Here is a 57,671-nt window from a genome sequence, read left to right on the forward strand (position 1 = left end):
CCTAATCGGTATTAATTGAGCATTAACTGTGTGATACACCGGCAAATGCCTGACGATACAATGTTTCTAATTGGTGTGTGTTTACGTCACGCGGATTTGTCGGCGTACAGCTATCACGTAAAGCCTGTCCGACCATTTCCGTTAAACGGGCATAAAAGTCCGCTTCACTGACACCGGTATCGCGAATACTCTTCGGCATACCCATTTCATCTTTCAATACATTAATGGCGACAATAAGGCTGATAACGCCTTCTTTTACCGTCTGCGCAGGTAATCCTAAACTTTGGGCAAGGTAGGCATAGCGCTTCGCTGCTTCGCTATTACAATCACCATGAAGATTGGCATTAAAGGCAATAACATGTGTCATCAATAACGCATTCGCACGGCCATGAGGGACATGAAAAACACCGCCTAATGCATGGGCAAGACTGTGTGTAATACCTAGCGACGCATTAGTAAATGCCATACCTGCGATGCAAGATGCATTGTGCATTTTTTCGCGAGCAAGTAAGTTATCCCCTTGATGATGACAATCAAGCAGATGGCTAAACACTAATTTGACGGCTTTTTCTGCCATCGCATCAGAAAAATCAGATGCAGCTTTAGACACATAAGCTTCTAATGCATGGCAAAGGACATCCATACCCGTATCAGCGGTAATTGCAGGAGGTACAGATTTTACAAGTTCAGGATCGAGGATCGCGATATCAGGCAACATAAACTCATCGACCAATACCAGTTTTTCACTGCGTGATTTGATCACTGAAAAAGAGGTCACTTCAGAGCCAGTACCACTGGTCGTGGGGATCGCAATAAATTGCGGTTTACTTCTACTGTGCTCTTTACGGGTATGCCAGAGGGAGTACATAACGGCTTTAGCAGCATCGATAACAGATCCACCGCCGAGTGCGATAACCAAATCAGGATAATGGGCATCCATTATTTTCATACCACTGACAATGGCAGAAATATCAGGATCTGATGCAACATCATCATAGATTTGAAACTCAATACCTCGTTGCATTAATTTTTCAGTGACTTTATCTGCAAAGCCAAACTTCACCATTGCTTTATCTGTCACCACAAATGCGCGGCGGGCAGTTAACCCAGAGAGAAAATTCAGTGCATTGGTGCCAAACTGAATTTTGGGTTTTATCAGAAACTCACTCATGTCGTTATTACTCCTTACTGTCCCGATAAACCTTCTCAACAATGGCAACCACGGACATCGCCTTGTAACGATCTTTGTTTAGTGCGAAGTACTCTTCAGCCAACACCACATCGTTGATACCTGCACCCACACTATCCACTGCAACATAGGTTTTATTTTTCAGTGGATTAAGCTCATCATCTAAGGTCGCTATCATTAATAAATTGCTTCCTTTCAGCTCAGGGCTTTTTTGTGTCGCGACTACGTGTCCGATTACCTTTGCGAGGATCATGGTTTATATCGCCTTCTATCAATGAGTTATTTACCCAGACGTCCGAGAACTTCTTTGATAATGCGCTCCACGTTCTCTTCGGTGATCTCACCTTGTTCAATCACTTGTTGTGCACACGCACTGACTGTCGTTGTATAAGGGGACGCGCCAAAGCGATCATCACCTTGTGTTTGACGTTGTGCTGTTGCACATTCCGCATGAACAGGGGTTAAAGAAGGTGAACGAAAACGATCATCATCAAGAATGCTGGTGTGGTAATTTGCGCTAGAAACAGCAGGTTGAGCAGCTTCTTGTGCTAATGGACAAGGTTGTTTTAACTCTTCAACACTACGTACCCCATAACCGACTTTACGAATATTCAGTAAATTCATCGGGCCGACGTTATCTGAGCTAGAACCACCGCCTACCGCACCACAACCTAGGGTTAACGCAGGAGTAATATTGGTTGTTGCGCCAATACCACCTAATGCCGCTGGAGTATTAATTAAAATACGATTAACGGGTTTTTCTAAAGAGAACTGACGAATAACATCTTCATTTTGGGTATGGATCACTAAGGTATGACCTAAGCCTTCGTTAGTGAGCAATTGCACCACACGATGACAGGCTGATTGCCAATCTTCTTCAATATACATACCTAAGATTGGACACAGTTTTTCTCGTGAATAGGGATTCTTCGGTGAAACAGTATCTTGTAGTGCAATTAAGACGCGGGTATTAGCAGGTACAGTAAAACCGGCGCGCTGGCTTAAATAGATAGCATCTTTACCAACCACCGCAGGATTTATCGTGCCATTAGCGCGCAATAACATAGAAGCGACTTTCGCTGCTTCTTCATCATTCATAAAATAAGCACCTTGCGCTAATAGCTCACGGTGAACTTCGTTATAAATACAACGTTCTACGATGATGGATTGCTCTGAAGCGCAGATCACGCCATTATCAAATGTTTTACTGGTGATGATATCGCTCACTGCTTTTTTGATATCCGCACTACGCTCGATAAAGGCAGGGCCATTACCAGGACCACCACTGATAGTTGGTGTGCCTGATGCATAAGCCGCACGCACCATTCCTTCACCGCCAGTAGCTAAGATTAATGACACATCTTTGCTGTGCATTAATTCTTTTGTCGCTTCCAATGTCAGCAATGTCACACCATCAACAATTCCCTCAGGTGCTCCCGCTTCTAGTGCGGCTTTTTTGACAATTTCTAGCGCGCGGAAACTACACTGTTTCGCATTAGGGTGCGGTGAAAAAATAATCGCATTACCTGCTTTCAGTGCAATTAAGGTTTTATAGATAATGGTTGACGTTGGGTTAGTGGAAGGCACTAACGCTGTAATAACCCCTAAAGGCACCCCTACATCCATGACTTTTTTCACTTTATCGTCATTGATAATGCCAATGGTCTTTAGGTCTTTCATATGTTCATACACACGCAATGACGCAAAGGTATTTTTCAGTACTTTGTCTTGCCATTTACCAAAGCCGGTCTCTTCGCAGGCCATTTTTGCCAACTCTTCTGCGTGACGAGCAGCTTCAAATGCAATGTGTTTGACTATATTGTCGATTTTTTCCTGCGAAAATTTCGCATATTGTTGTTGCGCATTTTTCGCGTTACGAACTAGCTCGCGAGCCAGTTGTCGGGATTGCAAATCTTTATCTAATGCAACCATGTTTTCCCCCATACAGGAGTTAAAAATTTAGCTGAATAACGTTTTTTGCTTGGCAGCACCTGAATAATCAGGCTTTATGTTGCTCTGCAATCTTCTCGATATCGTTATGTGGTCTTGCAATAACACGAGAAGTCACTACTGTGCCGATACGTTTTGCCGCCTCAACACCAGACTCAACCGCTGCATTAACTGCACCGACATCGCCTTTCACCATGGCTGTCACTAAACCTGAACCGACGTTTTCATAACCAATCAGTTCCACATTGGCTGCTTTACACATTGCGTCAGCAGCTTCAATGCAAGCGACTAGACCTTTGGTTTCCACTAGACCGAGTGCTTCTTTCATATTTATTTCCTTCGTTATTCAGTCACTTTGTACTGGGCAACGATTTTTTGAATATCGTTATGTGGACGAGCGATGACTAATGAAGTGACCACCGTACCTACACGTTGAGCCGCTTCTAAGCCAGAATCTACAGCGGCTTTAACGGCACCCACATCGCCTTTTACCATTGCAGTGACTAAACCTGAGCCAACATTTTCATAACCAATCAATTCAACATTGGCGGCTTTGCACATCGCATCAGCGGCTTCAATACATGCCACTAGCCCTTGAGTTTCAATAAGTCCTAATGCATCACCCATACGTTCTCCTAAGGCAAAGACTATGCCTTGTGTTTGATAACAATTTTGTTGATGTCATTGTGAGGACGAGCAATCACAAGTGATGTGACGACTTCACCCACCCGTTGCGCTGATTCCACACCTGAATCTACCGCAGCTTTCACTGCCCCTACGTCGCCTTTCACCATCGCAGTCACGAGACCTGAACCAACGTTTTCATAACCAATCAATTCAACATTGGCGGCTTTGCACATCGCATCAGCGGCTTCGATACATGCCACTAACCCTTTAGTTTCAATCAGACCTAATGCATCACCCATTTTTATTTCCTCCAGGAAGCCGTTTAACGGTTTACAGTTACCCATCATGTCTGCGTGGTGATTTTTTAAACGCAGACCTTGGTTTCAAATTCACTATAACGGCTAAAAATAAAAACAACATATAAATCCATAAAAGATAAATATATAGTTTTATATTCTGATATTTATGCTTATTTAGCCTTATTTTTATTTATCTATGCTGTTAATTGCCTTTTTTTATCTGTTTAAATTTATAAAAAAATACACAAAGAAGATGAAAAAAAAGACAATTTAAGTTTGTTAGAAGGATGTTGAAAAGGTGCAAAAAGGCAGTACAAATCAGCGGGAAAGATGTGCGGGGTATCACTAATATTTCAATGCCAGCTCAAGGATGAGAAAAAACTAAATCTAGTCTATATACAAAAAGTGCTATTTCTAGATTAGCTCTTTATGTCTTAAGCCGAACTCATCATGCGGTGTCCTTAGCAGGCATAAATAATCAATGTTTCCGTCGATGGGGGGCAATATGAGACAGGAGGTATTCGCAAGAATACGTCGCAACGCTCGCCCAATATTTATTGAGCGAGAAAGTAATGTGGATTTTTAATCGAATTTACTGCCGGGTTTTAAGGTACAAATATAGAGTGGGGAATTGAGCGAACTGAGTAATAACGTTTTTTCATTTAGCTTTTGTGCGTTAATAAATAATCCATCATGACTATCTGACATTTCACGCATGAAATAATCAAAAATAACATCGGGAGACTCATCAATCGAGGAGGCACTAGACTCCCATTGACTGACAAAATAGTGACGCTCGGTGGGGGAAACCCGCTTTGTGGTGTAATCAAATTTCACATAACGTTGTAAATAGAGCCAACCCGCTTTAGAGGTAGTATACCCCTCAACCACAATAGAGCCTTTACCATTAGCGCCAAAAGAGAAATGAATATTGCCATTCACATTCTCATCTTCCATATTTTCAAAGCGCATAATGCCCTTTGTTGAACAAACCATCATACCTTCATTTTTGATAGTTAATAATCTTGTTGCTGCATAAGTGGCGACCAAGATAAAAATCAGGGCCGATAAAAAACATAAAAGTTTCCCTGAGATTTTCATTAGTATTTCCAAGAATAGTAAAAGTAATTATCGCAATAGCTAAATGGATTATCTTCGTTCTTAGCGCAATGCGCTAAAAAGACACGCCCTAAGCCATTAGTTTGTAATTTATCACCATAGAAAAAAACAAAGCGCTCTCCTTTCACACACTGTAAATTAAGTTTCTTTCTTACAGCGTCAAAATTGCGAATATAATTATCACTGACAGAGGAGTTAATCATGGCCTCGTTAGAGAGTAATTCACAATCATTATGGGTGAGAGGTGTCAATGTGATAGGCTTTGATTGATGCTGATTTAAAAAGATGATCACCACAAGAAATATGGCGCCAAATAAAAAACCAATACTGGCTAAATACCAACAAATTTCTGGTTTTTGTGGCGATGTTACCGATAATTGAGGCTCTTTTTCTAATTCACTGTCTAGATTATCAGGCTCCGATGATAACGATGTCTCAATTAGTGATGCGGTATGACTTTGATTTGTTTCACCTTCGTGATCATTTGTTTGCGTAACAGGTAACAGTGTTGAGTCATCAATTAATTCAACAGAGATATCAGGATTAAACTCTAGTCGCCCTTTGGCGATAGTGACAATAATATTTTCAATACCATAATGACGAAATGTTTTACGTAATAAACTTAAATATTGGTTTAAATTACTATTTGAAGAAACTAGCCCATTGTCATCCCACACGCGTTTTAATACTTCATCACGATTTACTACACCGGGATTTTGAATAAAATAAAAGAGTAACGCATTAGCGGTAATAGACAGATGTGTATCAACGTCACCTTTTTCTAACGATATCGCGCCATCCGTTGCGTCGTAATAAATTGAGGCATTTATTCTGTATTTCATTGTGCCCTCATTCATCCTAATTAACATGACTGATTTGCTGTGTCGGCCATATATTCAAATGTCATTTTTAATAATCTTTCAACTAATGCACTACGCTCTTGTTGTGAAATCGTAGGGCCTTCTGTAAGTTCTGATAACCAAAGGCCATCGGCAGCATAACGAATTAACGTACCTAAGTAGCTATTATCAAGTTTATCGCCTTTGGCTAAATGGCCTAACATCCAATCACGCCAACATTGACGCATTATTGGCTCGTTAGGCATAGCTAAAGAAAGTATTGCCAATTGGCGACTTTCATCTGACTGTTTAAGATCAGAAATATAGGTTAAGTAAGCGCGAGAAAAGCGCCCTGCTTCTATCGGATCGTTGGCCATGATTAACGCAATTCGTTTATCCATAATACCGAGTAAGCGTTTGAATACCGCCTGTATCAGTTCTATCTTCCCAGGAAAATGGTGCAATAATCCGCCTTTACTGACACCCGCTTCTTTGGCTACGGCATTTAAAGATAAAGAAGCAATTCCTTCATTCGCCACAATAATACTTGCCGCTTCTAATAACTGCTCTTGGACGCGGATAGGATCTTTTTTTCGGTGATGTGCGGTTGTATTCATGCGTAGGATAATACCGACCAGTCGGTATGTTCCTTATTGATCAAAATCAAGCACTATTAGAGTGAGCCTTATTATATGCCAATAATGTTGTCAACTTCACATTACTTTATTTAAAACCAAATTTAATTTTAAATAATAAAATTATTTTATAGTTTTGATCTCAATAAAATATTTAATTAACAAAAAAAAAGAGAACTTGATAATTATCAATTAAAAATAAGGATAAATAGTCATTAAGATATTTCAATAATGTGGTAACGCAATAAAACACACTTTCTCTCATAGAGAATAAATTAAACACTCCTTTAAAAGAGCGATTAATTGTTTGTTTTAAAATAAAAAGCCCTCTTTAAATTTAAAGAAGGCCTTTCTATTATTAATTAAATTACTATTACTTAATCGTTATTAATTAACTATTATTAATAACGGTTAAAAACTGGCGTTTAATGCTTGTTCTAGATCAGCGATAATATCGTCTATATGTTCAATACCAATTGAAAGTCGAATTAAATCACGAGAAACCCCCGCGCGTTCTAGCTCTTCATCATTGAGTTGGCGATGAGTGGTTGATGCAGGATGACAAGCCAAGGATTTAGCATCACCAATATTGACAAGACGTACAATCAATTTCAATGCATCGATAAATTTCGCACCCGCTTCAGCACCACCTTTGATACCAAAAGAGAGAATACCAGCAGGTTTACCTGACATATAACGTACTGCTAAATCATGCTCTGGGTGGCTGGTTAAACCTGCATATTTAACCCAGACAACTTGAGGATGATTTTGCAAATATTCAGCAACTTTTTGCGCATTTTCAGTATGACGCTCCATACGTAACGCTAATGTTTCTAGACCTTGAAGAATTAAGAAGGCGTTAAATGGCGAAAGGGCGGCTCCTGTTCCACGCAATGGAGCAACACGGCATCGCGCAATATAAGCAGCCGCACCAAAATGCTCAACATAATTAACCCCATGATAAGAGACATCAGGTGTATTGAGAATTTCAAAACGATCTTTATGTTCAGCCCAAGGAAATTTACCTGAATCAACGACGATCCCACCAATAGAGTTACCATGACCACCAATATATTTAGTGAGTGAGTGAATAATAATATCAGCACCATGCTCAAAAGGGCGACATAGGTAAGGCGTTGCTACCGTATTATCAACAATTAAAGGGACACCATGACGATGAGCCACAGTGGCGAGAGCTTGAATATCAACAATATTACCACTTGGATTAGTGATAGATTCACAAAATACCGCTTTGGTTTTCTCATCAATTAACGCTTCAAGTGCCAGCAGATCATCATGGGGGGCAAAACGCGCTTCGATACCGATACGGGGAAAAGTATGTGCCATTAAGTTATATGTACCACCATAGAGTTTCGCAACCGACACAATGTTATCGCCCACTTGTGCAATGGTCTGGATAGCATAAGTAATCGCGGCCATACCCGATGCCACAGCAACTGCCGCAATCCCCCCTTCTAAGGCGGCAACGCGTTGTTCCAATACATCATTGGTTGGGTTCATGATACGCGTGTAGATATTGCCAGGTACTTTTAAGTCAAATAGATCAGCACCATGTTGTGTATCATCAAATGCATAAGAGGTGGTTTGGTAAATAGGCACCGCAACAGCTTTGGTGGTTGGATCAGGTGAATAACCAGCGTGAACAGAAAGTGTCTCAAGTTTCATAGCAATCCCTTTGTTCTTATCATATAGGTAGCATCTAAATAGAAGTTAGATCTTTTAACTTATAAGTAATATAGATAAGCGGATATTAGCCTTGTCGCATAGTGAAAAAATTTCAACTTATACCAATGAGACTTTTTTAAAATCGAGAGTATTTATTCAAATACCCCCAATTGGCACGAAAATTTGACTTAAGAACCCTGTTTTACATTCGATTTGCTCGTTTTTGGCATTTTTGTCATTTTTTGACGAGTCGCTAACCAACAAATTAAAGAGCCGCCTGTCACCATCATAACGCCTTGCCAAAATGAAAAAGAGAGTGCTGTAGAGAGTAGTAGGGATGAAAAAGCCGTAGAAATTACCGGAGTAAAATAAGAAAGCGTCGCTAATAATGTCACATTACCGCTGATCATTCCTGCCGTCCACGCCGCATTAGCTAACCCTATCGCAGCTCCAGTAATAAGTAATAGTGAGATACTTTTTACATTAACCACCCACTCGATTGGAGCAGAAAAAATATATTGCCCCCAAAGTGCCAATGCCGTTAAGAAAAAGAAAGGCACAATACCATTGTGTCCCCCCGAAATAAGACGAGTCACATTACTATAAAATGCCCATAACACGGCGCCGATAAACGCCAAAATATAACTGAGAGGGTTACGACAAATATTATTCCATAAGCTTTCTATTGTCAGTGGATTATCACCACTAACAACCCAAACAAGCCCACTGAATGAGCATAATAAACCCACAATCAATAGGATAGAGAATCGCTGTTTATTTAAGAATACCGCTAATGCCAGTGTAAAGCTGGGCCATAAATAGTTAACCATGCCAAGCTCTATAGCTTGTGCTCTATCACTAGCAAATCCTAGCGCCAACGATAAACAGATTTCATAGCTAACAAATAAAAGTGCCCCCCAAGCAAGGTAACGCTTAGGAAAAAGAGATAACTTAGGCACCCCTAAGATCAAAATCAAAAATAGCGTTCCCGTTGTGTAAATCAGCGCAGCACCCCCTACCGCACCAAAATACTCACTGATATTGCGAATTAACCCAACAATGGTACTCCAAAGGAATATCGCCACAATGCCATAGAGTGTTCCTTTTGATGTACTGGAAATCATGTTTATACCTTCAGATTTAAGTTTTTCTCTATATAGCCGATAGTAAAACAGAATCGAGGTAATTGCTTGAATTACTCACTCCCTATAGAAGAAGCACACGCTAAAATGAAACATTTTGTTACAATTAATATAGCAAATTAAATATATTGATTTACTCCCAATACGAGTAATAAAAGTATCTTTTATTTTTATACGATAAAAATACGCTTTGTAATTTCCAATAAAAATGAATAAACAATATTTCTATTTTATTTACAAATAATAAATTTTCATTTTAAAATTTACTTAAATGCCCCCTTTCAGCGTGCTTTTTTGCTTAACAAAAAGCCATTTTTCGTTTCATTTTATAAAAAAACTATCCATAAAATACATTTTATGAAACATCATCTTATAAGTATAAGTACGCTATCTTTTTACGATATATCAGATAAATGATGAGATGGATGTAATAAAATCAAATAAAAAATCAAGCAATATCAATCAGATAAAAAATCGCTCACAAAACATTAGACAAAGTAATATATTTTTCTATTTTTTAACAATTAAATATTACCGATAGTTGAGCAGATATTAATAGAATTTATCTATAAAACCAGCAAAAAACGATCGTTTAAAACGATTTCTCTATTTTTTTTACCACATTTATAATTTTTGTAAATTTGACTTAAGTGAATATATGGCAATTTATTCGTTTTCACGAAGATTGCTATCGCTCGCTTTTATTTTAATAAATAAAATAGTCTTATTTGGCATTTTCCAAAAATAATTTAATCCTTGTTTTTTATTATTAATAATAAAAACAGAATTAAATATTAGCTTATTTTATTAAGCTAAGTATTAAATATATATTGAAAATATAGGAACATTTAATGAAAAAGTTATTATTATCTGCAATTATTACTTCAGCAATGGCCATAATTGCTACACCTGCCCTAGCAGAAGATACTGGTACACCAGCACCAACAGAAGTTACAGTTAATGGTGGTACTATTAACTTTGAAGGTTCTGTCGTTAATGCTGCTTGTGGTGTTGATAGTAGTTCAAGTAACCAAACTGTTCGTTTGGGTCAATTCCGTGTCGCTGAATTTACTAAAAAAGGTGATGAAACAGGACGTATTCCTTTTAGCATTAAATTAAATAACTGCGATATTACTGTTTCATCATTAGCAGCAATTACCTTTAACGGTACAGCTTCTGATGGTGATGCAACTGCATTCGCATTACAAGGCAGTGGCGCAGCAACCAATGTAGCGTTAAAAATTACCGATTCAAGCAGCAAAAATGTTGTTCCAGGACAACCTTCTTCAACTCAAAAATTAATCGAAGGTGAAAACCAATTAAATTATAACGCTTCTCTTATTTCCACTGATGATACAGTGAAGGCAGGTAGCGCAAACGTTACAACTAACTTTATGGTGACTTACTCTTAATCACTTCATCACTTTTGATTGATGTCTTATCGCCAAGGACGGCCTATTTTTATCAAAAGTATTATTACTCCATATTCATTAGCTAATAAATATTTATTATGAAAAAGATATTTGCTTTTATTATTTTTTTATTCCCACTTATTGCTTATTCTAATGGTGTTTCATTAGGTGCTACGCGTATTATTTATAATTCTAATATTAAACAAACTAATCTTGTTGTGACTAATTCAGATAAAGAGAATAGTTTTCTAATTCAATCATGGGTATCTGATAATCAAGGTAATAAAAATAATGATTTTATTGTTACCCCTCCTTTATATATTCTTGACGCTAATAAAGAGAATGCTTTAAGAATTATGTATACAGGTGAACCTTTACCTGCAGATCGCGAAAGTTTATTTTGGATGAATGTCAAAGCTATTCCTTCTTTAGATGAAAAGCTTGCCAATGAAAATACACTACAAATTGCCATCCAGAGTCGGATAAAGCTTTTCTACCGCCCTAGTGGGTTATCCGCTTATACTGAAAAATATGCCAATGAAGTGACTTTTTCCTATAAAAATGGGGAGTTAATTGCCCATAATCCAACACCTTATCATATTACTATGGTCAATTTAGCCGCAGTCGACAGTCAACTTCCTTCAAGTATTATGATTAACCCATTTTCACAATTAACATTAGGAAAAGTTAATCAGAATGCTAATACCATTTCATTCCAAACCATTAATGATTATGGCGCACAGACTCCTGTTTTAAAAAAAGAAATCGTTCATTAATCACAGCATCGTTTTCAACCCTGTTGGTCAAAAACCATGGTTAATAAGAATACTAATAAAGATATCGTTTATTTTCTCTTTCCAAGTGTCATTGCATTGTCATTGACGCTGTCCTTTTCATCATATAGCGCAAACCGATTTAATCCTGCATTTTTGGCTGACTCTCCTGATGCCGTCACTGATTTAAGTTATTTTGAAGCAGGCAACCGCATTAAACCCGGTGATTATCTTCTTGATATTGTTTTTAATCATGAGTATCTGCGTAGTGAAAATATTCATTTTATTAGTCAAGATAATCATGTTATTCCTTGTTTAAATCGAGATGATTATCAATCACTCGGGATCAATATTAAACTATTTGCTGATTTTGAGAAATTCTCGGCAAATGAATGTATTGATATTGAAAAAATCATTCCAGATTCTGTTGTTAATTATGATATTGAGAAACAAGCTTTAAATATTCAAGTCCCTCAAGCCGCGTTAGATTTGAAAGCACGCGGTTATATTCCACCAGAAAAATGGGATAACGGTATAACAGCAGGTATTTTAAACTACACCTTTAGTGGCGCTAATAGCTGGGGAAATTCTCATAATAATAGCTACTACTTAAATCTACGTAGTGGGATCAATATTGGTGCTTGGCGATTACGCGATTATTCCACTTGGAATTCGTCAAACGGGAAAAACCAATGGAACCATATCAATACCTATCTGCAACGCAATATTGTGTCATTAAGAAGCCAATTACAAATTGGTGATAGTTATACCTCATCAACACTTTTTGACAGTGTTAATTTCCGAGGTATTTCATTAGAAAGTGACGACACTATGCTACCTGATAGCCAAAGAGGATTTGCACCTGTAGTCAGAGGTATTGCTAAAGGCAATGCTAAAGTGGTGATCCGCCAAAACGGTTATGTGATTTATCAAACCTTTGTTTCTCCGGGTGCTTTTGAAATCCGTGATCTCTATCCAACGTCAAATAGTGGCGACCTCTATGTCACCATTGAAGAAAATGATGGTAGCAAACACAGCTATGTTGTGCCTTATTCTGCTGTACCTATTTTACAGCGAGAAGGCCAAAAACAGTTTGTCATCCAAGCCGGTGAAATACGCCAAAATAACCAAAATAAAAAACCTCGCTTTATACAAGGTCATCTTATTTATGGCTTACCCTATGACACCACTGTCTATGGCGGTGCATTAGCAACAAAAGATTACCAATCTTATGCCCTAGGAGCAGGTAAAAATATGGGTACCCTAGGTGCCTTCTCTACCGATATCACCTTTGCTCATAGCCAATTGCCAAATAACTCAACATCAGATGGTTATTCTTTACGTTTTCTTTATGCCAAGTCGTTAAACCAATTTGGCACAAACTTTCAATTGCTCGGTTATCGTTACTCTACTTCGGGTTTTTACACATTAGATGAGACATTAAATACACGTATGTCCGGTTATCTGTATGAAGATAATCAAAAAAAACCGTTGAGTTATTTTAATTTGCATAATCGCAAGAAAGGGAGCCTACAAATTAATTTATCACAACAACTGGGGGATTATGGCTCTATTTTTATGATGACCAACTGGCAAAATTATTGGGGAACTAATGAGAAAAATGTCCTAGTACAAACCGGCTACAATGGCAATATTAAAGGGCTCTCTTATAACGTCATTTATAGTTATAACAGAATGATGAATAGTGGTCAGCGTGACCAAACATTGTCTGTGGGTCTTTCTATCCCATTACAATTGCTAATGCCGACAAGTTATCAATCCATCAATAGCACTTATCTCACATATAATTACAGCCACAATAATAACGGTTACTCGACACATAATGCGGGTATTGCCGGTACATTATTGGAAGACAATACCCTTAATTACAGTGTTCAACAAGGTTATAGCAATCAAGGTGGAAACTATACAGGTAGTGCGGCGTTGGGTTATCAAAGTCGCTATGGCAATTTAAATGCTAGCTATAACTATCATCAAGATGCTCAACAAATTAACTATAGCCTCGCTGGAGGTATGCTACTCCATAGTGGCGGATTAACCTTAAGCCAACCTTTAAGCGCTAATGCCATTTTAGTAGATGCTCGTAATACTGCGGATGTACCGATTGATAATGCGACAGGGGTTTATACTGACTGGCGAGGGTTTGCCGTTATTCCCTATGCTACCGCTTATCGACAAAATCGAGTGGCATTAGACACCACCGCATTACCCGATAATGTTGAAATTGAGCAAAACATTAAGCAAGTGATCCCAACACAAGGCGCCGTCATTAAAGTTCAGTTTGATGCTAAAAAAGGGTATCGCTTATTACTGACGCTACAACACCAAGGTCGCCCACTCCCTTTTGGGGCAATAGCAACTGATAAACAAAATCATCTGTCCGGTATTGTTGGCGATGATGGCTTGCTCTACTTATCGGGTGTCCCTGATTCAGGAAAATTAGAGATCCGCTGGGGGCATAATGCCTCTCAATACTGTCAAGTGAACTATCAATTACCCGCCTCTCAACTTGATGAACCTTTTGTGAAAATGACACAGGAGTGCCAATAATGCACAAATTAATGCTTATTGTAGCGTTGTCATTACTGTTTACCACTAAGGGATCTGCTTACGATACATTGGTACACATTAATGCCAGAGTAACAGGAAACACATGTACGGTAGAGACAAACTCAAAACGTATTACCGTAAAATTAGGCCAAATCGCCACAAAAGATTTTATTTCTACGACGATAACGCAACAACGTACGCCTGTTATCCCTTTTAGTATTAAATTAGTCGATTGCCAACCTGAAGCCAGTGCTGTGAAGGTCAGTTTTAATGGTCGTGCGGATCCTATTGATAACGCCTTACTCGCCATTGATGCAACGGGTGCCAAGGGAGTTGCCATTTCCATTATGGATAACTCAGGAGCTTCCATCGATATTAACGATAAAAGCCAGTCTTATACCTTATTGCCTAACCAAGATAATACCCTGCAATTTTATGCTCGCTATGTAGCGACTCAACTTCCTGTTCAAGCCGGATCGGCGAATGCAACAGCAACCTTTTTACTGGAGTACCAATAATGACACGCTCTTTTTCTTTCTTCACATTGCTGGTTTCTCTTCTTTGTATCCCGAGCCAAATGGCATGGGCTATTGCAGATCCATTAGTGGTAACCCCTCCACCTATGAATTTTGATGGTGCCGCCGATGGTACTCCCGCAGGAACGCCCATCACGTCAACTTGGATAGGTGAAACCTCTGTCCATAATGGTTTCAAATGTGAGAAGAAATTTTTGCAAAAATGTTGGGTTGAAACCCTCTATGCTAATGCTACTGGTTCAAAAATTAGCGGGATCTACTATTACGAAGGTAGAAATCGTTATCCTGTTTATTCACTCCCCGGAGTTAAAGGTATCGGCTATGCTTTTGGTTTAAAAGATAACAATGATAGTGTTGCTTACGTACCTATTGATGTTGATAACGGTTCGGGTGCAACGGTGATTTATCCTGCAGTAGGCTCTACCGTTAACCATAATGTGGATCGCGTTTCACTGAAAGGCAAAGTCGTCTTTGTGGTGACAGATAAACATCTTGAGACTGGCGTTTATAACATTCCATATACAGTTATCGCCAATACATGGTCTGAATATGGTGGAGGCCATAAAGGCAATAATACCTCTATCGTAGCAATTAACCCCGTCACTATTACTATTAAAGCTCGAGGCTGTACCGTAAATACCAAAAATCTCACCTATGAATTAGGTGATATCTCAATGCGAGATATGGCAGCCATTGGTTCAACATCAAAAAGTCAGGCTAAACCCATCTCTGTTACATGCGATAGTAATGTGCATTTATATGCCAGCATGACCGATCAGTCTACCTATTCTAATAATACAGATATCCTCACACTGACATCAGATTCTGATGCTTCTGGTATTGGTATTCAATTTTTCTTTAATGATAATCCAACTCCCGTGGTGTATGGCCCTGATATCAGTGCTATAGGACAACCTAACCAACGTTTACTCCATATAACAACTTCTAACAACGAAAACTACATATTAAACCTGTCAACTCGCTATATCACGACTGGGACACTAAAACCGGGTAAAGCAAACGGATTAGCCAGTCTCACTTTTTCTTATCAATAATGATTTGAATTTTTAAGGCTGATGAAATGATTGATAGCAGCAAAACGATTAATTTTCGTATAGGACAACGAATACGTCACTTGCGAAAAAATTTAAAATATTCGGGGAAACTATTTGCCAAAGAGTTAGGCATAAGTCAGCAACAACTTTCACGGTATGAACGAGGAACAAATAGGATCAGTATTGAGTTTGTTTATTTAATTACTGAAAAGTTTGATGTTCATATCAGCTATTTCTTACAAAGTAACTATATGATTAATATTGAGCAACAACGAAATATACAAGAAAAAAACAGCCTGCTGATTGCCGAGGCTTGTATAAAAAATGGCACTAATCGCCCTTAACTTAATTATTCTTTCGGTTCAAATACACACTGTCATCTATTTTATCGTTGATTTAATGATAATGTTCTCTTTTTTCTATACAAATATAAGAAGCCACCGTTTAACGGTGGCTTTTTGGTACTGATAAACTTAATTAACGACCCGCTTTCAGTTTTTGGTAATAGCTTTCGTATAAAACCGTCGCTTCACCCACATCATTTTGCCATTCGCCTTTACTAATAATCTCTTCACTAGGATAAAGTGAGCTATCTTTTGTGATAGCTTTTGGCAATAATTTTTGTGCCGCTAAATTAGGTGTTGGATAGCCGATATTTTCAGCCACTTTTGCAGCAACTTCGGGGCGTAATAAGAAGTCGATAAGCTTATGCGCACCTTCAACATTTTTTGCATTTGCAGGAATAGCTAAGCTGTCCATCCAGAAGATACCGCCCTCTTTTGGCCATACCAACTCAATAGGAGCACCGGCTTCTCGCGCAATAAATGCAGAGCCATTCCAGATCATCCCTAGATTCACTTCTCCTTGCATATAAGGATTGGCAGGATTATCCGAATTAAAAGCCAGTACATTAGGCATCAGCTTTTGTAACTCTTTATAGGCTTCTTCAATCTGTTTTGGATCTGTGGTATTACCTGAATAGCCTAATTTTAATAAAGCCATTTGGAATACTTCACGTGCATCATCCGTTAACAGTAAACTATCTTTATATTCCGGTTTCCATAAATCAGCCCATGAAGTAATGCTACTTACATCAACTTCATCACTATTAATCCCTATCGCAGTCGCTCCCCAAATATAAGGGATTGAGTAGTCATTTTGAGGATCGAATGATTTATGTAATAAACTTGGGTCAAGATTATCAAAATTGCTGAGCTTCGATTTATCAATCTTCTGTAGCATCCCCTCATGGCTCATTTTAGAAATAAAATAAGTTGAAGGAACCACCAAATCATAAGCACCGTCTTTATAGGTTTTTAATTTGGTATACATGCTTTCGTTAGATTCGTAGGTGGAATAAATCACCTTAATCCCAGTCTCTTTTGTAAACTGTTCCAGCAATCCTGGCGGTACATATTCCGTCCAGTTATAGAAATAGATTGTCTTACCATCATCAGCCGATGCTGTACCAATACTTAATGCCATTACACTGGCAGCAAGTACAGAGGACCACTTTTTCATTTAGGCTTCCTTCAGTGGTTGATGCGTTAATATCAAATAGGCGTAACGCCTACCTCCAACAGATTTGGTCATCAAGACCGTAAAAAGTGCGAGAAACTCGCACTAATACTTTTAAATTACGCTTTGCCAGTTCTATCTCGTAAGATCAACTGACTAATTAATACTAATACTAATGATAGCCCTAAAAGGATGGTTGCCAGTGCATTCACTTCCGGTGAAACACCTACTTTTACCATTGAGTAAATTTTTAATGGTAAAATTTCATAACTTGGTCCAGTCACAAAAGAAGAGACAACCACGTCATCCATCGATAACGTAAAGCTTAATAGCCAACCCGAGGCTACTGCCGGCATCGCTAATGGCATAATGATTTTACGTAAAATAGTAAATTCACCCGCCCCTAGATCCTTAGCGGCTTCAAGCATTTTGACATCAAAACCACTGAGTCGCGAATAGACCGTGACCACCACAAAAGGCAGACAAAAGGTAATATGCGACACCAGTAATGACCAAAACCCTAAGGAAATGCCTAATAGCATAAATAAAACCAATAATGAAATCGCCATCACAATATCTGGCGACATCATCACCACAAACAGCATACCACCAACAAACTTTTTACCACGAAAACGATAACGATAAAGCGCCACCGCAGCCAATGAACCAATCAACGTCGCAAAGGTTGCTGAGGTGACTGCCATCGTTAATGAATGCCCTGCAGCTTGTAGCAGGCTGTCATTATTTAATAAAATGGTATACCAGTCAGTGGTAAAGCCTTTCCAGTTGATCCCGAAACGTGATGAGTTAAAAGAGTTAACTATCAGAATGATAATCGGGATATAAAGATACGCGTAAATGATGGACATAAATCCACCCCGCAATAACCGTCCTATCATTCTATTTCTACCTTCTTATGCAGTAGTTTTACGGCTCGGTAATACACAAATAGCATTAACCCCATCACCAGTGTTAAACAGATACTGGTAGCTGCCCCAAATGGCCAGTCGCGAATATTTAAGAATTGGCTCTTTATTACGTTACCAATAAGTAGGTTTTTCGCGCCCCCCATTAAGTCCGCCACAAAGAATAAGCCCATGGCAGGTAACATTACCAATAAACAACCTGCGATGATCCCCGGCATAGTTAATGGGATAATAATACGAATAAAGGTCTGTAATTTATTCGCACCGAGATCTCGAGCCGCTTCCAAACAGGGTTTATCCAGTTTTTCAATGCTGGAATAGAGTGGCAGAACCATAAAAGGTAATAAAATATAAACCAACCCTAATACTACCGCCTCTGGGGTATAAATGATCCTTAGCGGTTTATCGATAAGCCCTATCCACAATAGAAACTCATTAAAATAGCCTTTCGTACTGAGAAAAATCTTTAACCCATAAATACGAATAAGTGAGTTAGTCCAAAAGGGAACTATTAATAAAAACAGCAGTAATGGTTGTATTTTCTTAGGCATTTTTGCCAGAAAAAAAGCAAAAGGATAACCTAATATTAAACAAGCTAAGGTCGCTACCAATGCCATATTAATAGAGTGCAGTAATACTTCTGCATACATTGGATCAAATAAGCGATAATAGTTATCGAGTGTAAAAACCATCTCGACTAAATTCGCATCATCACGGGTTAAAAAACTGGTGGCGATGATCATGATATTCGGTAAGAAGACGAACACCATTAACCAACCCACAACACCAGTAATAACGATGTTTTGAAATAGTTTACGTGTTTTCTTCATCAGCCAGCACGACCTCCCAGCTCTCAACCCAAGTTACCGCTATCTTTTGGTCTAACGAGTGATCAACATCCGGATCATCTTCATTAAAGAATTCACTCACCATCACCATCTTGCCATTTTCCATTTCAACAACAGAATCTAGCGTCATGCCTTTATAGTTACGTTCACGAACATAACCGATAAGTCCCGGAAGGTTTTCAAGATCGTGTATCTCTTCAACGCGCAGATCTTCTGGTCTGAGTAACACTTTCAGTTGCTGATTTTGAGTAACAGGTAATTGCGTATAAATATCGCATTCGTGCCCTTCAACATCCGCTCTAATACGTGTCTCATCAATACGATGTAGGACACGTGCATCAAAGATATTGATTTCACCTATAAATTGCGCAACGAATAAGTTAGTTGGCTCTTCATAAATTTCTCGAGGCGTGCCATCTTGCTCAATACGCCCTTCTTTCATTACCACGATCCTATCTGACATAGTCAGTGCTTCTTCCTGATCGTGGGTGACGAAAATAAAGGTGATCCCCAGTTTTCGTTGTAAGGCTTTTAGCTCATTTTGCATCTGCTTACGTAATTTGTAATCCAGAGCAGACAATGATTCGTCTAACAACAATACCTTCGGCTTATTGACCACCGCCCGTGCAATAGCAACCCGTTGCTGTTGACCACCAGAAAGGTGAGCAGGACGACGTTGGGCAAAGTCCTCTAGTTGCACCATACGTAACGCTTCCATAACGCGACTATTGATCTCTGCAGCAGGTGTTTTCTGCATACGTAGACCAAAAGCCACATTTTCAAATACGGTCATATGGGGAAACAGGGCATAACTTTGGAAAACGGTATTTACAAAACGCTGTTCTGCTGGAATATGGGTAATATCCTGTCCATCTAGGATAATTTGCCCATCATCCGCGTCTTCTAAGCCCGCAATTAAACGTAATACCGTCGTCTTACCACAGCCTGAAGGGCCGAGTATGGTTAAAAACTCGCCATGGTTGATAGTCAGATCGAGGCGGGAAATGATTTGTTTTCCGTCGAAACCTTTACTTAAGGATTTTAATTCGACTAGTGGTGTCAGAGATGTTTTCTCAGTCATTTAAGGTAATACTCTATCCCGAAGAATAATGCAGATAGAACCGCCGCCGGAAAAGACTGTGTGAGCTGCCGGAGCAGTATGCTCCACAGAAGCCCAAAACCAGCAACGCCGTATGTATAGTACAAGGGGCAAATGATAAACGTAGTAAGGTAAAATTGAAAGCAAAAAGGTACATTTCTTATGAAAAACTATTCATTTTTAAGCTTTTCATCATAACTCTCGACTTTGTTATAAAAAACAAAAAATAGAATATAATCAAATAATTAATAATAAGCATAAATACTAATAAATTATTTTAATTTATGATTAAATAAATTTTTTATCACAAATCATTCTATCGCGGTATTTTCAAGTCTAAAACAGACTTAAAAAAGATTATTTTCAGCAAGATAAATACTAAAAATACCTTCCATAGTCTTAAGCCATAGAAGGTATCCTTTCTATTAATTATATTGGATTAAATTTTTTAAATGTAAGATGGCATTATTTACATTAGGCAAAGGGCCTATCTTTTCATTTAATGATGGATAAGTTCCTGTTTTAATCAGTAGCTCTCGCATCTCTATTGGCGTTAATACCGTGTTGGTTTTATCTTTATACCAAGATTGAATAACCGCAGCCGCCCCCGCGACTAATGCACAGGCTGATGATGTTCCACTAAAATTAGCCGTATATTTGTTATTCCCGTCACCATGAAAAAGATCACCATATCCGGCAGTAGTCACATCTTCTCCCCATGCTTGCACATGAATGGGGGAGCCATGCGTTGAGAAAGGTAAACGATTTAGCGTATAAGGTGAGCCAGCACCGACACGTATAGAGTGGTTATCACTACGTTGACGATAGCTATCATAAAAAGGTAAATCGAGATCAACCCCCCCATTGCCGGCAGCCATGATCACAATAATCCCCGCTTCTGTTAATGCACGAGTTGCCTCCCAGATATGCATTTCATAATCAGCAGGAACATAAGCATGATGTTCACAAACTGTCTGCATCTCATATAAAACAATATCACCCGCGTGTAATTTCTGTTTACTGGCAATAATTGCTTCAATACGACCACTGCTTAATTCTGATATGGCATAAAACATATCTAGTTTATAGGCAAGCCCAGTAATACCTTTACCGTCTTTTTTCCCCATAATTAACCCCGCCACGGCCGTACCATGGTCGGCTTGATCGGTTTTTTCAGTTAAAGGAAAAAGTGGCGTGATATTATTAGCTAACAAATCGGGATGTGATAAATCAAAATCCCACTCAATATCGGCCACCTGTATACCTTGTCCATAAGCATTTTTATTCCAAGCGTCTATAATACCTAACCCAGTTATTTCATTTGATTTTATTTTGGGGGTTTTTAAATAATGCTGATGGCGAGTTAAATCCGGCGTAATATTAGGTGGCTGTACAGGTAATTTGGGGATTTTTTGCACATATTCTATATCAGGATGTTGTTTTAATATTTTAATAATTTCATCTAATGTATATGTGTTATCATTGGGTAAATTTAAATAATAGTAATCATTTAAATGATTTGATGTAAGAGAAAGATGATTTTTAGGTGGTAATTGTGATGATGATAATACTGGAACAAAAGAAATATTAGATAAAAATGTATTATATTGATTATGGTAACCAGAGCGTAATAGTTTTTTATTTTGATCAAGTGAATGTATATTTTTTAGTTTGACTAGTATTTTCCTTTCAATATTCATAACCAATGCTCCTTTTCTATTTTTTATTTTTACTTTTGTTTTATAACGTAGATTTTTGAGCATTGGCTATTTTCATTTTTAATAGCATTGAGATAAATTTAATTATTAAGATAATATACTGTGTATTTATACTCATTAAATAATTTAGTTTTTCTTAGACAGGATGCACTTCCATTTGAATGGGATCAAAGATCCAGACCTGTGAGTGCACAATATAAATCTTTTTCATTGTTTTACTTGAGTCGCATTGGGATGGTTGCCTTGAGCTGAGGCAGGTTTTGGAATGAAAGTAACATCAATACCAACCGTTAAAGGCCAAGCTTTGCGTCTCTTCTGCATTGATTGGTTGGTGTAAAATATCTGATGTGACTTTTTACAGCGTATAATCGCATAATTTGCTGTCACACTAACGACTTCACCTTTGCGTCTGGTGTTGATTTCATGTCTTTCTTTCCATTTAATGATATCTGGAACAGAATAAAGTCCCGATGCTAACATTTTACTTCGCCATAGCGTATGTTGAGTGCAAGCTATTCCCATCAATTTGTCGTTGTCTATGACAGATAATAACTTTAAATTGTTAGGGTTAATCCAATGAATGACTTTTAAGCATCGTTCGTAATGTGAAATAACCATATTTATGCTGTCATCAGAATCAAACAAATCTGTTGCTTTCCAGATAGGTTCATGGTGCGCAATACGATTTCTAAGTCTATTTATTTCAAATAAATTTGAGCTAATATGGTTAATACTCAAAGAGGTACCATTTAAGCCCTTAGCATATGGAAAAACAAAATTATTAAGCTTTGGCCAAAGCTCGATAATAGGAGGATTAGCAAGGGATTGGCTTGAACGATGATTCTTGTCTGTTAAGTGAACCCAAAAACCAAATGTTAGTTTCGCAATTAGATTATCAGGAGTAATAGCTTTACCCTCTCTAACTAAATCCTTCTTAGCTTTAACTATCTGTTGAAACCCCTTACTATTATTTTGATTTGTATAAGAATTACTAAACCAAAACTGGTCTATTTTGGCTTTCTCTTTAGCCCAATCTTGTGGTTGATAATTTGCTTCGACTAGCTGCTCATGGTATTCGATGTAAGCATTATTGATAGCATTACGCAAAGAGACTTCTAATACTTGAAGTACTGGATAAAAGAGACCTGATAACTGTTTATTCCACACATATAACCCTAAGCTTTGTTCATCGCTTACATCGCATAAGTGTGGTTGTTTGTAAGTAGAGAGTCGAGAGTTAGATAGCGTCTTAATTATTGATTTTACAGGCATATTGATATTCCACTCTGATGATAAAAAAGTATATCTATACATCCGATGAAGAACAAGCTACTTGACATCAATCGGGAATTGACTAGAATCTAATCATCGACGGAAACGTCACTAGATTGAAAGCGCGGTACAGTGTGAAGCTGGTTGGTCTTAGACCCCGTTAGCGAGATATTTTCGAAGGGCTCCTTATAGGAGCCCTTTTCGATCTAATAACTTATCTATTGATATCTTAAGCACAGTACTCTGTTTCTGTTTATTAAGTTCAACCCTCTAATAATTAAACCTAGATTAGTTCATCAATAATTAAGCTTCGTACATAAAATCTAATTATATCGGCCTCATTTTAGGGAAAGATCACACCACCTGCTCTATCACATTTTGTTATGCTATAGTAAGCCATCTCGATATAAATCCTCTCTTACTCTCAGTAAAACACCAAAATCTGGTGTCCTCATTGGTGTCCTGATAAAGAGAAAACACACTAAAATGGGTTATAATGCACGAAAATACACCAACCGATAAAACACTAGAAAACAAGCAAACACAGGGCACTCAAGGGAATTACCCACTTAACCGCTTCTCTGTTGCACCTATGCTCGATTGGACTGATCGCCATTGCCGTTATTTCTTTCGCCAGCTTACCAAAAATACTTTGCTGTATACTGAAATGGTCACAACAGGTGCCATTATTCATGGCAAAGGTGATTATTTAAAATATAGCAACGAAGAGCACCCGATCTCATTACAGCTTGGCGGCAGTGATCCACAAGCGTTAGCGCAATGTGCAAAATTGGCACAAGAGCGTGGATATGATGAAATTAATTTAAATGTAGGTTGCCCTTCTGATCGGGTACAAAATGGACGCTTTGGTGCTTGTTTAATGGGTGAAGCACAACTCGTTGCAGATTGCGTGAAAGCTATGCGTGATGTGGTCGATATTCCTGTGACGGTAAAAACACGTATTGGCATCGACAACCAAGATAGTTATCAATTTCTATGTGATTTTATTGATACCGTCAGCCGTGATAATAACTGCGATACCTTTATTATTCATGCTCGCAAAGCTTGGTTATCGGGATTAAGCCCCAAAGAAAATCGCGAAGTGCCTCCTTTAGATTATCCTCGTGTTTATCAATTAAAACGTGATTTCTCGCATCTCACTATGGCAATTAATGGGGGAATTAAGTCACTAGAAGAGGCGCAGGAGCACTTAAAATATATGGATGGTGTTATGGTAGGTCGCGAAGCTTATCAAAATCCATCAATATTGGCTCATGTGGATCACGTGCTTTTTGATAATCAGTTACCTGTTACTAATGCCGTCGCTGCCGTAAAAGCCATGTATCCTTATATTGAAAAAGAGCTCTCACAAGGCACTTATTTAGGTCATATCACCCGCCATATGTTGGGAATTTTCCAAGGTATTCCCGGGGCAAGACAATGGCGTCGTCATTTAAGTGAAAATGCCCACAAACAAGGTGCTGATTTAACCGTGCTAGAGAATGCGCTCAAGTTTGTGACCGAAAAATAGTCCTTTTTAACACGTGATAAAAATCCATCTTACTCAAATTGCTTAATCAACTATTTAGTTAATCAGTTAATAAAGATGGATTTTTTATACTTGTAACCTTTAAAAACTATGGGATCAATAGACTTGAACCTTGAGATTGACGACTTTCAAGATAACGGTGTGCGGCTTTAGCATCAGCTAATGCAAATTTCTGATTATCTGGCACACTGACATCAATTTTACCACGACCAATTAACGTAAATAGTGCTTCACTTGCTGCATCTAACTCTTCGCGCGTCGTAATGTAGCCGGAAATAGAAGGACGAGTAACATAAAGTGAACCCAATTTATTAAGAATACCTAAATCAACCCCTGTTACCGCGCCAGAAGCGTTACCAAAACTGACCATTAAGCCTCGGCGTTGCAAACAGTGCAACGAATCCAACCAAGTTGCTTTGCCAACAGAATCATACACAACGGGTACTTTTTGGTTATTGGTGAGCGCAAGGACACGTTCAACAATAGATTCAGTTTGATAGTTAATCACTTTCCATGCACCTGCGGCCTTAGCTTTAGCCACTTTCTCATCACTGCCTGCAGTACCAATCATTTTAGCGCCAATCGCTTTCGCCCATTGGCTGGCAATTAGCCCGACGCCACCCGCCGCTGCATGGAATAAAAAGGTTTCCCCTGCACGTAATTTGTATGTTTCATTGAATAGATAATAAACCGTTAATCCTTTCAAAAAAGAGGCGGCGGCTTGTTCAAAAGAGATATTATCAGGCAGGCGGGCTACTTTATTTTCTGGTATATTATGCGTATCGCTGTAGGCGCCTAATGGAGATTGTGCATATACAACTCTATCCCCTTCTTTAAGTGAAGTAACATGAGCGCCTGTTTTAATCACAACACCGGCAGCTTCAGTTCCTAAGCCACTTGGGAAATGCTCTACTGGATATAATCCGCTACGCACATAAGTATCAATATAATTAATGCCAATGGCTTTATTGGCAACCTGTACTTCGTTATCGCCTAGAGGGGCGGGGGTAAATGAAGTTAGCTCGAGTACATCGGCATTACCATGAGCTGCAAACTGAATGCGTTTAGCCATCGTAATCTCCTTTATAAGATTGATGATTGACCTAGGATTATATAAACCAGCGTTGTAACGACCTGTAGAGATAATGACAAATGATCGTTATTTCTACAAGGCACAGATTATTGGGTTAGCGTATACTAATGCGCTGATTGATATTTTTTCGACTTTGTGCAGGATTTATGGCCAGAAACAAGACCACTGACAAGCTAATGTCTGAGATAAAAGATCGCCAAATGGAAGGGTTGAAACTTCCCCCCCATTCGCTAGAAGCCGAACAATCGGTATTAGGCGGTCTAATGATAGATAACGAGCGTTGGGATAATGTCTCCGAGCGTGTCACTGCCGATGATTTTTATAGCCGACCTCATCGCACTATTTTTGCGCAAATGCAGCGTTTACTTGAGCTGGGTAAACCTATTGATCTGATAACCTTATCAGAAGCACTAGAACAAAACGCAGAATTAGAAAGCGTTGGAGGCTTTGCTTATTTAGCAGAGCTATCCAAAAATACGCCAAGTGCAGCCAATATTAACGCTTATGCCGACATTGTTCGTGAGCGTGCTGTCGTTCGCGATATGATCAAAGTCGCCAATGAAATTGCTGATGCTGGATTTGATCCCCAAGGACGCACCAGCGAAGATCTGCTCGATTTTGCTGAATCTCGCGTCTTTCAAATTGCCGAAACCCGCGCCAATAAAGATGAAGGGCCAAAAGCAATTGATGCCATTTTAGAAGAAACCGTTGAAAAAATAGAGCAACTCTACCAAAAACCTCATGATGGTGTGACGGGGGTATCCAGTGGCTATCAAGATCTGGATAAAAAAACCGCCGGACTGCAAAAATCAGATTTAATTATTGTCGCAGCACGTCCTTCTATGGGTAAAACCACCTTCGCGATGAACTTATGCGAAAATGCGGCAATGACGGAAGAAAAACCTGTACTTATCTTTAGCTTAGAGATGCCAGGTAACCAAATCATGATGCGTATGCTCGCTTCATTGTCTCGCGTGGATCAAACCCGTATTCGTACTGGGCAACTTGACGATGAAGATTGGGCGCGTATTTCAAGTACCATGGGTATTTTGCTTGAAAAACGTAATATGTATATTGATGATTCCTCTGGTTTAACCCCCACCGAGGTGCGCTCTCGTGCCCGAAGAATTTATCGTGAACATGGCGGTTTAAGCCTAATCATGATTGACTACTTGCAGTTAATGAGAGTACCTTCATTATCTGAGAACCGAACTTTAGAAATTGCTGAAATTTCACGCTCTTTGAAAGCATTAGCTAAAGAATTACAGGTTCCTGTTGTCGCTCTGTCACAGTTAAACCGTAGTTTGGAACAACGTGCTGATAAGCGCCCAGTTAACTCTGACTTACGTGAATCCGGCTCTATTGAGCAAGATGCCGACTTAATTATGTTTATCTATCGTGACGAAGTTTATCACGAAAATAGCGACCTAAAAGGGGTGGCAGAAATTATCATTGGTAAACAGCGTAATGGCCCTATCGGTACGGTAAGACTAACCTTTAATGGTCAATGGTCTCGCTTTGATAACTACGCAGGCCCTGCTTACGACGACGAATAACCATCCACCTTGACGGAATAAAAGGAAATAGAGAAATAACATGAAAGCGGCAACCGCAGTAATAGATCGCCGCGCTCTGCGTCACAATTTTCAGCATGTGAGAGACTATGCACCACATAGCCACCTGATAGCTGTCGTGAAAGCAAACGCTTATGGTCATGGGTTATTAGAAACAGCATATACTTTGATGGATGATGCTGATTGTTTTGGCGTAGCACGTATCGGTGAAGCTTTAACATTACGTAGTGGGGGGATTGTGAAACCCATCCTACTACTTGAAGGCTTCTTTGATGCTGTTGATTTACCCATTTTGGTGGTTAACCATATTGAGACTGTTGTTCATAGTGAAGAGCAACTCGAAGCGTTAGAAAATGCCGATTTAGAAGAACCCGTAAAAGTCTGGATGAAGCTCGATACTGGAATGCATCGTTTAGGCGTCCGTCCTGAAGAAGCTGAGGCTTTTTATCAACGACTTTGTGCTTGTAAAAATGTCCAACAACCCGTCAATTTGGTCAGTCATTTTAGTCGCGCGGATGAGCCTGATATTCCTGAAGTCACACAAAATCAAATTCAGCTATTTCAAGCCTTTATCCAAGATAAAGCAGGTGATAAATCTATCGCTGCTTCTGCGGGAATTTTATTTTGGCCACAAGTCCATTATCAATGGGTTCGCCCTGGGATCATCACATACGGTATCTCACCTACGGGTGATAACAGAACAGGTAAAGACTTTGGTTTAACCCCGGCAATGACACTAAAAACGAGCCTTATTGCGGTTCGTAAACATAAAGCAGGTGAACCCGTTGGTTATGGTGGTACATGGGTAAGTGAAAAAGATACTTATCTGGGTGTTATTGCTATCGGTTATGGTGATGGTTACCCACGTAGTGCACCTTCTGGTACTCCTGTTTGGATCAACGGTCGAAAAGTGCCGATTGTTGGACGCGTTTCCATGGATATGATCAGCGTCGATTTGGGATCTGAGCTAATTGATCGTGTCGGTGATGAAGCTATTTTATGGGGGGATGTGCTACCCGTAGAAGAAATTGCCAAATATAGTGGTATTAGCGCGTACGAATTAATTACCAAATTAACTTCACGCGTCATTATGGAATACCTAGACGAACAATAGCACACAAGATATTGTATCTATCTGGCACACAAAAAGTGATTGGAGAATAAAAGCCGTGTTTCAACAGGTTGAAGCGTTTGCGGGAGATCCGATTCTCTCATTAATGGATGTCTATAATAAAGATCCACGTCAAGATAAAATTAACCTAAGTATTGGTCTTTATTATGATGAAGAAGGCAAAACTCCCATTCTAGGCACTGTGTCTGTGGCACGTCAGCAGCTTAATGCGATGACACCTACCGCAACACTGTATTTGCCAATGGAAGGACTCGCCCCTTATCGCCACGAAGTACAGACTCTCCTTTTTGGTGCTGATAACCCGCTTATTGCAGACAAAAAGATTGCTACCATACAAACATTAGGTGGCTCCGGAGCGCTAAAAGTCGGCGCAGATTTTCTACATCGCTATTTTCCAAGCTCTGAAGTTTGGATCAGTGATCCCACTTGGGACAATCATGCGTCTATTTTTGCGGGCTCCGGTTTTAAAGTAAATTATTATCCTTATTTTGATCCCGAAACCAAAGGGGTCAAATTCGATGCATTAATCGATTGCTTTAAAAAACTTCCTGAAAAAAGCATCGTACTGATGCACCCATGTTGCCATAATCCAACAGGATCCGATCTCACCAAAGCACAATGGGATCAGGTCATTGAGATCCTCAAAGCGCGTCAAGCAATCCCTTTCCTTGATATTGCTTATCAGGGATTTGCTGAAAGTTTAGATGATGATGCTTATGCGGTTCGCGCTATGGCAAAAGCGGGGTTACCTGTATTAGTCAGTAACTCATTCTCTAAAATCTTCGGGATTTATGGGGAACGGGCGGGTGGCTTATCGATTGTATGTGATAACGCGAAAGAGTGTGAGCATGTATTAGGGCAATTAAAAGCGGGCGCACGTCGTATCTATTCAAGTCCTGCTAACTATGGCGCACAACTGGTTAATCAAGTTTTATCAGATCATGTATTAACCGCACAATGGCAAAAAGAAGTGGCTCATATGCGTGACCGCATCAAAGAGATGCGTGTAACTTTAGTTAATGCCTTAAAAGAAGCATTACCTGAGAAAAACTTTGATCATTTATTAACACAACGCGGTATGTTCAGTTATACCGGCTTTTCACCAGAGCAAGTAGATAGATTACGTGAAGAGTTTGGTATTTACCTGATTGGTACAGGTCGTGTTTGTATGGCGGGTGTCAATAACAATAATGTGCAGCGCATTGCACAAGCCTTTGCAGCCGTCAGTTAATTAATATAACCAACAATTCGTTGCTGATATTAGCTTAAAAAAATACCTGCCTATTTTCATAAGCAGGTATTTTCTTTACTGCATTACAACATTTTTCACTGTCTTTTTAGGTCTTTGCCTTTTATGCATTGACAGCTTGCTGCTTTTCCCCGGCATTACGGCGTGCTTTTTCTTCCATGATCTCAATAATTTGAATATCTGTATGTTGCATTGCACGACTGGCTAATGCGCAGAGATTCGCAATTGAACTATCAACATCATCACTGACAATCCCGTCAGTGCCCGCTACACTTTGATTTTGCATCGCCATTAAAACGGCTTTATACGCACTCGCCGCACTACTTGATACTTTCATTGCACAGCTATTCGAGGCGCCATCACAGATAATGCCACTAATATCACCAATCATACTGTTGATTGACATACTTACAGTGGTGAAGTCCTTAGTCAGTAGCCATGCCATACCCGCAGCCGCCCCCATTGATGCAGTGGTTGCCGCACACAATGCTGACAGAGGTGGGAAATGGCTATGAACATAAATCGCCATTAAGTGCGATAAAACTAATGCCCGTAATAAAGTTTCATCATCTGCTTGAATAAATTCAGCAACTACCATTACCGGCAATGTTGCAGCAATGCCTTGATTACCGGAGCCTGAGTTACTCATAGCAGGTAATACAGCGCCCCCCATACGTGCATCTGAAGCGGCAGACGTTCTTATCATGATTTCACTCAGTAAATCCTTACCTAATAAGCCATTCTCTTGCTGTGAAACCAGCGTCCGCCCTATCGCCAATCCATAACTATTTTTTAGTCCTTCTTCTGATAAAGCACCATTTAGATAAGCCGCATCAAGCATAAAGGCGACTTGATCTATAGGTACATTGAGTGCAAAGCGATAAATATCTTCAGCACAAACCGTCGCAAAAGGCTTTTCTTCTACGCTATCCCCGGCATGAGTCAAACTCGTTTTATCATCCTCAAAAACAACTTTGCCATTACACTCACAGCGCACAACATGGGTATGCTCTTTAGCAATACTGACAATGGCATAACCTGACTGACCATATACTTTTGCTTCGGAGTAGAGTACATCACTACATGGCGTTTTCACGCCAACCGTCACTTTTCCTTCAGCAACCAATGTCTTAGCCTGAGCGATAGCTTGTGGTGATGCTGTAAGTAATACTTCAAGGCCAGCATCCGGATTGCCCCCTGTCGCCCCTAATGCAGCCGCGATGGGCAATCCCGCCATTCCCGTTCCTGGTACTGTTACGCCCATTCCGTTTTTCATTAAATTAGGCGAAACCCACGCTTCAATACCAACAACAGGCTCAGCTAATAATGCGGTTGCTTTTGCCGCAGCTAATGCCAATGAAATCGGCTCAGTGCAACCTACTGCTGGCTTAACACCTTCACGTAATTGACGAATAAACTGCGACCATAAATGAGAATTATTGTTCTGGCTCATAATCTAACACCTTGGATTAATATCGTTTTTAATAACAGCTAACTCGAACCGCAGTTGACGACTATGAGAATGCCAAGAACGGAGAAACACAAAGTAGCAGACCCGTAAAGATAATCAGATAAAGTGATGCGCCTTTGTATTTATGTAACATCGGTACTTTGTACACTAGGTATGCAGGGATAAGACAACCGACCATACCAAAGATAGGACTACAAATTGAGGTAAAGCTCAGTACTGGTGCATTGAGAATAATGGCGCCCCAAGCTAACAGCACAGCAAAGATCATAATGCCGTTTTGTACCCATTTTTCATTGATTTTTTCAACGGGCATCATGCGCTGCAGAATATTCATCACAATCCCTTGTGTGGCTTCACGGAAACCGAGATAGACACCAAAGAATGCGGTCATTACTGCGAAAATATTCAACATCACACTCACTACGGTTACCCAACCGCCAGGGAAGAATTTTGCCGCAATCGCTAATGCAGAGATATTTTGCTCATAAGCTTTTACTGCTTCATCATGTCCCATTGCTAATGTGAAGGAGATTGCATAGAAAAACACCGTACAGAACAACACACCGAAAGCGATATTCATTGCACGTAATGCTTTATGACGCGCTACTTCACGATTTTGGTTACGACTACGATAAGAGATAACCATTGGGCTTAATGTTTGGATAAACAAAATAGAAGTTAATGTAAAAGGTAGTGTGATAATGGCTTCTTTAATTAAACGTCCGGCAGGTGGTAATGCGCCAACATTATACAGATGCCACATACCAATCATTGAAAGACCTAATGCCGCAACAACCAGTAGTTTTGTCATTACCATAAAGCTTGATAGCTTAAACAGTAATTGTTCACCACGAGAAGAAATAGCCACTAACGCACAGATTAAAATCAGACCATAGAATGGATTTTCTGATAATAAACTGTCAGTCACACCAAAAGTTTGTAGATAAGAAGCACTGTCATTCGTGATAGCTGTGGAATAGACAAACATCCAAATCACTAACATCACAAAATAGAGTGCACCTAATAAAATACCCCAGTTTTTACCGAGATAACCGGTGATAACGCTTGGGTAGTCTTTACACTCAGGAGATTCAGCCAACGTATTAATAAATAGGCGTTGGAAAAGGTACATTGCGGGGTAACCAATCACGGAGGAAAGTAAGAAAACCCACAATCCCATTAAGCCAACCTGTACAGGTAAAAAAACAATCCCTGCACCGATAGCCATACCGATACTCATGATAACCCAGCCCACATCATTGCCGTCAAATTTAATTGCTGCACGCCATTGTTCTTCTGTCATACCTGCTCGGCGAGCGCCAGCACTAGTTGCGGGATAGCTTGTTGTCTCTGTTTTTGAGGAAGCCGTTTCCATATTAGTACTCACTTTTTATATTGTAATTGTTAATAGCAAAACGAATTTTGGGGGTAAAAAGAACTATCTAACTTTGCGATGACCTAATAGCCTTACTTTTTGCAGGTATTTTTATTATGGGTAAATGATAGGAAATATTGCGGAGAAAAAAGTTGTTATAAATCGTGATAGCTGAAAACGTTTTGGGAAATAATTCTCTCACAAGGAGAAAAGTAGGATTATCTGTTCAAAGGGAACAGTAAATAATAACCTTCCCCCTACGGCAACCTTTTGATTCACATAACACATTGAAATATAACACAATATCACTATTGTTATACAATAATAGTCAAGTATAACAAATGAAACAAATCCATGAATAAACTGTGCTATGCATCACGATATACTATGATAATCCTTTCTATTTAGCTTTGTTATCTCGTATTTAGTTAAAATAATGTAATAAAACAGCAGAATTAACTATTTATTCTTTTTTTTATAAAAAGAGTGTTAATTATATAAAAAGCGGCTATCAGCGTGACTGACGAAAAAAGAATAGTTTTATCTAATAGAATTAATTTCTCTAATAAAATATCAAATTCCTTTTTATAAAGAAAAACGCTACAAACAAAATTTGTAGCGTTTAGACAAGAAGTGCGTAAACCGTGTGCTATTAATAACCGCGCTCTAAAATTGGTTTCAAAAACCTTGCCGTGTGGGAGCCTTCAAAGTCAGCAACTTGCTCTGGCGTACCGGATATCAAGATCTGACCACCACCACTGCCCCCTTCAGGCCCTAAATCAACGATCCAGTCAGCGGTTTTGATCACATCGAGGTTATGCTCAATCACCACAATCGTATTACCCTGATCACGCAACTGATGGAGCACATCAAGAAGTAACTCAATATCGGCAAAGTGCAAACCCGTGGTCGGTTCATCCAAAATATAGAGGGTTTGGCCTGTACCCCGTTTTGACAACTCTTTGGCTAATTTAACCCGTTGTGCTTCACCACCCGATAACGTAGTGGCAGACTGTCCTAAACGAATATAAGAGAGTCCCACATCAATCAATGTTTGTAGCTTACGCGCTAATGCGGGCACCGCATCAAAAAACTCTCTTGCTTCTTCGATTGTCATATCTAGCGCTTCGTGAATATTTTTCCCTTTATATTTAATCTCAAGGGTTTCACGATTATAACGTTGCCCTTTACACTGATCACAAGGCACATACACATCAGGTAAAAAGTGCATTTCAACTTTTAATACACCATCGCCTTGGCAAGCTTCGCAACGCCCCCCCTTCACGTTAAAACTAAAGCGCCCTGGCGTATAACCGCGAGTTCGTGATTCTGGTACACCAGCAAAAAGTTCACGGATCGGGGTAAATACTCCGGTATAAGTCGCAGGGTTGGAACGTGGCGTACGACCGATAGGACTTTGGTTAATATCAATCACTTTATCGAAGTGCTCTAATCCCTCAACGTCTAAATAAGGTGCTGGCACGCTATTAGTGGCGCCATTTAATTGACGTTGGGCAATGGGGAATAACGTATCATTAATTAAGGTTGATTTACCCGAGCCAGATACACCGGTAATACAAGTAAATAAACCAACAGGTATTTTTAAATTAACGTTTTTTAGGTTATTACCTTTCGCCCCTAAAATAGTGAGCATTTTTTCGCGATCAACAGGAACACGCTTTTCAGGGATAGCAATACGGCGTTCGCCACTTAAGAATTTACCGGTTAATGAGTTGGGATTATTAACAATATCTTCCAGTGTACCCTGAGCGACTATCTCACCACCATGAACGCCAGCACCCGGCCCAATATCAATGATATGATCAGCGGCACGGATAGCGTCTTCATCATGCTCAACGACGATCACCGTGTTACCTAAATCACGCAAGTGGATCAACGTTTCCAGTAGGCGATCGTTATCACGTTGATGCAAACCAATTGAAGGCTCATCAAGTACATACATTACCCCAACTAATCCAGCACCAATTTGGCTTGCTAGGCGAATACGCTGCGCCTCGCCGCCTGATAATGTCTCCGCTGAACGAGAAAGAGTGAGGTAATTTAATCCTACATTGACCAAGAATTTTAATCTGTCACCAATCTCTTTTAATACTTTTTCGGCAATCTTCGCTCGCTGACCACTGAGTTTTAGATTTTGGAAAAAGCTCATCGCATGACCAATACTGTAATCCGCAATTTCAGGTAACGTGGTATTTTCAACATACACATGGCGAGCTTCGCGACGTAAGCGAGTACCACCACAAGAGGCGCAAGGACGATTGCTAATATATTTAGCTAACTCTTCACGCACCGCACTCGATTCTGTTTCACGATAGCGGCGCTCCATATTATTTAATACCCCTTCAAAAGGATGATGGCGAACCACAACATCCCCTCGATCATTGGTGTATTTAAATTCAATATTTTCTTTACCTGAACCGGATAAAATCACTTTCTGGATCTTGTCGGGTAATGAGTCAAAGGGGGCTTCAACATCAAAATGATAGTGCTCGCCTAATGAGCGCAACATTTGGAAATAGTAAAAATTGCGTCGATCCCACCCTTTAATCGCACCACCGGCCAGAGAGATTTCTCGATTCTGGATCACCAAATCAGGATCGAAAAATTGTTGAACCCCTAAACCATCACAAGTAGGACACGCACCTGCGGGGTTATTAAAAGAGAATAACCGTGGCTCTAGTTCACTCATGCTATAACCACAAATAGGACAGGCAAAGTTTGCAGAAAAAACGATATCTTCAGCACTGCTATCGTCCATATCAGAGATAACAGCAGTACCGCCAGAAAGCTCTAATGCGGTTTCAAAAGATTCTGCTAAACGTTGAGCCAGATCGTCACGAACTTTAAAGCGATCAATGACCACTTCAATGGTGTGCTTTTTCTGTAACTCCAAGGTAGGGGGATCTGATAAATCACACACTTCACCATCGATACGAGCACGAATATAGCCTTGTGCAGCAAGATTATTGAGTAATTTTACATGCTCACCTTTGCGCTCTTTTACGATTGGCGCCAATAACATTAAGCGTTTACCTTCAGGTTGCGCTAAAACATTATCCACCATTTGGCTTACCGTTTGAGCCGCTAAAGGGATATCGTGATCAGGACAGCGCGGTTCACCCACACGTGCAAATAATAGACGTAGGTAATCGTGGATCTCGGTAATGGTACCGACCGTTGAGCGTGGGTTATGTGATGTCGATTTCTGCTCAATCGAAATAGCGGGCGATAACCCTTCAATATGATCAACATCAGGCTTTTCCATTAAGGAAAGAAACTGACGAGCATAAGCTGAAAGCGATTCAACGTAACGCCGTTGGCCTTCCGCATAAAGCGTATCAAAGGCTAAAGAGGATTTACCTGAGCCAGAAAGTCCCGTAATAACAATAAGTTTATCGCGGGGAATGACCAAATTGATATTTTTTAGGTTATGGGTGCGAGCGCCCCGTACTTCGATTTTATCCATGAATATATCCCGGATTAAGTGAGTCGCCGAAAAAGAAAGAATCGGATAATTATGACACAAAACTAGCTGAATGGATATACAGTATATATATTGAAACTGAATGATTATGAAAATTTGCCATATTAAGACAATAAAATGTCGATCCTGTTCTCAATGGAGAAATTCATTACTCGTCATATTCAAATTTTAGCTTACGTGATAAACTTCATCGCTTATGATTTCAAAAAATTTACTTTCGCAGGAGTACCTCACATGGCGAGCAGAGGCGTTAACAAAGTTATTCTTATCGGTAATTTAGGGCAGGATCCAGAAATCCGTTATATGCCAAGTGGTGGTGCAGTGGCAAATCTGACACTAGCAACTTCAGAAAGCTGGCGCGACAAACAAACCGGTGAAATGAAAGAGAAAACCGAATGGCACCGTGTGGTCATTTTCGGCAAACTAGCAGAAATTGCTGGCGAGTATCTGCGTAAAGGTTCACAAGTTTATATTGAAGGTCAATTACAAACACGTAAATGGCAAGATCAAAGTGGTCAAGATCGCTACAGCACTGAAGTTGTGGTGAATATCGGTGGCACAATGCAGATGTTAGGTGGCCGTGGTGGTCAAGATAATGCACCTTCACAAGGCCAAGGCGGTTGGGGTCAACCTCAGCAACCACAAGCATCACAACAGTTTAGTGGTGGCGCACCATCTCGCCCAGCACAACAACCAGCAGCGGCACCAGCGCCAAGTAATGAACCACCAATGGACTTTGATGACGATATTCCGTTCTGACGGTTACTTAAGAACTTACCTTATCTTCTAAGTCATATAACATCAAACGCTAAAGCCTGTTATACCATTAACGGGCTTTTCTTTGTTTCATTCTTATCCCGCATTTGCCAATCATATTGTCACACCTTGTCTATTTCCCATTGGCTATTACTCGTTCATCATTGGCGTTAAGGTAAGTCTTGTGAATAAATATTAGCCCCTTCCACCATGGTTAGATTTGATTTACTGATAATGACAATTTATAGCGTTATTTTCTCAAAATCCCACTTTCCACAAAGGTTTGCTCAAAAAAAATATGGTAAGATCATCGCAATTAATCACGTCTGAGAGCATCCTATCCTATGAATGAAGAGAAATTGCTCGCTCAGGCAGAAAAGATCTGCCAGAAACGAGGTGTTCGCCTGACTTCACAACGTCTGGCAGTATTGCGTCTGATCATGCAACAACCTACCGCAATCAGCGCTTATGATTTATTAGATTTATTACGCCAAGTAGAACCTCAAGCTAAACCGCCTACCGTATATCGTGGATTGGAATTTCTACTTGAACAAGGTTTTATTCACAAAATAGAATCCACCAATAGCTATGTGCTTTGTCATCATTTTGATGATGCTGAGCATACATCGGTGATGTTAATTTGTGATCGTTGCTTATCAGTCACAGAAAAAAGTAGTCATAAAATTGAAGGGGCGATCACCACACTCGCTAAAGATAATGGCTTTCATTTACGCCATAGTGTGATTGAAATTCATGGGCTGTGCGCTCAGTGCCATGAAGCCCAAGCCTGTACACATCCAGAAGGTTGTCACCATGATCATAGTATGGATGATAATCTTAAGCAGAAAAAAACCGGTGACTATAAGCCTCGATAAAAGATAAAAGTCAGCGGAACATATGTTTTTTTGTATAAATTAAAAACAGAAAATGCAGATGATTTTATGTTTTTACACATCATCTGCATCTTTTTGACGTTCTCCTCACCCAGATGAACTGGAGGACGAGGTTTCGGCGCATCTGATACAATAATTTGTATTGAATGAATTAGATACAAATTACGGTACAAATTACAGCCATTCGCCGTTACGGATAACCCCTACTGCTAATCCTTCCACAGTAAAGCTCTGCTCACGTAAATCAACGATAATAGGTGAAAACTCTGGATTTTCTGCGTGCAGTTCTATCTTACTACCGACTTTCTTAAATCGTTTTACGGTTACTTCATCTTCAATACGTGCGACAATCACTTGGCCATTATGGACATCTTGTGTTTTATGCACAGCAAGTAGATCGCCATCCATAATACCTATATCTTTCATCGACATACCATTAACACGCAGTAAAAAATCTGCGCTCGGTTTAAAAAGCATAGGATCAACTTGATAATGGCTTTCGATATGCTCTTGCGCTAAAAGTGGTTCACCGGCTGCAACTCGTCCAATTAATGGTAAGCCTTCAGGCTCTTCTTCAAGTAGCAAACGGATACCTCTAGATGCACCAGAGACAATTTCTATCACGCCTTTGCGAGCAAGTGCTTTTAAATGCTCTTCTGCCGCATTAGGTGAGCGAAAACCAAGTTGGGAAGCGATTTCCGCCCGTGTTGGTGGCATACCCGTTTGCGAAATGTGATCACGAACCAAATCGTAAACCTGCTGCTGCCTTGCAGTTAATGCTTTCATTCCGCCCCCTGTTTGTTTATACAGTCAGACTGTGAGTATATACAGGTATATGCCGATTGGGAACTACAAATGCATATAAAACACGCATCTTTGCATTATTTTTCGACAATTGTCGATTTTTTTTACTTTATGCAAAAAAATGATGCCAAAGAATGGTTCCCCAAGTAAATAATCCCAATATAATAGCGACGAGAACGGCAGCTGATCCCATATCCTTTGCTCGTCCTGATAATTCATGACGTTCTGTACCAATGCGATCGACGACAGCTTCTATAGCACTATTGACCAGTTCTAAAATGACGACAAGGACGACTGAACCAATCAATAAAATGCGCTCTAGAACACTGACATCGATAAAAAATGCAAGGATAATTGCTATTAAGGTCACAATAGCTTCTTGTCTAAAAGCGGCTTCATTGATCCAAGCGGCGCGTAAGCCCTGATATGAATAGCCACCAGCTTTAATGATTCGGGTAAGACCTTTATTTTGATTAGCCATAATAAACTCTATCGAAAACAAACGATTATTTTGCCACTTTTCTCTATTAATATTGTCACAGCACCACAGATCTACGAAAGACTTTCTGTTATGCTTTCGAAGTATTGCTAATAAGAGGCTACAACTATTTATGTCAGCTTGGCGTAAACTATATTATAACACATTGAATTTACCACTGAAATTGTTGGTAAAAAGTAAACGAGTTCCGACTGATCCTATCACTGAGTTAGGCTTAGATAAGTCGCGATCTTTCCTTTATGTTCTGCCTTATCACTCTAAAGCAGACTTACTGACATTACGTCAGCAATGTTTATCTCTTGGCTTGCCAGATCCTCTGCAACCCATAGAAATTAACGGAACCAAACTGCCAGCCTACGTCTTTATTGACGATGGTCCTAGAGTATTCCGTTACTACTCTCCCGATCCGCGTAAAGATTCAGTGAGAACATTCCATGCTTATCTTGATGCTCATCGTAACAATCCGCATCTTGATATTGAAATGTTACCTGCTTCAGTGATGTTCGGTCGCTCTCCGGGTCGAGAAGGTCATAATGGCGTTCCCCATTTGCGCTTATTAAATGGGATCCAAAAATTTATTGCCATCCTCTGGCTAGGTCGAGATAGTTTTGTCCGTTTCTCGCCGACCGTATCCATGCGCCAAATGGCGAATGAACATGGAACCGATACCAGCATTGCTCGAAAACTTGCGCGTGTGGCACGTATTCACTTTTCACGTCAGCGTTTAGCAGCAGTTGGCCCAAAACTACCTGCACGCCAAGATCTCTTCAATAAACTATTGGCATCCAAAGCCATTGAAAAAGCCATTGAAGATGAGGCAAAAGCGAAAAAAATTACGCTTGATAAAGCACGTAAAAATGCCACTGATATCATGGAAGAGATCGCCGCTAATTTCTCTTATGAAGCGGTACGAATGACTGATCGTGTATTAAGCTGGACATGGAATAAGCTCTATCAAGGTATCAACGTTTTTAATGCAGAACGTGTGCGCCAACTTGCGCAAGATGGACATGAAATTGTCTACGTACCTTGTCACCGTAGTCATATGGACTACTTATTGCTTTCCTATGTACTTTATCATCAAGGATTAGTTCCCCCACATATTGCTGCGGGTATTAACCTTAATTTCTGGCCAGCAGGACCGATTTTCCGTCATTTAGGGGCTTTCTTTATTCGTCGAACCTTTAAAGGAAATAAACTTTATTCAACCATCTTCCGGGAATATTTAGGTGAATTATTCTCTCGAGGCTACTCTATCGAATATTTTGTTGAAGGTGGACGCTCCCGTACAGGTCGACTGTTAGATCCTAAAACAGGGACGCTGTCAATGACCGTGCAAGCCATGTTACGTGGTGAGACACGCCCTATTTCCATCGTTCCCATTTATATTGGCTATGAGCATGTCATGGAAGTTGCCACTTATGCCAAAGAGTTGCGTGGTGCGACAAAAGAGAAAGAAGGTTTTATGCAGATGATCAGAGGATTGCGTAAACTACGTAACCTTGGTCAAGGCTATGTCAATTTTGGTGAACCTATTTCGCTATCACAATATCTTAATCAGGCCGTGCCTGACTGGCGCGATGATATTGATCCCATTGAGCCACAACGTCCAAGCTGGTTAAATCCTGCAGTTAGTGCGTTAGCGGATAATATTATGGTCAATATTAATAATGCCGCTTCGATTAATGCGATTAACCTTGTCTCTACGGCGTTGCTAGCGTCCCGTCAGCGAGCACTAACTAAAGAACAATTATTAGAGCAAATAGATTGTTATCTACAGTTACTGCGTAATGTGCCTTACTCATCAGATATGGTTGTCCCCGATAAAAGCTCAGAGACATTATTAGCACACGCCTTGCAAACAGATAAATTCCAAGTTGAGCAGGATAGTCTTGGTGATATTATTATATTGCCTCGTGAAAGTGCCGTATTGATGACTTATTATCGCAATAACACCATTCACTTAATGGTTACACCATCATTAATTGCGAGCATTGTCTTGCATCACGAGCGTATTCACCGTGATGACTTAATGAAACAGGTAGAATTAATTTTCCCTCTTATTAAAGCTGAGTTGTTTATTCGCTATGAAAAAGAGGAGTTACCTGATGTGGTTAATACACTGATTAGTGAGCTTTGTCGCCAGCGTCTAATTTGCTGTGCTGATGATGGCATATTACGGATCAATCCAGCACGTATTCGCCCATTACAGCTTTTAGCAGCAAGTGTTAGAGAAACGCTACAGCGTTATGGTATTACGCTCTCTCTACTCAATTTTGCTCCTGAAATTAGCCGTGCACTATTAGAAAGAGAAAGCCGCATTTTGGCGCAACGACTTTCTGTATTGCATGGTATTAACGCACCTGAGTTCTTTGATAAAGCGGTTTTCTCCACTTTAGTTTCTACACTGCGTGAAGAAGGTTATCTTAAAGATAATGAAGATATCCTCAAAGCAGATGCCTCTGCACTTTACCAAGTTATTGCGAAATTAATGTCACCAGAAATTCGTTTAACCATTGAGAGTGTAGGCGTTACTGAAGATAACAATTCAGCACAAGCGATTGAGGAAAACCCTGAATCCAGCATGGATAAGTAGTTGCTTAATAGCAAATCGCGCTATAATCAGTAATAGAAAAGGGATAAGCAATTGGCTTATCCCTTTTATTTTTATGCAATTTCAGTGATCAGCTAGTGCTGGTAATATATTTATTAGAAATAATTAAATAAAATACCTGCAAATAAAACAAAACCAACATAATTATTATTCATAAACGCTTGAAAACAAGGGGCTCTTTCCCGTTCAGCAATTAATTTCTGTTGATAAATAAACAGGGCTGTCACGAGTAACAATGACCAATAATAGATCCCTTTCATATTCAGCAAAACGCCAATCGCCACTAATAATGCCAACATCACTAACTGTAAAATACCAATAATGATTTTATCGTAACGACCAAACAGAATGGCTGTCGATTTCACCCCTATTTTTAAATCATCATTGCGATCGACCATGGCATATTGAGTGTCATACACAACAGACCAGATAATATTGACCAAAAAGAGTAACCAACATACTAAAGGTAGTGTTTCAGAAACTGCAGCAAATCCCATAGGGATAGACCAACCAAAGGCCATACCTAAAATTAATTGAGGCAAATTACTAAAACGTTTTACAAAAGGATAAAACCATGCGAGTGCAAGTGCGGCAATAGATAACCAAATGGTCATGGTGTTTAACGTAAGCACTAATCCAAACGAAAACAGCACCAAGACAATAAAGATAATCTTGCTCTCTTTCTCCGTTACAGCACCACTAGGTAATGGTCTATTTTTAGTTCGTTCAACGTTGCCATCAATTTTTCTGTCAGCAAAGTCATTTATTACACACCCAGCGGCACGCATGGAAAACACACCTAGAGTAAATACAATCAGGATATGCCAGTCAGGAAAGCCTTTAGCGGCGATCCATAATGCCCAATACGTTGGCCAAAGTAATAATAGCGCTCCAATAGGCTTATCTATACGCATTAAACGGCTATACGCCTGCCATTTATTGTGCGTCATACTTCCCTCCAATTTTAGCTCCCCCTAACTACTGCTTATATACAGGTGATGCAGGCAAAAACACCTCAGTTAATAATAAAGGTTTATCTGAAAGCTGGAAACGGGAACGACGTAACCAATGTCCATTTTGTTGCCCAATATGAATAAAATCACGACTTAAGGTTGTTTCCTGGAACAGATAACGTCCTAATGGCACCGTACGCAAATTCACTAATTGGCGATCTTCACCCGTTAATGTCTCTTCCGGCACTAATGTTCGCCCTAATAACCAAGGTACATTATCCCCACAAAGGACGATTTCTCTTAACCAATAGCGTCGGCTATAAGGTAAACACTTTTGTTCATCAGCAGGCTCGATATATTCAATAAAACCTTCTTGATATGGCATTACCGTCACTTGATGGCAATGTTGCTCAAAACGTCGTGTCATTGAACCTAATTCCAGCAGCCAACTTAAGGTATTTTCTGCGACTTCTTCACGCTCTTCATCTGATAACCAGTGAATAGGTGCGTGAGTGATTATGGATTTTTTAAACATTCTTTCATCATCACAACTATGATGATCCTAACTTTATAAATCATTATGCACTAAGGATATCATGATGTAGCGATAGGAAGTTAAAAGCTGATAACATTTCGTATAAATAATCTAAAAAAACGTTAAAAGATAATCAGAATTCACTCAAATTGAGAAAAAACAAAGGAGGTCACCATCAACCTCCTTGGTTATAAGCGCTTAATCACACTTAATTTATTCTCTTAACGCCATGCTTTGTAACGATTAATTAAATTATTTGTTGAACTATCATGACTGTTAACACTTTCCTTACCTTTTAACTCAGGCAATATGCGATTAGCTAATTGTTTGCCCAACTCAACGCCCCATTGGTCAAAGGTGAAGATATTGAAAATCACACCTTGTACAAAGATTTTATGTTCATACATCGCAATTAACGCGCCTAATGAATAGGGAGTGATCTCTTTTAAAAGAATGGAATTGGTGGGACGATTCCCTTCAAACACTTTAAATGGTGCCACATACCCCATGGTTGCGGGATCTTTTCCTGCTGAGGCAAACTCTGCATCGACTTGCTCACGGGTTTTACCAAATGCCAATGCTTCGGTTTGTGCAAAGAAGTTCGACATTAGTTTTGCATGATGATCAGATAATGGATTATGGCTGATCGCTGGTGCAATAAAATCACAAGGGATCAGTTTGGTTCCTTGATGAATTAATTGATAAAACGCATGCTGGCCATTAGTTCCCGGCTCTCCCCAAATAATAGGTCCGGTTTGGTAACTGACTTTGTTTCCATCACGGTCGATATATTTACCATTGGATTCCATATTACCTTGTTGGAAGTAAGCAGCAAAACGGTGCATATATTGATCGTATGGCAGAATCGCTTCAGTTTCGGTACCAAAAAAATTGTTATACCAAATGCCAATAAGCGCCAATATCATCGGAATATTATTTTCAGCTTCAGTGGTTCTAAAGTGATTATCCATAGCATGAGCACCGGACAGTAACTGCTCAAAGTTGTCATAACCAATAGATAATACAATGGATAAACCAATTGCTGACCATAATGAGTAGCGGCCACCAACCCAATCCCAAAACTCAAACATATTTGCGGTATCAATACCAAATTTTTCTACTTCAGCACTATTAGTTGATAACGCAACAAAGTGTTTCGCAACAAAAGCACTCTCTTTAGCCGCAGATAAGAACCAATCTCTTGCAGAGTGTGCATTGGTCATGGTTTCTTGTGTGGTAAAGGTTTTTGAAGCAATCAAGAATAGCGTTGTTTCTGGATCGCATTTCTTCAAGGTTTCAGCAATATGTGTGCCATCAACATTAGAAACAAAATGCATGGTCAAGTGGTTTTTATAAGGGCGCAGTGCTTCTGTCACCATATACGGGCCTAAATCAGAGCCACCGATACCGATATTGACTACATCAGTAATCGCTTTACCTGTGTAACCTTTCCATTCACCACTAATCACACGCTCACTAAATACTTTCATTTTATGCAATACGGCATTGACTTCTGGCATCACATCTTTGCCATCGACCATAACCGGAGTATTGCTACGATTACGTAATGCAGTGTGGAGTACCGCACGATCTTCCGTACAGTTGATTTTTTCACCGCTAAACATGCTCTTTATCGCACCAGCAACATCACACTCTTTAGCCAGAGTCTGTAATTTATCTAATGTTTCTTGGGTGATACGGTTTTTTGAAAAATCGACTAGAATTTGGTCTGAAAACGTTCTTGAAAAGGTGTCAAAGCGTGATGGATCTTGAGAGAACAGTGTTTTCATTTCTGTATCTTTCATCACGGCAAAATGGTCTTCTAATGCCTTCCAAGCTAAGGTATGAGTTGGGTTTACATTTTTCATTCACAATACTCTCTTAAGATTACAATCCGATATTCTCAGATTGTAGCCTGTCATTTAATAGTTACGTTCAATTCTTTCTTATTTGATGATATTCGTCAAAACCATTCAACAAATCTAGTATTAATTACTTACATAGGCAAAACCGATAATCTCTGAGTGATTATTAATTAAATTGATTATCCTTCACTCTTGATTGACTCTTTTGGCAATAACCGATATTCCTAACTGTGTTTAACATCTCACTGGGACTAAAGGAATACAACAATGAAAGATAATACTGCAACACCTTCATCACCTTTTACTATCGCCAAATTTGGTGGCACTAGCGTGGCAAATTTTGCGGCGATGGAAAAGTGTGCAGATATTATCTTAAAACAGAAATCAGTCCGTGTGGTGGTTCTTTCTGCTTCAGCGGGGATCACCAATTTGCTTATCGAACTTGCGACAGGTATTGACGCAACACAACGAGCCGCTTTATTGGCTCAAGTTCGTGATATTGAATACGCCATCATCAATCAATTATCACAAACAGAAATTATTTCTCAAGAAATAAACCGCTTATTGGAAAATATTGAAATGCTGTCAGAAGCGGCAGCCTTGGCAACTTCTGATGCGTTAACCGATGAGTTAGTCAGCCACGGTGAATTGATGTCAACGTTATTGTTTGTTGAACTGTTACGTGAAAAAGGAATAAGTGCAGATTGGTTTGATGTCAGAAAAGTAATGAAAACCAACGATCTGTTTTGTCATGCTGAGCCAGATATGGCGCAATTAACTGAGTTAACACAAAGTTTAATTCAGCCCCGCTTAGCAGAAACCGTGATTGTTACCCAAGGTTTTATCGGACAAGAGCCTAAAGGAAAAACCACCACCTTAGGGCGTGGCGGAAGTGATTATACTGCGGCACTGATTGGTGAAGCATTAGGGATGTCACGTGTCGATATTTGGACTGATGTACCTGGTATTTATAGCACTGATCCAAGAATAGTCCCGCAAGCGCATCGTATTGATCATATTGCTTTTGATGAAGCGGCTGAAATGGCAACCTTTGGTGCTAAAATTCTCCATCCCGCAACGTTATTACCTGCAGTGCGTAGTGGTATTCCTGTGTTTGTCGGCTCAAGCAAAGCACCAGAAGAAGGTGGCACATTGGTTTGTGCACAAACTGATAATCCGCCTGTGTTTCGTGCCATTGCACTACGTAGAAACCAGACACTACTTACCCTGCATAGTTTGAAAATGCTTCATGCCCGTGGCTTTTTGGCAGAAATATTTACCATTTTATCACGCCACCATATTTCGGTTGATGTGATAACCACATCAGAAGTCAGTATTGCTTTAACATTGGATACCACAGGTACCACTAGCTCATCAGGCAGTCTGTTAACTAATGCTTTATTAACAGAATTATCCGCATTATGTCGCGTGGAAGTAGAAGAAGATCTGGCATTGGTCGCTATCATTGGTAATTCACTATCGCAAGTAAATGGCTTAGGAAGCCAGATTTTTGGCACTTTAGAGGATTATAATATTAGAATGATAAGTCATGGTGCGAGTACCCATAACTTATGTTTATTAGTGGATGGCAAAGATGCAGATAATATTGTCAGAAGACTACACGACACCTTATTTTAACTTATTACTTAGTAAATATTTATAGAATAAATATAAACAACATAAGATTAAGATATGTAAATAGAATAACAATATTTCAATGACTTTAAAATTTAACATAGGCTTCTTGCAATAAGGAGCCTATTTTTATTTATTTTTACAGCTACAATGATTTATATTTAAAATTATTATATTTAAAAATGATATAGAGTATTTTTAATTTATTTTATCATCTTTAAGAGGGAGTTATGTCTATAAAATTAAGCTATGATATTTGTAAAACTGTCCAATATATGCATGTGAACGTTATAAATAAGAGTAAAAAATTAAAAGAACTACGAAATGAAATAAAATCACTATATAATCTATCACAACCTTTTCAAAATTCATGTGTTAATACTCATACTTTTTATAAACCACAAAATAGCATCACAGCCTCAATAGCAAATATCAATAATAGAATTAATATCCATCAAAAAATAATTATAGGAATAGACTCAAAATTAAAAAATGAATATAATAAATCAGATTTTCTTTCATATCCTAATCAAGAAACTCTCAATTTTTTGTTCTATACTGAAGTTCTCCCCAACAGAATCGAAAGAGAATTAATAAAAAAAGAAAAAATCAATATTGATTGTATCAACAATATGATAAACATCCATAAAAAGAGTTTGTTTATCAGTTCAGAGAACAAAGAAAAAATAAACACATATAAAGAATTTTTAAAAAAATAAATATACCTTTCTAACAATATCCAACCCTATTACAGTATTAACGTAAGCGGATGCCTTTCGATAGAAAGATCCGCTTTTTATTTTTTAATAAACTCGATAACCACCATATTTTTTAGCAAATTGATTAAATTTACCAAAATCAATCAACGCGATTTCTAACGAGCGATAGGCAATATGAGACATTTTAGCCACTTGTTCCACAAATACATGGTTATCTTCAAGAAGCTTAGCTGTAAGTGCTGAAGCAATAATCTCACACTCTTTCGGTGTCACAATCCAACCATCATTTGTAGCAAACTTATAAATTGGAATACACCCTTCTTTTTCACTCTCTTTAGCTAACAATGCCTCTTCTTCTTGCATAGCTTGCTTAAATAGTGTGATTTCTTCTTCTAGGGGGGCTGGATGTGTAGGAATATGATGATAAATATAGTCACCAATTTCTTCCATGCGCGCCGGTGTCATTTCAGCCTTAAGCCAAATATTATCAAACATTTTTTCATCTAATAATGTATCTGTATCCAAATTCCCTGTTAATTGCATCAGATTTAAAAACGCATTAATGATAACTTCATTTAATGGGTAATTTCCTTTGGCTAAAGAAGGAAAAGGAACTTTAGTGCCAACTGTTGGGGTTTGCTGAAGATACAAAGTATAACTCATCATCATGTCCTTTTTTCTGATACAGGCTTACAGCTTATACATCTTTAATGGGAACTGCGAGAGAAAATAACAAGGGGATATGATTATCACCTTGTTATTTATTACATTATTACAATCTTCAGATACCGTTTAATTAAGGCTCATAACCTAAATTAGGGGCTAACCAACGCTCAACGTCACTCATACTCATACCACGACGTTTGGCGTAATCTTCCACCTGATCTTTTTGAATTTGAGCGACGGCAAAATATTTACTTTCAGGATGACTAAAATACCAACCCGATACCGAAGCCCCCGGCCACATCGCATAAGCATCAGTAAGCTTCATACCAATGCGATTTTCTACATTTAACAGTTGCCAAATTTTTGCTTTTTCTGTGTGCTCAGGACAAGCCGGATATCCCGGTGCAGGTCGTGTTCCTTGATATTTTTCTCTAATCAACTCGTCATTAGAGAGCGCTTCGTCAGGACTGTAACCCCAAATCTTGGTTCTCACTTGTTGATGCAAATATTCGGCAAAAGCTTCTGCAAGACGATCGGATAGCGCTTTTACCATAATTTTATTGTAATCATCATGAGCATTATCATACTCATTAGCGAGTGCATCTTCTTCTAGACCGCCGGTAACTGCAAAAGCACCAAAATAGTCAGCAAGACCACTATCCACAGGAGCAATAAAGTCTGCCAAGCAATAGTTAGGGTACTCTTTTTTTTCTGTTTGTTGGCGTAAATGACAACAACGTAATAGCTCATGCTGTCGCGTTTCATCTTGGTAAATAATAATGTCATCACCAAAGCGATTAGCAGGGAATAAACCAACGATACCTTTCGGCGTCAGTAATTTTTCACGACTGAGTTTATCCAACATGGCATTCGCATCTGCAAAAACGCGTCTCGCCTCTTCTCCGACAACCTCATCTTCTAATATACGTGGATATTTCCCCGCCAATGACCAAGTCATAAAGAAAGGCGTCCAGTCGATATACTCACGTAAAGTTTCAATATTGGCTGTAACTTGTTGTACCCCTAATTGGTTCGGCTTAGGTGGCGTATAGTGTTGCCAGTCAAGCTGTAATGCATTGGCACGAGCTGTCGCTAAGGAAACGGGAGGCGTACGCGGTTTTTTTCTCGCATACTGCTGACGTACCACTTCATATTCACGGCGTGTTTTAGCGACAAAATCAGCCTTTTGTGTGGCCGATAATAATGCAGCGACCACCCCGACCGTCCTTGACGCATTCTGCACATAAACTGTTGGGTGGCTGTAATTAGGTTCAATTTTTACTGCCGTGTGCGCTTTCGATGTTGTCGCACCACCAATCATTAAAGGAAGAGAAAAACCGCGTCTTTCCATCTCTTTAGCAACATTCACCATCTCATCCAGTGATGGGGTGATCAATCCAGACAATCCAATAATATCAACATTTTCGTCAATGGCTGTTTGCAAGATTTTATCGCAAGGTACCATGACCCCCAGATCGATAATTTCATAGTTATTACATTGCAACACCACTCCGACAATATTTTTGCCAATGTCGTGGACATCTCCCTTTACTGTCGCCAGTAACACTTTTCCTGCCGAGCTGCCTGCTTTTTTTGTCGCTTGAATATAAGGTTCAAGGTAAGCTACGGCCTGTTTCATCACCCGTGCCGATTTTACTACTTGTGGTAAAAACATTTTACCTTCACCAAACAGATCGCCCACTGTGTTCATGCCATTCATTAATGGCCCTTCTATCACTTCGATAGGACTCGAAGCTTGTTGGCGGCACGCTTCGGTATCTTCAATGATAAATTCGGTGATCCCTTTCACTAACGCGTACTCTAGGCGCTTTTCGACCTCCCATTGCCGCCATTGCGCAAGCGTAGAGTGCTGTTCCTCACTTTTAGTACCACGATAACGCTCTGCGAGTGCCAGTAAATTATCAGTACTCTCTGCATGGCGATTTAAAATAACATCCTCTACCGCATTACGTAGTTCATCCGGTAATGAGTCATAAATAGCGAGTTGCCCAGCATTGACAATCCCCATATCCATACCATTTTTTACAGCGTAATAGAGAAAAACGGAGTGGATCGCTTCCCGAACGGGATCATTGCCCCGAAAAGAGAATGACACATTAGAAACACCGCCAGAAATTAAAGCATAAGGCAGTTGAGATTTAATATCCGCACAAACTTCTATAAAATCAACCGCATAATTATTATGTTCAGCAATACCCGTTGCTACAGCAAAAATATTGGGATCAAAAATAATATCTTCTGGTGGAAATCCGGCTTTTTCAGTTAATAGATGATACGCACGCCGACAAATTTCTATTTTTCGCTCTCGAGTATCTGCTTGCCCTATTTCATCAAATGCCATCACAACAACTGCAGCACCATACTTACGAACTAATTTTGCATGCTCAATAAAAAGGGCTTCCCCTTCTTTCATCGAAATCGAATTGACTATTCCTTTACCCTGAATACATTTCAATCCTTCCTCAATGACTTGCCATTTTGACGAGTCAATCATAATTGGGACTTTGGCAATATCGGGCTCACCCGCAATAAGATTAAGAAAACGTGTCATTGCTTCTATCGCATCTAACATGCCTTCATCCATATTGATATCGATGATTTGAGCACCGTTTTCAACTTGCTGACGAGCAACATCAAGGGCTTCTTGGTAATTGCCTTCTTTTATTAAACGTTTAAATTTAGCCGAACCCGTCACATTCGTTCGTTCCCCCACATTGACGAACAGCGAATTATCATCAATGACCAAAGGCTCAAGACCTGAGAGTCGACAGGCTTTTTTAATGACAGGTAATGTTCTAGGTGCTATGCCATCAACCGCTTGAGCAATAGCCTGAATATGGGCAGGGGTTGTGCCACAACAACCACCGACAATATTAAGAAACCCAGCTTGCGCCCACTCCTTGATTTGTTCCGCCATCTCGCTGGCATCTAAATCATATCCGCCAAAGGCATTAGGTAAGCCAGCATTAGGGTGAGCACTGACATAAGTTTCTGATATTTGGGAGAGAGTTTGAATATATTGGCGTAATTCTTTTGGACCTAGCGCACAATTTAAACCAAATGATAACGCGTCGGCATGATGTAGTGAGTGATAAAAGGCTTCTGTGGTTTGCCCTGTTAATGTTCTACCTGACGCGTCAGTGATAGTCCCTGAGATCATCACCGGTAATTCAATATTAAGATTATCAAACTCACATTTAATCGCAAAAATAGCCGCTTTAGCATTTAGGGTGTCAAAAATGGTTTCCACCATAATTAAATCCACCCCTCCTTTAATGAGTCCGCAGATCGCCTCTCGATAAGCCATCACCAATGTATCAAATGAGATATTACGAAACGCGGGATCGTTAACATCCGGAGAAATGGATGCTGTTCTATTGGTTGGCCCTAATACCCCTGCAACATAACGTGGTTTATCTGGCGTTAATGCACTCCATTTATCAGCACAGGCTCTGGCAAGTTTAGCTGCCTCTTCATTCAATTCTGCACATAACCCTTCCATCTGATAATCAGCCATGGCAATAGAGGTTGCATTAAAGGTGTTTGTTTCGACGATATCTGCACCGGCTTCAAAATAAGCATTATGAATTTCAGTAATGATCTGCGGCTGCGTCAAGACTAAAAGGTCATTATTCCCTTTAACATCACATTGCCAATGGGCAAAACGTTCACCTCGGTAATCTTCTTCTGCCAGCTGATATTGCTGGATCATGGTTCCCATTGCGCCATCAAGGACTAAGATCCGTTTGGCTAATGCTTGCGTAAGCTGCTGAGTTATCATGGTCACATTGCTTCCTCTACCAAAGAATATTGTGTTGTTGTTATTTTCGTTATATAGCAAGTTCGTTGTTTTTTTATCCTATCATATCTCTTTGCAAAGATTCCTAAGAGGAATATGAGAGATTTTCACCTAACCATAACCCGATAACATCAATATTTGTTTTCATATGCTTTGTTTTGAAAAATATACAGATCAGAGGAGTTTTATTACGTTATATAGGTCATAATAGAGGATAATATGGACAGTATTTCTGGAGTGTAAGTATGACCGTCTCCCCTACCAATAAAAAAGCTCGTAAGCCAAAAACACCCGTAACTCAAAGTACTGCACAAGGTGGCCCCGTTCAGTCATTAAGCCGTGGCTTAACATTATTGGAATATATTTCCGAATCTCCAGGCGGTATTGCTTTAACTGATTTAGCTTTTCAAGCAGGACTACCCAATTCCACTACTCACCGCTTACTTACTACTTTGCAACAACATGGTTTTGTACGCCAAGTAGGTGATTTAGGTTTATGGGTAGTGGGCACTCATGCCTTTATTGTCGGTAGTAGCTTTCTGCAAACCCGTAACCTACTGGTTATGGTGCACCCTATATTGCGTCAATTAATGGAAGATTCTGGTGAAACCGTTAATTTGGCTATTCTTGATCAAGTTGAATTTGATGCGGTGATTGTCGACCAAGTACAATGTAATGCATTAATGAGAATGTCTGCCCCAATTGGCGGCAAGTTGCCAATGCATGCATCTGGTGCAGGTAAAGCATTTCTATCCACTTTACCGGAAAATAAGTTACTCCCCCTTTTACAGAAAAAAGGTCTGATGGCCTATACCCCTTATACCAAAACCTTACCTTCCGCATTAAAAGAGAATTTAGAACAAGCTCGTAAACAAGGTTTCTCTTTTGATGATGAAGAGCATGCATTAGGTTTGCGTTGTATTGGCGCTTGTATCTATGATGAACACCACCAGCCTTTTGCCGCTATTTCACTCTCTGGCCCCGTATCTAGAATGACAGATTCACGCATTACGGAATTAGGTGCACTGGTGATAAAAGCGGCTAAGCAGATCAGCCGTGAATATGGTGGTGTAAAAAGTTAACCCAGCTAGGCCTTTCTATTTATTTATGTACAAATTAGGAAGGCTTCTCCTTAAATAAAACGATTCAGCTTATGCAAAAATCGTTTTTTTTCATTTTTAGCCGTTAAATATTAAAAAACTGTTACTTATCATCTTAAAAAATTGATATCGATCACAGATGTTGTTTAAGCTTGATTTAAGAGTATTGCAACTGAGCTTGTTACCCGTAACAATGTTACCGGTAACAAGCTATTGCTAAGCGCTTATATTTTTTCTTATAGCAATAAGTAATGCCGTCACCCTGTGTGAATAAAGGAAGCACTATTATGAACCCGAAAAATCATGACCAGTTTCAGAACAACTTCGCCGCATTAAACGAAACCGTACAACAAGTGACTGAACGTATTGTTGCTCGCTCACAAATAACTCGTCGCGCTTATCTGAAAAAAATTGAAGCTGCTAAAAGCCAAACCGTACACCGTGCCCAGTTAGCTTGCGGTAATTTGGCTCATGGTTTTGCCGCCTGTCAAAGTGAAGATAAAAATTTACTTAAGAATATGGTTCATAATGATATCGCCATCATTACTGCGTATAACGATATGTTATCCGCTCATAAACCTTATGAAGATTATCCACAAAAAATTAAAGCGGCATTGCATACTGTTGGTGCTGTAGGTCAAGTCGCTGGTGGTGTGCCTGCGATGTGTGATGGTGTGACACAAGGGCAAGATGGAATGGAGCTATCACTGCTAAGTCGCGATGTTATTGCCATGTCTGCAGCTGTAGGGTTATCTCATAATATGTTTGATGGCGCCCTTTATTTAGGGATCTGCGATAAAATCGTTCCAGGGCTTACTATGGCAGCACTGTCATTCGGTCATCTGCCTGCAATTTTTGTCCCTGCAGGTCCAATGACCAGTGGTTTACCCAATAAAGAAAAGGTGCGTATTCGCCAACTGTATGCAGAAGGCAAGGTCGATCGTAATGCTTTATTAGAAGCAGAAGCAGCCTCTTACCATAGTATGGGAACTTGTACTTTTTATGGTACAGCAAACTCAAATCAAATGGTGATGGAAGCAATGGGCTTACATTTACCTGGCTCCTCTTTTGTTCACCCAGATACTCCATTACGTGAAGCATTAACAGAAGCGGCAGCAAAACAAATTGTACGCTTAACAGAAAACTCGGGGAATTATTTACCTATTGGTCAATTAGTTGACGAAAAGGTGATTGTTAACGGTATTATTGTGCTGTTAGCCACAGGTGGCTCAACAAATCTCACCATGCATTTAGTGGCAATGGCACGGGCGGCGGGCATTACGATTAATTGGGATGATTTTTCTCAATTATCACAAGTTGTGCCATTAATTGCTCGTATTTATCCTAATGGTCCGGCAGATATTAACCAATTCCAAGCGGCAGGTGGCCTTGCTCTTATTATTCGTGAATTACTGAAAAAAGGCTTAATTCATCGCGATGTCAATACGGTGGCAGGATTTGGTATTGAACGCTATACCTTAGAGCCTTGGCTAAATGAAGGTAAACTTGATTGGCGTGAAGGGGCAATACAATCTTTAGATAAAGATGTGATTGCCGATATCAATAAGCCATTCTCTTCACACGGCGGAACACAGGTGATGGAAGGTAATTTAGGTCGAGCAGTGATGAAAACGTCGGCGGTGCCTGATGAAAATAAAATTATTGAAGCACCTGCTGTTGTGTTTAATAGCCAACATGATATTGCCGCTAAATTTAGCGCCGGTGAATTGAATAAAGATTGTGTAGTCGTTGTGCGTTATCAAGGTCCCCAAGCCAATGGGATGCCAGAATTACATAAACTTATGCCTCCTTTAGGGGTATTGATGGATAAAGGCTATAAAGTGGCATTAGTCACAGATGGCCGTCTTTCTGGTGCATCAGGTAAAGTTCCTGCCGCTATTCATGTAACACCAGAGGCGGTAAACGGTGGACTATTAGCAAAAGTACAAGATGGTGACATTATTCGTGTTAATGGCAAAACAGGTGAATTAACACTCTTAGTTGATGAACAAACCTTAGAAGCTCGCCAAACCGAAATACCTGATCTCAGCGCAAACAATAGCGGTTGCGGTCGTGAGTTGTTCGTTAATTTACGTCGCCATTTATCAGGTGCTGAACAAGGTGCTTGCTGTATTGATTTTTAATACATAAAGTTTTCATTGCCTAATGAGGAGCAAGCCTATTTATTTGCTCTTCATTATTTCTGATTAGGAAAGATAAAGATGAATCATTGGAATACAAGTGCAGAGTCTGTACTAAAATCAGGGCCCGTTGTTCCTGTTATTGTTATTAATCATATTGAAGAAGCTGTACCTGTCGCAAAAGCGTTAGTCGCCGGTGGCGTAAAAGTTTTAGAAGTGACACTACGTACAGACTGCGCTATTGAAGCTATTCGTCGCATTGCTAAAGAAGTACCAGAAGCCATTGTTGGTGCAGGGACAGTGATCAACCCTCAACAATTAGCCCAAGTCACAGAAGCGGGTGCACAATTTGCCATTAGCCCAGGCTTAACCGATGCGCTATTAAAAGCTGCGGTAGCAGGCTCTATTCCTCTTATCCCTGGTATCTCGACTGTTTCTGAATTAATGCTCGGTATGAGTTACGGTTTAAATGAATTTAAGTTTTTCCCAGCAGAAGCTAATGGTGGCGTTAAAGCATTAAAAGCAATTGCAGGACCATTCTCACAAGTACGTTTCTGCCCAACCGGCGGTATTTCGCCTGAAAACTACCGTAACTACCTTGCACTGGAAAGTGTACTTTGTATCGGTGGCTCTTGGTTAGTTCCAAGTGATGCCGTGAAAGCAGGGGATTATCAACGTATTACTGAGCTAGCAAAAGAAGCTGTTGCTGGCGCTCAACATTAATTTAATGCTTTAATTATTACCCAATAAAGATAGATATATCATTCGATTATCTATCTTTATTACTCTGTTTTATTAACTGATATCATTATCAATAAAACGTTTACTTTGTGGATAGGCGTAAACATCTTCAATATACCCTTGTTTAATTCTTTGCTGCTGTTGTTGCCAGTATTCAGGTGAAAGAAGATCACGATGTTGAGCTTCAAAATAATGACATACTTGCTTATCACAACATAAAAAGTAACGAAACTCTTCAGGAAAAACATCATTTTCAGCAACGCTATACCAAGGCTCACTGGCAAGTTCATCTTCAGGATAGCGAGCGGGAGGAATAGCACGGAAATTCATATCTGTCATATAACTTATTTCATCATAATCATAAAAAATAACTCGATGATGACGTGTCACGCCAAAATTCTTAAATAACATATCACCAGGAAAAATATTTGCGGCAATCAACTCTTTAAGTGCTTGGCCATAATCTTCAACCACGGCTTTTAACTGTTTATCGTCACACTGCTCCATATAGATATTAAGTGGTGTCATACGGCGTTCCATATACAGATGGCTGATCAGTAACTTATCACCTAGATCTTCTAATTTATTGGGGATCTCCTGTTCTAAGATCGCCATTAAGTCGTTACTGATCCGCTTTTTATCAATAACAAAGTTCTCAAACTCTTGCGTATCCGCCATTCTCCCAACACGATCATGCTCTTTCACCAAGCGATAGCACTCTTTGACACGCTCTGCAGTCATTGTTTTTTGTGGCGCAAACCTATCTTTGATCACTTTAAACACTCTATCGTAAGTAGGCAGTGTGAAAACGAGCATCACCATTCCTTTTACCCCCGGAGCTTCAATAAATTGTTCCGATGAAAAATTCATAAAAGCAAGGTATTCACGGTAATATTCAGTTTTGCCATGTTTCTGACAACCAATCGACATATAGAGCTCTGCAATAGACTTTTCAGGGAGAATATCCCGTAACCATGTTACTAATGCCGCGGGAAATGGCGCATAGACCATAAAATAAGAACGAGCAAAGCCAAATACAATACTGGCTTCATCTATTGTCGTTAAACAGGTATCAATAACTAAGTGCTGTTCAATATTATGAATAGGTAATAACAGGGGAATAAATTGATTATTTATCGCTATCTTACCAATCATCCATGCCGCTTTATTACGGTAAAATAGCTCATTAGCAATGTGAAATACCGCATTTTGTAATTCCTCATGGCTAAATTGCGCATAGAGCGTTTGGCAAATAAATTGAATATCTCGCGATTTATTTTGCCACGGTAAACGCAAAGGTAGGCGCGATAAAATATCTTGCAATAATGCGGGTAAATCACTTTGTATAACAAACGTTCTTGATAAAGGGCGAGGGGCTTGCGCAAAACGATACGCAGGTTGTGATGAAAAAACGAATAAGTTTTTTTTATTAAGCTCTCGATGATGAAATAGACGACAATAGACTGAATTAAAAAAACTTTCAGCAATTTCAAAACGGGGATAGTTAGGTAATAATTGTGTGTATCGCTCTTTGACTTTTTGTAAGAAAACACTTTCTTTATCAATATCATGTCGGATACATCTAAGTTGTTCCACAACTAATCCAACATGATTATCGTATAAGCGGATGCGCTCTTTCATCGCCAATTGAATACCATGCCAATCTGCTTGCTCAAAACGATATTGAGCACCTGACGTTATCTCAAGAAAACGCCCATATTGTGCATCAAAGCCTTGTAAGATCGTTTGAGCGACTAAGTCTTCAGCT

General features: G+C 39.5%; 47 protein-coding genes (1 of these 47 only partly in view). 18 read left to right on the forward strand and 29 right to left on the reverse strand.

The window, feature by feature from the left end; translation table 11 throughout:
- Positions 1-22 precede the first annotated feature (22 nt).
- The 11 genes from GWI58_RS04930 to yddG all read right to left on the reverse strand — a co-directional run bounded on the left by GWI58_RS04930 (position 23) and on the right by yddG (position 9,468).
- The gene (locus GWI58_RS04930; protein ID WP_004245865.1) at positions 23-1,171 is read right to left on the reverse strand and encodes a 1-propanol dehydrogenase PduQ; all 1,149 of its coding nucleotides are present in this window, start codon (positions 1,169-1,171) and stop codon (positions 23-25) included.
- A gap of 7 nt (positions 1,172-1,178) precedes the next feature.
- Complete coding sequence (locus tag GWI58_RS04935) at positions 1,179-1,442, reverse strand: EutN/CcmL family microcompartment protein (RefSeq protein ID WP_004245867.1); 264 nt, start codon at positions 1,440-1,442, stop codon at positions 1,179-1,181.
- 26 nt (positions 1,443-1,468) lie between these two features.
- On the reverse strand, positions 1,469-3,121 hold the full coding sequence (locus GWI58_RS04940) for an acetaldehyde dehydrogenase (acetylating) (protein WP_161768960.1): 1,653 nt from the start codon (positions 3,119-3,121) through the stop codon (positions 1,469-1,471).
- 67 nt (positions 3,122-3,188) lie between these two features.
- Positions 3,189-3,467 carry a BMC domain-containing protein gene (locus GWI58_RS04945; RefSeq protein WP_004245869.1) on the reverse strand — a complete coding sequence of 93 codons (279 nt, stop codon included), beginning with the start codon at positions 3,465-3,467 and terminating at the stop codon, positions 3,189-3,191.
- Positions 3,468-3,481: 14 nt separating this feature from the next.
- Positions 3,482-3,766 (reverse strand): BMC domain-containing protein, encoded by a 285-nt coding sequence (locus tag GWI58_RS04950; protein WP_004245870.1) that lies wholly within the window; start codon positions 3,764-3,766, stop codon positions 3,482-3,484.
- Positions 3,767-3,786: 20 nt separating this feature from the next.
- Positions 3,787-4,065, reverse strand: a complete 279-nt coding sequence (locus GWI58_RS04955) for a BMC domain-containing protein (RefSeq protein WP_004249182.1) — start codon at positions 4,063-4,065, stop codon at positions 3,787-3,789.
- A gap of 582 nt (positions 4,066-4,647) precedes the next feature.
- Entirely contained in the window at positions 4,648-5,166 is a 519-nt protein-coding gene (locus GWI58_RS04960; RefSeq protein WP_004245872.1) for a FidL-like protein, read from the reverse strand.
- On the reverse strand, positions 5,166-6,026 hold the full coding sequence (locus GWI58_RS04965) for a transcriptional regulator (protein ID WP_094959363.1): 861 nt from the start codon (positions 6,024-6,026) through the stop codon (positions 5,166-5,168). Before GWI58_RS04965 ends, GWI58_RS04960 begins: the two co-directional genes overlap by 1 nt.
- Positions 6,027-6,046: 20 nt before the next feature.
- Positions 6,047-6,640: a TetR/AcrR family transcriptional regulator gene (locus GWI58_RS04970; RefSeq protein WP_004245875.1), complete on the reverse strand. Its 594-nt coding sequence runs from the start codon at positions 6,638-6,640 to the stop codon at positions 6,047-6,049.
- Between the two features lie 429 nt (positions 6,641-7,069).
- Positions 7,070-8,344, reverse strand: a complete 1,275-nt coding sequence (locus tag GWI58_RS04975; RefSeq protein WP_004250120.1) for a bifunctional O-acetylhomoserine aminocarboxypropyltransferase/cysteine synthase — start codon at positions 8,342-8,344, stop codon at positions 7,070-7,072.
- A 188-nt stretch (positions 8,345-8,532) separates the two neighbouring features.
- Positions 8,533-9,468, reverse strand: coding sequence for an aromatic amino acid DMT transporter YddG (gene yddG, locus GWI58_RS04980; protein ID WP_004245877.1), 936 nt, complete (start codon positions 9,466-9,468; stop codon positions 8,533-8,535).
- Between the two features lie 869 nt (positions 9,469-10,337).
- Between yddG and GWI58_RS04985 the strand changes: the two genes are divergently transcribed.
- From GWI58_RS04985 to GWI58_RS05010, 6 genes are all read left to right on the forward strand, one after another.
- Entirely contained in the window at positions 10,338-10,898 is a 561-nt protein-coding gene (locus GWI58_RS04985; protein ID WP_004245878.1) for a fimbrial protein, read from the forward strand.
- A gap of 98 nt (positions 10,899-10,996) precedes the next feature.
- The gene (locus GWI58_RS04990) at positions 10,997-11,674 is read left to right on the forward strand and encodes a fimbrial biogenesis chaperone (protein ID WP_094959364.1); all 678 of its coding nucleotides are present in this window, start codon (positions 10,997-10,999) and stop codon (positions 11,672-11,674) included.
- A gap of 36 nt (positions 11,675-11,710) precedes the next feature.
- Positions 11,711-14,242: a fimbria/pilus outer membrane usher protein gene (locus GWI58_RS04995; RefSeq protein WP_094959365.1), complete on the forward strand. Its 2,532-nt coding sequence runs from the start codon at positions 11,711-11,713 to the stop codon at positions 14,240-14,242.
- Positions 14,242-14,760, forward strand: a complete 519-nt coding sequence (locus GWI58_RS05000; RefSeq protein WP_004245882.1) for a fimbrial protein — start codon at positions 14,242-14,244, stop codon at positions 14,758-14,760. The genes GWI58_RS04995 and GWI58_RS05000 overlap by 1 nt, the downstream gene beginning before the upstream one ends.
- Positions 14,760-15,833: a fimbrial protein gene (locus GWI58_RS05005; RefSeq protein WP_161768961.1), complete on the forward strand. Its 1,074-nt coding sequence runs from the start codon at positions 14,760-14,762 to the stop codon at positions 15,831-15,833. Before GWI58_RS05000 ends, GWI58_RS05005 begins: the two co-directional genes overlap by 1 nt.
- A 26-nt stretch (positions 15,834-15,859) precedes the next feature.
- The gene (locus GWI58_RS05010; RefSeq protein WP_004245886.1) at positions 15,860-16,177 is read left to right on the forward strand and encodes a helix-turn-helix domain-containing protein; all 318 of its coding nucleotides are present in this window, start codon (positions 15,860-15,862) and stop codon (positions 16,175-16,177) included.
- 133 nt (positions 16,178-16,310) lie between these two features.
- Here GWI58_RS05010 and potD read toward each other — a convergent pair whose 3' ends face one another.
- The 6 genes from potD to GWI58_RS05040 form a co-directional block, all read right to left on the reverse strand.
- Positions 16,311-17,354 (reverse strand): spermidine/putrescine ABC transporter substrate-binding protein PotD, encoded by a 1,044-nt coding sequence (potD, locus tag GWI58_RS05015; RefSeq protein ID WP_004245887.1) that lies wholly within the window; start codon positions 17,352-17,354, stop codon positions 16,311-16,313.
- 116 nt (positions 17,355-17,470) lie between these two features.
- A complete protein-coding gene (potC, locus tag GWI58_RS05020) occupies positions 17,471-18,250 on the reverse strand; it encodes a spermidine/putrescine ABC transporter permease PotC (RefSeq protein ID WP_004245888.1) in 780 nt (259 codons plus the stop codon).
- Entirely contained in the window at positions 18,247-19,107 is an 861-nt protein-coding gene (gene potB, locus GWI58_RS05025) for a spermidine/putrescine ABC transporter permease PotB (RefSeq protein ID WP_004250112.1), read from the reverse strand. The genes potC and potB overlap by 4 nt, the downstream gene beginning before the upstream one ends.
- A complete protein-coding gene (gene potA, locus GWI58_RS05030) occupies positions 19,091-20,206 on the reverse strand; it encodes a spermidine/putrescine ABC transporter ATP-binding protein PotA (protein ID WP_004245891.1) in 1,116 nt (371 codons plus the stop codon). Before potA ends, potB begins: the two co-directional genes overlap by 17 nt.
- A 443-nt stretch (positions 20,207-20,649) precedes the next feature.
- On the reverse strand, positions 20,650-21,924 hold the full coding sequence (locus GWI58_RS05035; protein WP_237611667.1) for a S8 family peptidase: 1,275 nt from the start codon (positions 21,922-21,924) through the stop codon (positions 20,650-20,652).
- A 225-nt stretch (positions 21,925-22,149) separates the two neighbouring features.
- Complete coding sequence (locus GWI58_RS05040; protein WP_094959368.1) at positions 22,150-23,214, reverse strand: Abi family protein; 1,065 nt, start codon at positions 23,212-23,214, stop codon at positions 22,150-22,152.
- Between the two features lie 496 nt (positions 23,215-23,710).
- On the opposite strand from GWI58_RS05040, the gene dusA reads away from it, so the two are divergent.
- The gene (gene dusA / locus GWI58_RS05045; RefSeq protein WP_004245894.1) at positions 23,711-24,745 is read left to right on the forward strand and encodes a tRNA dihydrouridine(20/20a) synthase DusA; all 1,035 of its coding nucleotides are present in this window, start codon (positions 23,711-23,713) and stop codon (positions 24,743-24,745) included.
- A 106-nt stretch (positions 24,746-24,851) separates the two neighbouring features.
- On the opposite strand, the gene GWI58_RS05050 is transcribed toward dusA, so the two are convergent.
- Positions 24,852-25,835, reverse strand: coding sequence for an NADPH:quinone reductase (locus GWI58_RS05050; RefSeq protein ID WP_161768962.1), 984 nt, complete (start codon positions 25,833-25,835; stop codon positions 24,852-24,854).
- Positions 25,836-26,002: 167 nt separating this feature from the next.
- Here GWI58_RS05050 and dnaB point away from each other — a divergent pair, with 167 nt between their 5' ends.
- From dnaB to GWI58_RS05065, 3 genes are read left to right on the forward strand one after another with little or no spacing between them, the layout of a single operon-like run.
- Positions 26,003-27,412 (forward strand): replicative DNA helicase, encoded by a 1,410-nt coding sequence (dnaB, locus tag GWI58_RS05055; RefSeq protein WP_004245896.1) that lies wholly within the window; start codon positions 26,003-26,005, stop codon positions 27,410-27,412.
- Between the two features lie 40 nt (positions 27,413-27,452).
- Positions 27,453-28,544: an alanine racemase gene (alr, locus tag GWI58_RS05060; RefSeq protein WP_004245898.1), complete on the forward strand. Its 1,092-nt coding sequence runs from the start codon at positions 27,453-27,455 to the stop codon at positions 28,542-28,544.
- A 55-nt stretch (positions 28,545-28,599) separates the two neighbouring features.
- Complete coding sequence (locus GWI58_RS05065; RefSeq protein ID WP_012368490.1) at positions 28,600-29,793, forward strand: amino acid aminotransferase; 1,194 nt, start codon at positions 28,600-28,602, stop codon at positions 29,791-29,793.
- A 121-nt stretch (positions 29,794-29,914) separates the two neighbouring features.
- On the opposite strand, the gene GWI58_RS05070 is transcribed toward GWI58_RS05065, so the two are convergent.
- The 3 genes from GWI58_RS05070 to uvrA form a co-directional block, all read right to left on the reverse strand.
- Positions 29,915-31,264: an L-cysteine desulfidase family protein gene (locus tag GWI58_RS05070; protein ID WP_004245900.1), complete on the reverse strand. Its 1,350-nt coding sequence runs from the start codon at positions 31,262-31,264 to the stop codon at positions 29,915-29,917.
- A 61-nt stretch (positions 31,265-31,325) separates the two neighbouring features.
- Positions 31,326-32,657: an amino acid permease gene (locus GWI58_RS05075; protein WP_004249166.1), complete on the reverse strand. Its 1,332-nt coding sequence runs from the start codon at positions 32,655-32,657 to the stop codon at positions 31,326-31,328.
- Between the two features lie 652 nt (positions 32,658-33,309).
- Complete coding sequence (gene uvrA, locus GWI58_RS05080) at positions 33,310-36,144, reverse strand: excinuclease ABC subunit UvrA (protein ID WP_004249165.1); 2,835 nt, start codon at positions 36,142-36,144, stop codon at positions 33,310-33,312.
- Between the two features lie 252 nt (positions 36,145-36,396).
- Between uvrA and ssb1 the strand changes: the two genes are divergently transcribed.
- Together ssb1 and zur are read left to right on the forward strand one after the other, a co-directional pair.
- Positions 36,397-36,921, forward strand: a complete 525-nt coding sequence (ssb1, locus tag GWI58_RS05085; RefSeq protein WP_004249162.1) for a single-stranded DNA-binding protein SSB1 — start codon at positions 36,397-36,399, stop codon at positions 36,919-36,921.
- A 341-nt stretch (positions 36,922-37,262) separates the two neighbouring features.
- Positions 37,263-37,793, forward strand: coding sequence for a zinc uptake transcriptional repressor Zur (zur, locus tag GWI58_RS05090; protein WP_004245904.1), 531 nt, complete (start codon positions 37,263-37,265; stop codon positions 37,791-37,793).
- Positions 37,794-37,985: 192 nt separating this feature from the next.
- On the opposite strand, the gene lexA is transcribed toward zur, so the two are convergent.
- Both lexA and GWI58_RS05100 read right to left on the reverse strand, forming a co-directional pair.
- Entirely contained in the window at positions 37,986-38,597 is a 612-nt protein-coding gene (gene lexA, locus GWI58_RS05095; RefSeq protein WP_004245906.1) for a transcriptional repressor LexA, read from the reverse strand.
- Between the two features lie 127 nt (positions 38,598-38,724).
- Complete coding sequence (locus tag GWI58_RS05100) at positions 38,725-39,096, reverse strand: diacylglycerol kinase (RefSeq protein ID WP_004245908.1); 372 nt, start codon at positions 39,094-39,096, stop codon at positions 38,725-38,727.
- 130 nt (positions 39,097-39,226) lie between these two features.
- Here GWI58_RS05100 and plsB point away from each other — a divergent pair, with 130 nt between their 5' ends.
- Positions 39,227-41,710: a glycerol-3-phosphate 1-O-acyltransferase PlsB gene (plsB, locus tag GWI58_RS05105; protein WP_161768963.1), complete on the forward strand. Its 2,484-nt coding sequence runs from the start codon at positions 39,227-39,229 to the stop codon at positions 41,708-41,710.
- Between the two features lie 113 nt (positions 41,711-41,823).
- Here the strand turns inward: plsB and ubiA are convergent, their stop codons facing one another.
- The 3 genes from ubiA to pgi form a co-directional block, all read right to left on the reverse strand.
- A complete protein-coding gene (ubiA, locus tag GWI58_RS05110) occupies positions 41,824-42,678 on the reverse strand; it encodes a 4-hydroxybenzoate octaprenyltransferase (RefSeq protein ID WP_004250107.1) in 855 nt (284 codons plus the stop codon).
- Between the two features lie 28 nt (positions 42,679-42,706).
- On the reverse strand, positions 42,707-43,216 hold the full coding sequence (gene ubiC, locus GWI58_RS05115; protein ID WP_004245914.1) for a chorismate lyase: 510 nt from the start codon (positions 43,214-43,216) through the stop codon (positions 42,707-42,709).
- Between the two features lie 221 nt (positions 43,217-43,437).
- Positions 43,438-45,084: a glucose-6-phosphate isomerase gene (pgi, locus tag GWI58_RS05120; RefSeq protein ID WP_049202974.1), complete on the reverse strand. Its 1,647-nt coding sequence runs from the start codon at positions 45,082-45,084 to the stop codon at positions 43,438-43,440.
- Positions 45,085-45,348: 264 nt separating this feature from the next.
- Between pgi and lysC the strand changes: the two genes are divergently transcribed.
- Positions 45,349-46,719: a lysine-sensitive aspartokinase 3 gene (lysC, locus tag GWI58_RS05125; RefSeq protein WP_161768964.1), complete on the forward strand. Its 1,371-nt coding sequence runs from the start codon at positions 45,349-45,351 to the stop codon at positions 46,717-46,719.
- A 227-nt stretch (positions 46,720-46,946) separates the two neighbouring features.
- Entirely contained in the window at positions 46,947-47,435 is a 489-nt protein-coding gene (locus tag GWI58_RS05130) for a hypothetical protein (RefSeq protein WP_161768965.1), read from the forward strand.
- Positions 47,436-47,519: 84 nt separating this feature from the next.
- Here the strand turns inward: GWI58_RS05130 and GWI58_RS05135 are convergent, their stop codons facing one another.
- Both GWI58_RS05135 and metH read right to left on the reverse strand, forming a co-directional pair.
- Positions 47,520-48,098, reverse strand: coding sequence for a hypothetical protein (locus tag GWI58_RS05135; RefSeq protein WP_237611668.1), 579 nt, complete (start codon positions 48,096-48,098; stop codon positions 47,520-47,522).
- A 133-nt stretch (positions 48,099-48,231) separates the two neighbouring features.
- On the reverse strand, positions 48,232-51,903 hold the full coding sequence (gene metH, locus GWI58_RS05140; RefSeq protein WP_094959376.1) for a methionine synthase: 3,672 nt from the start codon (positions 51,901-51,903) through the stop codon (positions 48,232-48,234).
- 263 nt (positions 51,904-52,166) lie between these two features.
- Here metH and iclR point away from each other — a divergent pair, with 263 nt between their 5' ends.
- From iclR to GWI58_RS05155, 3 genes are all read left to right on the forward strand, one after another.
- Positions 52,167-53,003, forward strand: a complete 837-nt coding sequence (iclR, locus tag GWI58_RS05145; protein ID WP_094959377.1) for a glyoxylate bypass operon transcriptional repressor IclR — start codon at positions 52,167-52,169, stop codon at positions 53,001-53,003.
- Between the two features lie 305 nt (positions 53,004-53,308).
- Positions 53,309-55,165, forward strand: a complete 1,857-nt coding sequence (gene edd / locus GWI58_RS05150; RefSeq protein WP_094959378.1) for a phosphogluconate dehydratase — start codon at positions 53,309-53,311, stop codon at positions 55,163-55,165.
- Positions 55,166-55,243: 78 nt separating this feature from the next.
- On the forward strand, positions 55,244-55,885 hold the full coding sequence (locus GWI58_RS05155; protein WP_004245923.1) for a bifunctional 4-hydroxy-2-oxoglutarate aldolase/2-dehydro-3-deoxy-phosphogluconate aldolase: 642 nt from the start codon (positions 55,244-55,246) through the stop codon (positions 55,883-55,885).
- 72 nt (positions 55,886-55,957) lie between these two features.
- Here GWI58_RS05155 and aceK read toward each other — a convergent pair whose 3' ends face one another.
- Positions 55,958-57,671 carry the 3' portion of a bifunctional isocitrate dehydrogenase kinase/phosphatase gene (gene aceK / locus GWI58_RS05160; RefSeq protein ID WP_161768966.1) on the reverse strand. 5 nt of this gene lie beyond the right edge of the window, so only the last 1,714 of its 1,719 coding nucleotides appear in the window; its start codon lies off the right edge, out of view; the stop codon is at positions 55,958-55,960.

The organism is Proteus sp. G2674, from assembly GCF_009915195.1.
Taxonomy (GTDB): Bacteria; Pseudomonadota; Gammaproteobacteria; order Enterobacterales; family Enterobacteriaceae; genus Proteus; species Proteus mirabilis.

Bases quoted from the DNA above. Each gene is read 5' to 3' on its own strand.
- GWI58_RS04930 (WP_004245865.1), bottom strand. From the start codon at position 1,171: ATGAGTGAGTTTCTGATAAAACCCAAAATTCAGTTTGGCACCAATGCA.
- GWI58_RS04935 (WP_004245867.1), bottom strand. From the start codon at position 1,442: ATGATCCTCGCAAAGGTAATCGGACACGTAGTCGCGACACAAAAAAGC.
- GWI58_RS04940 (WP_161768960.1), bottom strand. From the start codon at position 3,121: ATGGTTGCATTAGATAAAGATTTGCAATCCCGACAACTGGCTCGCGAG.
- GWI58_RS04945 (WP_004245869.1), bottom strand. From the start codon at position 3,467: ATGAAAGAAGCACTCGGTCTAGTGGAAACCAAAGGTCTAGTCGCTTGC.
- GWI58_RS04950 (WP_004245870.1), bottom strand. From the start codon at position 3,766: ATGGGTGATGCATTAGGACTTATTGAAACTCAAGGGCTAGTGGCATGT.
- GWI58_RS04955 (WP_004249182.1), bottom strand. From the start codon at position 4,065: ATGGGTGATGCATTAGGTCTGATTGAAACTAAAGGGTTAGTGGCATGT.
- GWI58_RS04960 (WP_004245872.1), bottom strand. From the start codon at position 5,166: ATGAAAATCTCAGGGAAACTTTTATGTTTTTTATCGGCCCTGATTTTT.
- GWI58_RS04965 (WP_094959363.1), bottom strand. From the start codon at position 6,026: ATGAAATACAGAATAAATGCCTCAATTTATTACGACGCAACGGATGGC.
- GWI58_RS04970 (WP_004245875.1), bottom strand. From the start codon at position 6,640: ATGAATACAACCGCACATCACCGAAAAAAAGATCCTATCCGCGTCCAA.
- GWI58_RS04975 (WP_004250120.1), bottom strand. From the start codon at position 8,344: ATGAAACTTGAGACACTTTCTGTTCACGCTGGTTATTCACCTGATCCA.
- yddG (WP_004245877.1), bottom strand. From the start codon at position 9,468: ATGATTTCCAGTACATCAAAAGGAACACTCTATGGCATTGTGGCGATA.
- GWI58_RS04985 (WP_004245878.1), top strand. From the start codon at position 10,338: ATGAAAAAGTTATTATTATCTGCAATTATTACTTCAGCAATGGCCATA.
- GWI58_RS04990 (WP_094959364.1), top strand. From the start codon at position 10,997: ATGAAAAAGATATTTGCTTTTATTATTTTTTTATTCCCACTTATTGCT.
- GWI58_RS04995 (WP_094959365.1), top strand. From the start codon at position 11,711: ATGGTTAATAAGAATACTAATAAAGATATCGTTTATTTTCTCTTTCCA.
- GWI58_RS05000 (WP_004245882.1), top strand. From the start codon at position 14,242: ATGCACAAATTAATGCTTATTGTAGCGTTGTCATTACTGTTTACCACT.
- GWI58_RS05005 (WP_161768961.1), top strand. From the start codon at position 14,760: ATGACACGCTCTTTTTCTTTCTTCACATTGCTGGTTTCTCTTCTTTGT.
- GWI58_RS05010 (WP_004245886.1), top strand. From the start codon at position 15,860: ATGATTGATAGCAGCAAAACGATTAATTTTCGTATAGGACAACGAATA.
- potD (WP_004245887.1), bottom strand. From the start codon at position 17,354: ATGAAAAAGTGGTCCTCTGTACTTGCTGCCAGTGTAATGGCATTAAGT.
- potC (WP_004245888.1), bottom strand. From the start codon at position 18,250: ATGATAGGACGGTTATTGCGGGGTGGATTTATGTCCATCATTTACGCG.
- potB (WP_004250112.1), bottom strand. From the start codon at position 19,107: ATGAAGAAAACACGTAAACTATTTCAAAACATCGTTATTACTGGTGTT.
- potA (WP_004245891.1), bottom strand. From the start codon at position 20,206: ATGACTGAGAAAACATCTCTGACACCACTAGTCGAATTAAAATCCTTA.
- GWI58_RS05035 (WP_237611667.1), bottom strand. From the start codon at position 21,924: ATGAATATTGAAAGGAAAATACTAGTCAAACTAAAAAATATACATTCA.
- GWI58_RS05040 (WP_094959368.1), bottom strand. From the start codon at position 23,214: ATGCCTGTAAAATCAATAATTAAGACGCTATCTAACTCTCGACTCTCT.
- dusA (WP_004245894.1), top strand. From the start codon at position 23,711: ATGCACGAAAATACACCAACCGATAAAACACTAGAAAACAAGCAAACA.
- GWI58_RS05050 (WP_161768962.1), bottom strand. From the start codon at position 25,835: ATGGCTAAACGCATTCAGTTTGCAGCTCATGGTAATGCCGATGTACTC.
- dnaB (WP_004245896.1), top strand. From the start codon at position 26,003: ATGGCCAGAAACAAGACCACTGACAAGCTAATGTCTGAGATAAAAGAT.
- alr (WP_004245898.1), top strand. From the start codon at position 27,453: ATGAAAGCGGCAACCGCAGTAATAGATCGCCGCGCTCTGCGTCACAAT.
- GWI58_RS05070 (WP_004245900.1), bottom strand. From the start codon at position 31,264: ATGAGCCAGAACAATAATTCTCATTTATGGTCGCAGTTTATTCGTCAA.
- GWI58_RS05075 (WP_004249166.1), bottom strand. From the start codon at position 32,657: ATGGAAACGGCTTCCTCAAAAACAGAGACAACAAGCTATCCCGCAACT.
- uvrA (WP_004249165.1), bottom strand. From the start codon at position 36,144: ATGGATAAAATCGAAGTACGGGGCGCTCGCACCCATAACCTAAAAAAT.
- ssb1 (WP_004249162.1), top strand. From the start codon at position 36,397: ATGGCGAGCAGAGGCGTTAACAAAGTTATTCTTATCGGTAATTTAGGG.
- zur (WP_004245904.1), top strand. From the start codon at position 37,263: ATGAATGAAGAGAAATTGCTCGCTCAGGCAGAAAAGATCTGCCAGAAA.
- lexA (WP_004245906.1), bottom strand. From the start codon at position 38,597: ATGAAAGCATTAACTGCAAGGCAGCAGCAGGTTTACGATTTGGTTCGT.
- GWI58_RS05100 (WP_004245908.1), bottom strand. From the start codon at position 39,096: ATGGCTAATCAAAATAAAGGTCTTACCCGAATCATTAAAGCTGGTGGC.
- plsB (WP_161768963.1), top strand. From the start codon at position 39,227: ATGTCAGCTTGGCGTAAACTATATTATAACACATTGAATTTACCACTG.
- ubiA (WP_004250107.1), bottom strand. From the start codon at position 42,678: ATGACGCACAATAAATGGCAGGCGTATAGCCGTTTAATGCGTATAGAT.
- ubiC (WP_004245914.1), bottom strand. From the start codon at position 43,216: ATGTTTAAAAAATCCATAATCACTCACGCACCTATTCACTGGTTATCA.
- pgi (WP_049202974.1), bottom strand. From the start codon at position 45,084: ATGAAAAATGTAAACCCAACTCATACCTTAGCTTGGAAGGCATTAGAA.
- lysC (WP_161768964.1), top strand. From the start codon at position 45,349: ATGAAAGATAATACTGCAACACCTTCATCACCTTTTACTATCGCCAAA.
- GWI58_RS05130 (WP_161768965.1), top strand. From the start codon at position 46,947: ATGTCTATAAAATTAAGCTATGATATTTGTAAAACTGTCCAATATATG.
- GWI58_RS05135 (WP_237611668.1), bottom strand. From the start codon at position 48,098: ATGAGTTATACTTTGTATCTTCAGCAAACCCCAACAGTTGGCACTAAA.
- metH (WP_094959376.1), bottom strand. From the start codon at position 51,903: ATGATAACTCAGCAGCTTACGCAAGCATTAGCCAAACGGATCTTAGTC.
- iclR (WP_094959377.1), top strand. From the start codon at position 52,167: ATGACCGTCTCCCCTACCAATAAAAAAGCTCGTAAGCCAAAAACACCC.
- edd (WP_094959378.1), top strand. From the start codon at position 53,309: ATGAACCCGAAAAATCATGACCAGTTTCAGAACAACTTCGCCGCATTA.
- GWI58_RS05155 (WP_004245923.1), top strand. From the start codon at position 55,244: ATGAATCATTGGAATACAAGTGCAGAGTCTGTACTAAAATCAGGGCCC.